This is a genomic window from Butyrivibrio sp. AE3004 (assembly GCF_000703165.1).
Classification (GTDB): Bacteria; Bacillota; Clostridia; order Lachnospirales; family Lachnospiraceae; genus Butyrivibrio.
The window spans coordinates 2,235,305-2,292,975 of the sequence record NZ_JNLQ01000002.1 but is presented as its reverse complement, the minus strand read 5'-3'; the positions used below and the strand labels follow the sequence as shown (position 1 = coordinate 2,292,975).

Below are 57,671 nucleotides of genomic sequence, written 5' to 3'. Positions count from 1 at the left end.
TAGCTGCTGCAGAAATCGATAAGGACAAGCTTATGGCTTGGGGCAAGCAGTATGGCCTTTCAGAGGACTGCCTCTACCAGGATTTCAGAGAAATGCTCAAGAGAGACGATATCGATGAAGTAGAAGTTTGTGTACACAACAACCTTCATACATCTGTTGCAACAGCAGTTATGGCAGCAGGTTTCCCTTGCTACTCAGAAAAGCCCATGGCAGCAAGCTATGCAGATGCTAAGATCCTCTATGATGCACAGAAGAAATACGGTCAGAAGCTCGCTATTCAGATCAGCTCAATCTACAATCCTCAGACAAGAATTGCTAAGGAAATGATCGCTGACGGAAAGCTTGGTAAGATTTACCACTGCAGATCAGTCGGCCACAGACGTCAGGGACGTCCCGGCTATGATATGCCTTTCTTCAGCCGTGATTTCGTAGATCCTAACGTAGGCGTACACGGACCTCTTTTTGACCTTGGTATCTATCACATCGCACAGATGCTCTATGTAATGGGCATGCCTGAGCTTGAGAGCGTATATGGAACAACAACCTGTGATTATTGGAGAGATAAGAGAATTGATGATGCAGTAGACTGCCACACACCTGTTGAAGATCTTTCAGTTGCAATCGCTCGTTTCAAGAACGGTCTTTCAATGGATATATATGAAGACTGGGCTATCCATATGGATGAGATCGGAACAAGCTTCATTGCAGGTTCTCTCGGTGGACTTAAGTTTACAGACGTTGACCAGACAGGTGGCCCTATGGCTGTTCCGGAAGGCGGCGGAATCGTTGGTGGCGGAGACCTTCAGAAGCCCAGACTTCAGTACTTCGGTGTTGATGAAAAGGGTCGTCTCTTCGATACAAAGCTTGAGTGCGCAATCGGTGATATCACAGGTATGCAGGAGCTCGCTCTTCATCCTGAAATGGAAATGTACAATGATAACCAGCTTCAGTGGTACTCATACCTTCGAGGAGATCTTACAGACGAGACAAGAATCGATTCACCTTACATCGCAATGCAGACAGCATTCCTTTCAGAAGGTGTTATGCTTTCAAATGAACTTGGCCGCAGCGTAACAGCTGATGAGATCAAGAAGATGTCTAAGTCAGTTGCTCTTCGTGAGCAGAAGACAGACTTCGGCGTAATCACATATGATTTCGACGAGTACAAGCCCGAGTAATTTATAAAACCTGAATATAAAGCCTTCCCCTTTTTATAGGGGGAGCACGACATCCGGGGGATGTCGGCTTTGCGCGGACCGAAGCGGAGCGGAGACAGGTGGCACGAAGTGCCGGATGAGGGGAAAAAACAAATATAATATTGAATACAACATAAGGGGCATGCAGGGCATGCCCCTTAACCAAAGAAAGGATAGAAGAAATGTACCAGTATAACAGAAAAGGTCCGAAGCGCGGAGTTGCTCTTTACAGCTACTCAGCAGAGTTCGGTCTTAATAAAACACTTGAAGATTGCTTCGAGGAACTCTATGACATGGGAGCTCATGGAATAGAGATTCTTGCAAACACACATATTGAAAACTATCCATATCCTACTGATGAATGGGTAGAAAAATGGCATCACCTCTGCGAAAAATATGAAGTGGTTCCTGCAGAATACGGTAACTGGATTGACAGTCACGTACTTGGCGACAGAGATCTTACAACAGAAGAGTCTGTTGAAATGCTTAAGAGAGACATCCGTCTTGCTCATCGCCTCGGCTTCCATGTTATGAGAACAAAGATGCCTGTTATCAACGACCTTTTAGAGCCTGTTGAAAACTGGAGAGAAATCATAAAGGGTGCACTTCCTCTTGCAGAGGAGCTTGATATAAAAATGTGTCCCGAGATTCATACTCCTTCAAACCTTAAGGGCAAGCTTGTAACTGATTTTGTTGATTTTATCAAGGAAACAGGCACTAAGAACTTTGGGCTTAACATTGATTTTTCAGTATTCCGTACAGAGTTTAAGCCCGGTGAATGGGTAGATCCCAACTATACACCCAACAAGCCTGAGGATATCATCCCGCTTCTTCCTTATGTTTATTGCTGTCATGCAAAGTTCATAAACATGAGTGATGATTTTGAGGAGACAACAATTCCTTATCGTGAAGTTATAAAGGTTCTTCAGGATAACGGCTATGATGGATACCTCCTTAGTGAATATGAGGGTGCAGACAAGTATGATGAAGGTTATGAAGTAGGTCAGACACTTAGAAAACATCACATTTTGCTTAAGAATCTCCTCGGAGATTAAAATTATTGAGAAATCTGTCATAAACTAAATAAAAAGAAGCTATGATTAACAGACAGATAAAAACATTCGTTTACAGATGAAAAAATAGAGGTGAGAAATAATGGAAAAACAGACAATCCAGTCAGTTGGATTCAGAAATATAAAGGATGCCGACGGTAACGTAACAGGCTTCCAGTTCAAAGTTAAACTTCCTTACTACAGAGGAATTTTTCTTTCACAGCTTCGTCCCGGAACACTTTTTGTGGATGGAGAAAGAATTGAAAAAGAAGATATCATCTGGAATATTAAGGGTGAGGATTTCACAAATGAGGAGATGGCATCAGACTTCCACACTCATTGGGCAACCACAGTTCCCGCTGTTTTAAAGGTAAAGAAAGAGGGCGGACTTTCACAGGGCTATCATGATCTGAAGTATGGCTTCTGCTGGACTTCATCCTATATGCCGCCAATCATTCAGGACGGCCTTGATCCTGATAAAGAGCCAATGGTTTATATGCCTGAGTTCGGTCATCATGTAAATGAGAGAAGACTTCTTATTGTATGATGACATCGGGAAAGCCATAATGCGCTAATGCTTTTATGATAAGCACTATGACTTTTGACCACATAAAACATGAAAATACAGCGCTTCGGTAAGGTTAATCTTTACCGGAGCGCTTTTTGTGAATTAATGTGTTAAAATAAAAGTCTACCATAATTTTTTTATATATGAGGAACTATATGAATTTTGATACATGTTCTTATGAGATTATAAGACCTAAAAATGATGAAAAGCACATGATCATGAGCCTTACTCTGATTTTTGTATTAGAGGGCAGTATAACCGTCAATGTTTTGGAAGACAATTTTGTACTAAGCGAAGGCGATATTGTGATGATCAATCCTGGAGTGGAGTATAGCTACAGCGATACCGGGGACTCTATCATCGGCTGCGCTCTTTATTCCATGAAGATGATTGGCTCTGTGATGAAGGGTAAAAGCGTACTCTTTTACTGTAATTCCGTTGCGGATAAGAGCAGATCATATGAGGACCTGAGGAATATCTTTTATCATATGACGGAAGAGTACCTGTATGGCTCACATCAGTCAGACTGCCGTATAGACAGTAACCTTTATCTGATTCTTGATACTCTTATTGAAAATTATCAGACGAAAAACTTAAATGAAGCACAGGGAAATCCGGACAATGATGTGCGAATGCAGCAGATGATGCAATATATCATCGGGAACCTGGACCAGGAGGTAAACCTTACGGAGCTGGCTGAGAGTATGTATGTCTCTGCGTCGACCTTGTCCAGAATATTCAAGAAAAATACCGGTGTATACTTTGCGGATTATGTTACAAAGCTGCGTCTGCAGCAGTCACTCCTTCTTCTTTCAACCTCTGATCAGAATATGACCCAGATTGCTCTTTCCTGCGGCTTTACGAATTCGACTTCCTTTAACAGGGCTTTTCGTAAGGAAATGAATATGTCCCCCTCGCAGTATAGGGAGCTTCACAGTGAGGATGCAAAAAAAGAGGCTGAAGAAAAAGGACTTATTGACAGACAGATTAAGAAAAAGCTTGAGAATAACTCAGCAATTCACGGTAACACAGGTATTACCGGCGAGATAGTCACCGACCTTGATGAGAACCTGGGTGAGGATTATAAGAAAATATGGAACCACATCCTTAACATAGGAAGCGTCAGCGATCTTATGAGTGCCAATATGCAGTACCATACCCAGTACCTTTATGATAAGCTCCATTTTGGCATGGCGCGTATATGGAACCTTTTTTCCACAAAACTTATGATCACCGATGGCAGTGGCAGGAATGCCTGCAATTTCAACATGGTGGACATTTCCCTTGATTTTCTTGTAAGAAATCATATTAAGGTTTTTCTGGGACTTGGCAGAAAACCCGACATGGCTGCCACGTCAACAGGTGATATATATAATCAGATTGATTATATTCCCTTTGCTTCAAAAAAAGCCTGGGAATCTGCAGTAACAGAGTTTTTTAATCATATTGTTGACCGCTACGGATTAAAGGAAGTATCAAAATGGCAATTCGAACTTTCCTTTATCCCCATCTTGCCGGAGAATGAAGCGAAGTACTGGGACGGTGATCCTTTTTCTGTTGAGGAGGCATATGACTTTTTATATATGACTCTGAAAAGAAAAATTCCGGAAGCAAAGCTTGGAGGTTTTGGCGGAGTTGTTGAGTATGACTGGGAAAAGCTTCTTTCATTGTATACGAGGCTGGCAGAGAAGGATGAAAAGCCCGATTTTGCATCGTTTATTCTGTTTCCTTATGAAAATACAGTTGATAAAGACGGAAACCCGGATAAGCGCATAAGCAAGGATCCCGATAATGAAGTAAGGCAGGTCCGCCAGATGAGAGAGCTTATGGAACAGGCGGGGATTTCTGATACAGAGCTCTATATAACTGAGTGGAACATCTCTATTTCAAACAGAAATTATTTAAATGACAGCTGCTTCAGAGCTTCATATATTACTTCGAGAGCTGAGAAACTTATCGGACAGGTAGATTCTTTAGCGCTTATGTGTTCCACGGACTGGATAAGCAATTACATGGATTCTACGGGACTTCTTAACGGAAGTATAGGAATTGTTTCCAAGGACAGAATAAGAAAGCCGGCATATTATTCACTGGCATTTATGAATTCCCTCGGACATAAACTATTATCACACGGAGAACACTATATTCTCTCAAAGAAAGAGAACGGAAGCATAAGACTTCTTCTTTTCAATGATTCATGGTTTTCTGCAGGTTATTATTTAGGGCCTGAAGAAGTGCCCCTTGATAAAATGAAGGCAGGTACCTATTCAGGCGGCTCGATGCTGGATCTGTCGGTTACTATTAAACATTTAAATGGTAACGGAACCTGGTATATCAAGCGACGCATCCTGAACAGACAACACGGAAGTATCCTTGATGAATGGGAGAAATTCCAGTATGAAACAAGACTTACCAGAAATGATGTGAAATATCTTGAGGCCATGAGTGTACCAAAGCTTACACTTGAGCGTGCGGAGCTTGAAAAACCCGATAATTCAATATCCTTAAAAGCAAGCCTTGAACCACACGAAGTATGCCTTATACATATCTTTTCCATGGAGTGATCAGAATCGCCTTTTATTAGGGCTAAGCAGGGGGATTTTGATAAAAAACAGCCATTCATGTAAAACTTTAAAACCGCATAAATACTGACTTTATAAAGAGTCGTGCAACAAACATTATCATTTGTTGCATGGCTCTTTCTGTTTTACGAAAAATACGAAACAAATGTAAGAAATCATGGAATGATAAACGAGAGATGAGACTGTATAAAAGCTAAAGTATATACATAACAAACGTGCACGTACCCGGCTGGTCTAAGGGGTTAGATAACAGTCAAAAAAGAAACAAAGCAAAACTTAATACATTATTAGGAAGGTATACGTGGAATTAACGTTTGGGTTCCACGGATTGGGAGGAAATTAAACAAATGGTAAATCATGCAGCAACAGAAGAGGCTGTAGTCAAGGAAACGATTACAGTTCAAAACAACACGAAAAAAGAAAAAACAAACTGGATTACCGGTGGATTTTATGCAATGGGTGAGGTCGGATGCCAGCTTTCATGGTACATGATCAACACTTACCTGACAATTTTCTATACAGATATCGTTGGCCTTTCTGCTTCAGCAATATCGCTTATCTTTTTGGTGGCACGTGTTTGGGACGCTATCAACGATCCTATGATGGGAGCTATTTGCGATAAGACAAAGACACGTTTTGGTAAGTTCCGTCCTTACATCATGTTCTCACCTATATTCCTTGCAATATTTAACATACTTACATTTACAGTATTCCCGCTTCAGGGTGTTATGAAAGTTCTTGTATGCATGATCTGCTACATCGGTGCAGGTATGGCTTACACAGCACTTTGCATCCCTTATCAGGGACTTGTAAACTTCATTGCAAGAGATTCACAGGTTCGTATGGACTATGCTTCTTGCAGAGGTATCGGTTCAGGCGCAATCAGCATGGTTCTTTCAGCTATTGCAATGCCTCTTATCCTTTTCTTCGGACACAGTGAGAATCCTACAGCAACAGGTTATTTCATGACAACAGTTGTTTTCTCACTTGCACTTATTCCTTGCTGCCTGCTTTGCGCTTGGAGATGTAAAGAAATCGCTGTTCCTGTAGAGGAAAACGTAAAGCCTACACCTATTAAGGAAGCACTTCCTTATGTGTTCAAGAACAAGAACATCATGATCACAGTGTTCTCAACCTTCTCAGGTGCTATGGGATGCATGGCTCGTATGTCAATGCTTACATACTATGTAATCTATGTAATCGGCAATCCTATGATGATCGCTCCGATCTTCACAACAATGACTATTTGTCAGCTTATCGGTAACACAACACTTCCTTGGGGAACAAAGACATTTACAAAGAAGGGCTATATGCTTATCACAACCTTTACACAGGTTGCAGCTCTTGTGCTTCTTTTCCTTGTTCCTGTTAACAACATGGCATTCATCATCGGTGTTTCAGCAATCATTGGTCTTACAATGGCTAACGGAAACATTGCACCCGGTATGATGTGTGACTCTATCGAGTATGGCGATTGGAAGTATGGTGTTCGTGAGGTTGGTCTTACATTCTCACTTGTAAGCTTCTCAGTTAAGCTTGCTACAGCAGTTACAGGTGTTGTAACAGTTTCTCTTCTTGCAGCTATCGGATATGTTCCTAACGCTGAGCAGACAGAGGCAGTTAAGGTTGGTATCAACGCACTTGTAAACCTCTTCCCTGCAGCAGTTATTGCACTTTCAGGTATCTCAGTTCTTTTCTATGACCTTACACCTAAGAAGATGGAGAAGATCTACGCAGACCTTGATGCAAGAAAGAATAAATAAGAAGCTTTCCTGTGGCTCCCTTAAGGGAGCTGCAGAACCCTTTAAAATCTAATGGTAACGGTTTGGGTATGGAATCGCGCCGGTATGTCGAAATAGCATGCCGGCGCTTTTTTGCACAATTCCGATGTTTTTTAAGGACATTGAGAAGCGCGCTTAGAAAACAGAATATTTCCTGCTACAATGCTTGTACAGCGGTGACATGCTAAACAGCTGCGTGAACATTGTGATAGAAAAAATAGGTTAACATTAAAAATATAAATAAGAACATATAAAAACATATAAAAACATATAAAAACAGGAACCTAAAGATTTTGATGCAAACGGTATTTCTTAGGTTGAATCAGAAAGGAAAAATATGAAAATCGAAACAATTACTTTAAATGAAAAAAGAAATGTTACATTAACCGCTATGATCCAGGATGTGGGAGGAGAGTTCAGAGGCGTTTCAAAACGTCCGGCAGTATTTGTAATCCCCGGTGGTGGGTATATGTTCTGCTCTGACAGAGAAGCGGACCCTATTGCGTTTCCTTATCTTAAGGCAGGGTATGATGCTTTTATTCTCAGATATTCCGTGAAGGAAGATTCCGTATGGCCCAATCCATTAAACGACTACGATCAGGCTATGGATTATATAAAGGACAAAGCAGATGAATGGAATGTAATAACTGACAAGATTGCAGTCATCGGTTTTTCGGCAGGAGGTCATCTTGCGGGAGCAGCAGCTACCATGTCAAAGAATCGCCCTGCAGCAGCAATTCTGGGGTATGCTGTTTTGCGTGAAGATACCACACATGAAATTTCACCTCAGGGACCTTCAATAATTGATGCCGTTGATGAAAAAACCTGTCCCTGCTTTTTATTTGCAACCAGAACCGATAATGTTGTACCAATCCAGAACACACTTGATATGATGAGCGCACTCAATAAATTCGGGACATCCTTTGAATGCCACATTTACGATTACGGCCCGCATGGCTTTTCAACAGGAGATACAAGTATTCAGGCAAAGAGTACACTTATATCCGAAAGAGCAAAGAACTGGGTATCAGACAGCATAGGCTGGCTAAGAGATGTGCTTGGAGATTTTGATGAGAACGGATTGACCAAGCCCGCATGCAAGGCACATATTACAGATGACGGAGAGCAGTGGCTGTCACTTGATTGTTCACTTAGAAGAATATTCGGTAATCCCGAGGCACTTAAGGTACTCTCTGATACAATCACGGTTATGAAAAAGGAAATCAAACCCTTCAGTCCTGAGATGACCTTTGATGACATGATGCTTGGTGTTCTTGGAAAGATGAAGATGAGAGACCTTCTGGCAGAGAGAAATATTGATGTTGACCGTTTTGATGAGCTTGACGAGAAGCTTTCAAAAATCCCCAATATTTGATCAGGGTACCGGCAACAGAAACTTATTGTTTATTGAAAGGGGTGTTATATTATGGAACACTTAATAAAAAATCCTATTATCCCCGGTTTTTATCCGGACCCATCTATTTGCAGAGTGGGAGATGATTATTATATTGCTAATTCAAGCTTTGAACTTTGTCCCGGAATACCGATTTTTCACAGTAAAGATCTTGCCCATTGGAAACAGATCGGTTATGCAATGACAACCGAAAATGGTTTTTATACAGATGCAAATCTTTATTCAGGCGGCGTAATGGCACCGACCATACGCTATCACAAGGGAACATTCTATATTATAAATTGTAACTTTGGAGACAAAGGTAATTTCATTGTTACAGCAAAGGATCCCAAGGGACCGTGGTCACAGCCGCACTACATTACTGATATTCAGGATATTGATTGTTCCATATTTTTTGATGACGATGACAAGTGCTATCTGGTAAGCCCCGGTGAGGACAAGGAACAGGATAACAACAGAGCTTTCTACTTAACTCCATATGATATCGAGAATTTCAAGGTATGCGGTGAGAGAAAGAAAATATGGAACAGTGCCATGAGAGGTGCATGGGCGCCGGAATCTCCGCATATATATCATGTGGGCGATTATTATTATCTAATGATTGCCGAAGGAGGCACTGAGCACAACCATTCAGTAATGATCGCAAGAAGCAAGACTATAGACGGATGGTATGAAGGTAATCCTGCTAATCCGATTCTTACACACAGACATCTTGGATGGGATTATCCTATTGAAAATATTGGACATGCGGACCTGGTGGAGACTCAGACAGGAAAGTGGTATGCAGTGATGCTTGGAGTAAGGATCATTGAAGGTCAGCATATGAATATGGGACGTGAGACATTTATCTGTCCTGTGGATTGGCAGAGAGGATGGCCTGTATTCAGTAAAGATACAGGAAAAGTTGAAACCACATATCAGGCAGACCCTGATCTTCCATGGTGCGAGGAATCTGAAAATGCAACGTATGTAAGCAGAGATGATTTTGATTCTGCTGAACTCGGAATGGACTGGAGTTTTTGGGGAACACCTTCGGAAAAATACTTTAGTGTTGAAAACAGCGAGCTTCGCCTTAAATGTCTTGCAAGACCAATGACAAGGGAGCTCCTTCCCGTAAGCTTTGCGCCAAAGACTAAAAAGGATGAAAACGTAGCCTTTGTCGGAAGAAGACAGAGACACATGGATTTTTCATTCGAAATCAGCATGGAATTTAATGCAGGCATAAACGAAGGAAGAAGCGAAAGCGCAGGCATGGTGATAATGCAGCAGTGCAATCACCAGTACCGATTTGAAAAAAGCTGCAGGAACGGAAAGCAGATTCTTTCACTTGTACTTGCGACAACAAAGCAGAAGGGACTTCCTTTCATGCCGGGATACGAAAGCGAAACAACGGAAAGCATCTTAAAGGAATGCGAGCTGGAATTTGATGGACCTGTAATCCTTAAGCTTGAAGCAAATGGACAGGACTACAGTTTCTACATGGGACAGAGTGCGGATAGTTTGACAGAGTTTTATGCACATGCGGACGGTAAGAAGATAAATCCCGAAGAAGTAGGTGGCATGGTCGGAACAATGCTTGGAATGTTTGCGACAGGTAACGGAAACGGTTCTGATAATTTAGCGAAATTTGAATACGCAGAGTATAGAGGTAACTGAGATTTAAAGAATATCCGGCAGGTATAATTGTTTGGAGGATAAAATGGCAATAGAATTAACAAAAGAGCAGAAAGACAGGGTAGAAGAACTGCTCTCAAAGATGACACTGATAGAAAAAATAGGGCAGATGAATCAGGAGTCTGTCTCAATAGTCGGAGGCTTTGATGTCCCTTTTGAGCAGCTCATCGAGATGATGACTGACGGAAGACTTTCAAAAGAAGAATTCGAGAACATCATGAAAACAGCAAAGACAGACTACCATGAGGATGCAATAAGAGAAGGCAAGGTTGGTTCACTCATGGTTCAGGATCCCGAGAAATGCAATGAACTTCAGAAGATTGCCGTGGAGGAAACAAGACTTGGAATACCGCTTATCTTCGGACTTGATGTAATACATGGTTTCAGATCTGTTTATCCGATTGCTATAGCTGAGGCTGGCTCATTTGATACAGAACTCATGGAAAAAACAGCCAATATGGCGGCGAAGGAGTCCAGATGCTCAGGTGTTGCATGGCACTTTGCACCGATGCTCGATGTTGCAAGAGATGCAAGATGGGGAAGAGTATCTGAGGGACCGGGAGAAGATCCGTATCTTGGATCATGCTTTGCAAGAGCAAAGGTAAAGGGCCTTCAAAACGACCATTCGAAAAATGAAAATTACGTGGCAGCTTGCTTAAAACATTTTGTGGGCTACGGCGCAGCAGAAGCGGGTAAGGACTATAACACTGTAAGCATGGCTAACCACATTTTATATAACAATTATCTTGTGCCCTTCAGGGCAGCGGTTGAGGAAGGCGCGCAGACAGCTATGGCGTCCTTCAACGATCTGAACGGAGTTCCAAGTACTGTGAATAAATGGGCACTTCGCGACATTCTCAAGGACAATATGGGACTTCCCGGATTTGTTGTAAGTGATGCAAATGCTATAAAGGAGTGTGTTGTTCACGGCATTGCCGAGGATGAAAAGGATGCAGGTGAAAAATCAGCAGTTGCCGGACTTGATATGGATATGGGTACAGAGATTTATATCAAAAATCTTGAAGCATCCGTAAAAGAGGGAAAGGTTTCCATGGAGGATATCGACGATGCCTGCCGAAGAATTCTTTCTGTAAAGATGTGGCTTGGACTATTTGATCACCCTTACGTATCCGAGGATGCGATGAAGAGATATGAAGAGATTCCGCAGGACCACAAAGACCTGGCATTAAAAGCAGCTGAAGAGTCAGCAGTACTTTTAAAGAATGAAGGAAATATCCTTCCGCTTAAGAAGGATGCAAAAATCAGCCTTGTCGGGAACCTTGCAGCTAACAAAGGAGAGGTTGTAGGCGCCTGGGCAATAAGCTGGAAGGAAAAGGACTGTGTATCTATTCTTGACGGAATGAAACAGGAGTTTTCCAATGTGAATTATTATCCCTGCGGTGGTCCCGAGGGCGAAAATAATGAAGAAGAGATTAAGGCAGCATGTGAAAACGGGGACGTAATTGTGGCAGTGCTCGGTGAAACTGTTGCAATGTCAGGTGAAGCCTCTTCAAGAGCTGACATCACTCTTCCGGGTAAGCAGAAGGTACTTCTTGAAAAGCTTCTTGCATCAGGAAAGCCGGTGGTACTTGTTCTTATGAACGGAAGACCCCTGGCACTTTCCTGGGAAGCAGAAAACGTACCTGCAATTCTTGAAGGCTGGCATCTTGGAATACAGATGGGAAATGCGATAGCACATATTCTCTCCGGAAAGAAGAATCCTGAAGGAAAGCTTTCATCATCCTTCCCCGCAATGACGGGACAGTGTCCTATTTACTACAATCATCCAAATACAGGCCGGCCTGCAGGTAACTTCAAGTTTACATCGAGATATCTTGATGCACCGTTTACGGCACTTTATCCTTTCGGCTTTGGTCTTTCATATACGAACTATGAGTATTCGGAGCTTTCTGTTACTGACAATAAGGATGAGCTTGATATCAAAGTCAAAGTTAAAAATACAGGAGACAGAGAAGGTACGGAAACTGTTCAGATTTACATGCAGGATGTTGCAGCATCTATCGTAAGACCTGTTAAGGAACTTAAAGGTTTTGAGAAGGTTACACTTTCCCCCGGAGAAGAAAAGACTGTAAATAGTAAGCTTTCCAAAAAGCAGATGGGATTTTGGAACAATCAGGGTAAATACCTGCTTGAGGACGGACTTTTCAGAATCTACGCCGGTGGTAACTCAGCTACAGAATTATTTGAGGAAATAAGAGTGAACTTTAACGGAGTGGAAAAAGAACCCGATTATCCTACAGAGTAAACAAAAAATTGAAATAATAATAGCCTCCGTTTTCGAAATATAAGAAAGCGGAGGCAAATTGGAGTTACAAGATGAAAAAAATGAATAACTACATACTGCCGTTTCTCTGGATGCGAGGCGAGGACGAAGCCATAATACGCAGAGAAATGGAGAAAATAGATGAATGCGGAATAAAAGCTGTATGCGTGGAAGCAAGACCACACAATGATTTTTGCGGCCCCGGCTGGTGGCACGATATGGATATCGTAATTGATGAAGCAAAAAAGCGTGACATGAAAATCTGGATACTTGATGATAAGCATTTCCCCACGGGTTATGCAAACGGTCTTATTGAAGAGAAATATCCGGAGAGAAAAAAGCAGTATCTTGCATGTACTGCCTGTGATGTCTTTGGCTCTTCAAGACCGCATACTTTAAATATTCGCCGTATGATGAAGCCGACAATTGGCTTTTGGCAGATAGGTCAGCCTGCTAACGATGCAGAGAGAGAAAAGAATAAAGTTTTATCCATCGTTGCAGTGCCTTTTGCCGAGGGTAATCATTTCCATGAAAAGGAATTAAATCTCATGGGACAGTACCATGGTCAGGATGAGATAACCTTTACACTTCCCAAGGGACAATGGAGAATTCATGTACTTTACATCACATATACAGACGGTGGAAACGAGAGCTACATTAATATGATCGACAGCGTGTCCGCCCATACTCAGATTGAAGGTGTATATGAGGAACATTATAAGCATTACGGTGATCTTTTCGGAAATGTTATAGCGGGCTTTTTCTCTGATGAGCCACAGCTTGGAAATACATCTGAGCAGTGCTATGACACAAAGCTTGGAAAACCCGGAATGCAGCTTCCATGGAGCGGTGAGCTTGCGGAGATGCTTAAGGAACGCTGCGGAGAAGACTATCAGCGTCTTCTGGTATTCCTTTTTGCTGAGGGTGAAGAGAAGAAGCATGAGCCTCAGATTCGCTATGATTACATGGACTGTGTTTCAAGACTCTATCAAAAGAACTTTTCCGAGCCCATTGGCAGATGGTGTCATGAGCACGGTGTGGAGTACATCGGACATGTAGTTGAGGATAACGGTGTTCATTCAAGACTCGGACTTGGTGATGCGCACTGGTTCAGAGCTATAAGCGGTCAGGACATGGCAGGAATTGATGTTATCGGAGGACAGGTTATTTACGGAGCACCCGCTCAGGAGAGAAAAGGCATGGGTCCTCTTGTGCTTGACGGGGAATTCTATCACTATGCCCTTGGAAAAATGGGAGCGTCAGCAGGACATCTTGATCCTAAGAAAAAGGGAAGAACCATGTGTGAGCTCTTTGGGGCCTACGGTTGGAATTTCGGAGTTCGTGATATGAAGAGACTCCTTGACCACCTGCTTGTACGAGGTGTGAATTATCTGGTTCCGCATGCTTTCTCTATGGCGAATTATCCCGATTTTGATTGCCCGCCACACTTTTATGCAGGAGGAAACAATCCGGAATTCCCTTATTTTGCAGAGATGATGAAGTATGCAAACAGAATGTGTGACACCTTAAACAGTGGAGTTCATAAAGCAAGAATTGCGGTTCTCTATGATGGAGAAGGCGATTGGAGCGGAGACTGCATGCCTATGCAAAAAGTCTGCAGAGAACTCATAACAAACCAGATTGAATTTGATATTGTCTGCCTGGATATGTTGCAGAATCTTAAGACTTATAACGGATACGCAGATGGTAATAAGGTTGTAATAAACGGTGAAACCTTTGATGTACTACTTGTGCCTTACGCTGAATATCTTCCCGAGAGACTCTATGCATTCAAAAAGGAAAACCCTTCCTTCCCGATATATTTTGTCGGTGGATATCCAAAGGCAATGCTTATGGATGAAGTCAGAAAAGCTCCTTCAAAGGATGAGTGGAAAAAGCTGTTTACTACAGTAAGCCTTGATGAGGTGGCGGGAGAGCTTGAGTGCAACGACTTTAATCGGCCTTTCCTTGAGGAGGAGTTTGCAGACCTGACCATGTACCGGTACGAGAAGGATGGCAGGCAGATAATAATGCTTATGAACGAATCCGCGGAAGAAGATTTTAACGGTATTGTTAATCTTCCCTTTGAGGGACCTGCAACCTATATTGATGCTTTCCGCGAAAAGAAGTGGGCTCTTGATCCAAAGACGGACGGCAGAGTCAGAATCGAGGTTCCCGCAGGTGAAAGCTGCCTTATAGTAGAGGGAGAAAATGCAGATGTTAAGCCATACTGCGCATTGTCAGGAAGACTTCGGGCAGCAGATAAGATAATTGACATTTCACATGAGTGGAAGGTATCTGCAGTAAAAGCAAAGGAATATCCTGCCTTTGGGGATGAAGAAATCTTAAGGGATTTAGAACCGTACAGTAATGAACATCCTGATTTTGCTGGTGTGCTTCGATACAGAAAAACCGTGGAACTCGACCGCGATGTTAAGGAAGCATATCTTGAAATGGAGCAGGTATATGACGTTGTCAAAGTGACGGTAAACGGCAAAATCTCAGAAATAAGACTGACACCACCTTATACCGTTGGTATCGGAGATTTTCTAAAGCAGGGTGAGAATGAAATCATATGCGAGGTAGCTACAACACCTGCAAGAGATCAGAGAAATTACCCTTCAGCACCTTTTGACTTTAACCACGAGGTCACAGACCCCACCGGAATATGTGGCAAGGTTAAGCTATATATTAAATAAACTTTATATGATAAGTTTAGCATTTTTATGCTAATTTAAGATTTTGACATACTAAATCATGGTAAAATATATGCACAGATGTGTATAATTATATGTTTTTTCGAATAAATACAATTGATAAAAAACAACCCTCGATTATGATATATGGAGGGATAAGCCTTGAAATTTGGTATACGAAAATCGAAATACAACAGTTTACTGCGAGTACTGCTTGTTTGTGTGGGAATCGCAGTAAATGTTGTGTTGTCATCTATAGCATTTAAATTTAAACTTCCTATTTATCTTGATACAGTAGGAACTATGTCCGTAGCAGCTCTGGGCGGAGTTTTTCCGGGCATAATGACTGCTGTTATGACCAATGTGGCCGGAGCCCTTTATAATAGGGAAACCGTCTATTTTGGCTTTATAAATGCGCTTGCGGCCATTTATACTGCATGGTTTATAAGGGAAAGAGCATATAACAAAATTCGGAATATTTTTGTGTTTATTATTTCGCTGGGTATTGTGAGCGGCATTCTTAGCACCCTCATCCAGTGGTTCTTTTTAGGTGCGCCGCAAAACCGCGCCATTACGGCATTTATTGATGCAGCATATTATTCAATGGGGATGGACAGATTTCTTTCATTTATTCTCATTTCCATTGTTTCAAGCATTCTGGATAAAGGTATCTCCTATACCATTGCTGCACTATTTATTCGTTTTATTCCCGTTGATAAGAGAAAAAGAATAAAAAACAGCGGATGGAAACAGCGTCCGCTTTCTGTCAGTGAAGCAAAACAATTAAGCTCACTAAAAGCTGATTCAAAGCACTCATTAAGTATGAAGATGTCTTTCATGCTTCTTGGGTGTTCTTTGGCACTCACGGCTATAATGAGCTGGGTTGGTATAAGCCTTTATTATGAAACCGAAAAGCATCAGAGGGCAGAAAGCGCAAAAAATGCAGCACAGTTTGCGGCAGAAATGATCAATCCTTATATGATAGATGATTATGTTGATGGCGGAGATTCTGTGCCGGGGTATGATGATGTAAAGGAAACTCTTTATAAAATCAGAAATAATGCGGTAGGAGTTAATTATTTATATATAGCTCAGATAAGGGATGACGGATTCTATGTTGCAATTGATCTTGGCGCAGAGGGCGCGGAAGGAGTTCCATCGGGAACGGTGGTCCCTTTTGAAGAGGATATTTTGCCCTATATCAATGATCTTCTTGAAGGAAAACTAATAGAGCCTGTTGAGAGCAACAATACTATGGGGTGGGCACTTACGGCCCTGTATCCGATAAAGGACAGCAATGGAATCTGCAGAGGCTACGCGGGTGCTGACGTTTCATTATCCTATATGGCGGAATATATGTGGAACTTTCTATTCCGTGTAATACTGGTTATGTCTGCGTTTTTTATTCTGATACTGGCTTTTGGTTTATGGAGCACCGGTACGGGAATTGTCTATCCTATCAACAGTATAGTTATGAGCATTGAAAAATTCATAAGTGCCGGCGATGATCAGAAAAAGCTGGATGAGTCCGTAAGGCAGATGAGAAAAATGGATATACATACGGGGGATGAGATTGAGAGAATGTATCACATTATCTGTGATATGGCACTTAATCAGACAGAGAAAATCCGCAGTGTAAGACGCTTTTCAGATGTTACGTTAAAGATGCAGGACGGACTTATCATTACAATGGCTGACATGGTTGAGAGCAGGGATTCAGATACCGGTGCGCATATTCAGAAAACTGCGGAATACGCAAGAATAATAGTAGAGGGGCTGGAGAGAAAGGGATATTATACAGAAAAACTGACTCCCAAATTTATGTCTGACGTTGTAAGAAGTGCACCACTCCATGACATTGGAAAAATAAATATTTCAGACAGGATATTGAACAAACCCGGAAAACTGACTCCGGAAGAGTATGAAATAATGAAAACCCACACTACAGCCGGACGTGAAATAATAGAAAAGGCTATTAGTGTTGTTAAGGGAGAAAGCTACTTGAAAGAGGCCAGAAACATGGCTGCATATCATCATGAAAGATGGGACGGAAAAGGTTATCCCGAGGGCCTTCACGGAGAAGTGATTCCTCTTTCTGCACGCATAATGGCTGTTGCGGATGTGTTTGACGCACTTACTTCAGCCCGTGTTTACAAGCCTGCATTTCCCCTTGAAAAAGCTTTGGAAATACTTACAGAGGGCGCAGGTACACAGTTTGATCCCAAGTGTATTGAGGTGTTCATGGAGGCAATACCTGAAGTGAAGGTTATTCTCAGTAAGTATAATCATCAGTAGTTGACGATATTTATTTTTGACCATTACATCTTTTTTTATATCTGTAGATTAAACGGAGTAACAAGCCTGTGAAAAAAAAGAACTGCAAAAAAATAAGGCTTCTTGCAGCCTTTATAGCCGGCATAATCCTGTTGTCATTTAATCACTTCATAAGCCTTGCATCAGAAGAGGAAACTTCTTTTTCTGATAGCTCGGAATACGGAGGAGGCTATGCGGCGACAGGTCAGATTACCAATGCCTCATTTTCAACAGAGCTTTACGATGCAACAAACGGATTACCTACCTCTGACGCAATGTTTATTTTGGGTGCAACGAACGGATATATATGGATTGGAAGCTATAGCGGAGTAATACGTTATGATGGCACGACCTTTGAGAGAATTGACACTACAGACGGCCTTACAAGTGCAAGAGCCTTTTTTGAGGACAGCAAGGGACGTATTTGGGTTGGAACAAATGATAACGGCGTAGTTGTTTTAAACGGAGATAAGAGCAAACATTTTACATATAAGGATGGACTTACTTCCTCATCCATAAGGGTATTTGCAGAAGACGCCAATGGAAATATTTTTATAGGAACAACCGCAGGGGTATGCTACGTTGATTCGAGTAATACAATAAATAAGCTTCAGGTAAAACAATTAAGTGAGGAAAGAGTATTAAAGCTTGAAAGTGACAAAAACGGAAAAATTTACGGACAGACTGCAAACGGCATAGTCTTTGCGATAGAGGATTGCAGTCTTGCCGAAATATATGAGAGTTCAGATCTTGGTATAGATAAAATCACTACTCTAATGACAGATCCTGTCGAGGTCGGAAAAGTATTTCTTGGTACAGGAGGCAGTATTGTTTATCATGGACAATTCGGTGACAGCGCGGGGAAAATGGAAAAAATCTCCGTAAAGCCACTTACTGATGTTCATTGGCTTAATTATGATTGTGGCAGAGTGTGGGTGTCCTCCAAACACATGGTAGGATATCTTGATGAAGATAAAAATTTTAAAGTTATAGAGAATATCCCCGTTGACAGTGGAATAGAAATGTTAACCTCCGATTATCAGGGGAATATCTGGCTTGCTTCATCTACCAAGGGAGTTATGAAGATCGTAACCAATAACTTTATTGATTACACAAATGTGCAGGGCTTTTCCGGGGAAGTTGTAAATGCCACATACCTGTATAATGACAAGCTGTATATCGGAACAGAAAACGGGCTTGGAATTCTGGATAAAAACGGAAAGACAGTTGAGAACAGCCTGACAGAATATATAAAAGGTGCAAGGGTACGTGCCCTTGAGGAGGATAAAGACGGAAATCTCTGGGTGGCTACTTCCTCAAAAGACCTTGGACTTGTATGTTATTCACCCGATGAGGAGATAACTGCTTATACTACAGATAACGGTATGCCTGATAATCATATCAGATGTATATGCGCCAAAAAAGACGGAGGACTTCTTGTCGGAACAAACGAAGGTCTTGTTGCTATTAAGAATAACAGGGTTGCACCTGCTTTTACGTCGGATAATGTTGTTAAAAATACGGTTATTGTCTCGGTAACAGAGACTAATGAAGGCATGATCATCGTAGGAACGGATGGCTTCGGTATTTATATCCTGGAAGGGAATTCCCTTGAGCACCTTGGCAGAGACGACGGCCTTACCAGTGATGTTATTTCAAGAATTATCAAGGATGATGAGAGAGAGGTTATCTGGCTTGTTACCTCCAATTCAATTGAATGTATGAGAAGTGGAAGAGTTTTTCCGATAACATCCTTCCCATATACCGATAATTATGACATGCATTTTGATAAAAACGGTAATGCATGGGTATTATCCTCCTATGGGATTTTTGTAGTTGATGTCAGAGAAATGCTGGAGGACAGTATAAAAAATTATAAAACATATACGATTAACAGTGGTCTGCCTTATGTTATAACCAAGAATTCTTTCAGCTCTTTGGATAAAAATGGTGACCTTTATATTCCGGGGCAGAACGGCGTTATCAAGGTCAATATAAATGATTTTTTTGAAGAAAAGGGCACAATTTTAGTCGATGTAAGATCCATAAACTGTGATAATGAGAAAATATTGCAGGATGAAAACGGAATATATCAGATACCGGCATCCAACGGAAGAATACAGATTTCGGTAGCGGTTATGGATTATACGATGATGAATCTCGGAGTCAAGCTGTTTTTGGAAAATTACAAGGACGAGGGAAGTATATATCCAAGGAGTGAGCTTATGCCCCTCGAGTATACCAATCTTCCGTATGGAAATTATGTTTTACACATCCAGATATTGAATGATGTGACAAAAGAAATTCTTCAGGATCAGACCTTTGAGATAAGAAAAGCTCCCCGTTTTTCCGAGCTGATCATACTGAGGGTTATCTTCATGACGCTTGTTACTGCTCTTGCAGGTTTTATAGTGTGGTGGGTAATGCGCTCCACAGTCATCAGGAAACAGTACGAAGAAATCAGGATCGCAAAGGAGGAGGCAGAGAACGCAAATACTGCAAAATCAAGGTTCCTTGCTAATATTTCACACGAGATAAGAACCCCCATTAACACCATAATGGGAATGAACGAGATGACCATGAGAGAAGATCCCACAAATGTGCCTAAGGGATATTTTATGTCCGTTATGAATTACGCTTTTGATATACGTAATGCTACGGAGTCTTTGCTTGGACTTATTAACGACCTTCTTGACATGTCCAAAATAGAGTCAGGCAAGATGCATCTTGTGGAGCAGGAATACGACACTCAGGATATGCTTCGTTCAATCGTCTCAATGATCAGGATAAAGAGTACTGAAAAAGGACTGACCTTTGATGTCGTTGTGGATGAGATTTTACCACAGAAATTATACGGTGATTCCGGAAAAATAAAACAGGTAGTTTTGAATCTTCTTACAAACGCTGTCAAATATACAAGCATGGGCGGAATTTCCCTGTGCGTATCAATGGATGAACGGCATGGAAATAAAGCATTTTTGCGGATTTCCGTAAAGGATACGGGAATGGGTGTTAAAGAAGAGGATATGGAAAAACTGTTTATTGCCTATGAGCGTCTGGATGAGGAAAAGAACAGTGCCATTCAGGGAACCGGTCTTGGGCTGGACATCTCAAGAAGATTTGCAGAGCTACTTGGTGGAAAGCTTTGGTGCGAGAGTGTTTACGGTGAAGGCTCTGAGTTTATTTTTACGCTGAATCAGGAAATAACAGATGATGCTCCTTTGGGAGTTTTCATAGAGCGTGATGAGACAAAGACCGGCGGACCTTACATTCCAAAATTCATAGCTCCTGATGCGGATATTCTCGTAGTAGATGACAATCCGATGAACCTTAATGTTATAAAGGGACTTCTTAAGGCTACAAAGGTTTTTGTATCGACAGCTGACAGCGGCGAGGAAGCCATCAACAAGCTAAAGGACAATGATTATGATGTTGTTCTTTTGGATCATATGATGCCCGGGCTTGACGGCATAGAAACTCTTGCGATTATCAGGGAGTTTAATAAGGATGTTCCGGTGTATGCCCTTACTGCGAACTCTATTGCTGGTGAAGAATTTTATAAGGAAAAAGGTTTCAATGGCTTTCTCTCTAAACCAATAGACAGTGAAACGCTTGAAACCACAATCATGAAGCATATTCCGGAAAATAAAATGGAAATACCTACAAGAGAGGATGCTGTTATTGATCTTTCGGAAATGCCGGAAGATATGCTTTGGATAAATGATGTTGAAAGTATATCCGTAGAGGATGGTATAAAGAACTCAGGTGGTATATCATCATATATTTTTGCGCTTAATTTGTTCTTTGAAACCATTGATGAGAATGCAAAAATAATTAATGATTCCTATGAAACCGGAAACATTAGAATGTATACAATCAAGGTTCATGCGCTAAAGAGCTCTGCCCGTATAATAGGTGCGAAAAAACTATCAGAGCTTGCTGCAGACTTGGAAAATGCGGGTAATAAGCAGGATTTGCAATACATTGATGAGTATACCGGAATACTTTTGTCGGAATATATGGCATATAAAGAAAAGCTGTCTTTACTGAAGGGAAAGCCCCTCTCAAAAGACAAAAAGGGTGAGATACCGGAGGATATGCTTAAGGATGCCTATGAAGCCCTTACGGACCTTGTGCCTCAGATGGATTACGACGGAGTGGAGATGGTACTTGATAGCCTCGAAGAATATGACCTTCCTTCAAAGGATGCGAAAATAATTGAAGCCTTGGGAAAGGGACTTAAGAAATTCGATTGGGAACAAATGGAAGAACTTTTAAACAGGCGGATTAAAGGATAGCAAGGAGCACAGACATGTTTGATCTGATACGGACTCATCAACTGAATATCATGCTGTCACTGGCTTCAGCTTGCGTCTCTTTTGCAATATTGCTCTTTGTTACCCATTTCCTTGGGAAAAGAAGAAAGATGATTCTGATTGCCATGGAGATTATAGCAACAAGCCTGTTGTCCTTTGACCGTATGGCATATATTTATTCCGGAGATACATCACTATCCGGATATATATGGGTGAGAGTCAGCAATTTCTTTGTGTTTTTTCTGACTGCCGGTATTGTATTTACTTTTAATCTGTATCTTCTTGATCTCTATAACGGAGATAAAAAAATCGAATATTTTCCTTTTCGCCTTAAGCTGGTAATGGTAAGTTCTGCTATAGAAATGCTGCTTGTTATCATATCGCAGTTTACGGGACTTTTTTATACATTTGATGAAAACAATGTCTATCACAGAGGACCGGGATTTCTTATTTGCTATCTTATACCCGTTATATGCCCGATTATTCAGTATACGGTTATAAGGCAGCATAAAAAGGATGTGAGCAATCTTATTTATGTGTCGCTGGTTCTCTATATCTTTGTTCCGATAATAATGGGAATTATACAGATTTTCGAATACGGCATTTCGATTGTAAATATGGCAATGGTACTTGTTTCAATTTCGCTTTATATATTTACATACTTAGATATAAACGGTGCTGCCATAAGGGCACATCAGATTGAAATCGGAGAACTGAAGGAAGGCGAACAACGCATGAAGCGTCTGTTTGATCAGACTACATCGGCATTTGTAAAAACACTTGAAAAGAAGGAGGCGCATCCTCAAGGGTACTCGCTGAAGGTTGCAAGGCTGGCAAAGAGGATTGCAGAGATGGCAGGTAAGGATGAGGAAAGATGCAATGAGGTTTACTATGCAGCACTCCTTCAGGATATAGGTCTTCTCGGAATTCCCGACAGCATAATAGAAAAGAAAGAGAATCTTACTGACGAGGAACTGGAAATATTAAAGAGTAAGCCTGTAATCAGCGGAGAAATCCTGTCGGATATTGCAGAATACCCGTATCTAAGGGACGGAGTTTTGTACAGCAACGAGAGGTATGACGGAAGCGGTTATCCCGAAGGCCTTAAAGGAAATGCAATTCCTGAGATAGCAAGGATAATAGCAGTTGCAGATGCATATGTTTCACTTACAACGGATGAAAGGTACAGTGAAGCGACTCCCTATATCATAGTCAGGGAAGAATTTGTCATGAAATCGGGGACATACTTTGACCCCGAATTTGCTCAGATAATGATACAGATTATGGATAGGGAATTTATTAACAGTGATACAGAGGTTCCTGTTGAAACGGAGCTTGTCTGCAGAACGTACAGAAGCGCAGTTTCCGCGGGAGTACCGATTACTTCACATTTTACAAAAATACGTTTTACCTGTGATGAAATGGTTACGTCGGAAAATGGTTTTTCTACACCGTCAGTTATTTTATTTGACTCATATGACAGGCATTTTCATGACAATCCAAAGTCTATTAAAGCGTATGAGTACCAGGAATACGGTGAAATCTGGCCGGACGGACATTATATATCAACATGTGCCAGAAATATGAAAGTAGTACATAAGAGCACTGAAGGCAGCGCGCATGAAAGCAAAAAGACGGTAAATTATGTGATAACAATGGCAAAGTATGAGGATCACATCAAATTTGAGATGACTGCCGGTGACAGCATTATTACCGCGTCAATTGCACTCTTTGATAATACGAAGGAAGCTTTTGCGGCTTTGACGGGAGAAAACTGTCATATCAGGGATATAGAAATTGAACGGACAGACAGAGAAATAACGGAAGCTGATATTGAAAGAATCTCGGATGTCATCAGCTATACAGACAGATTACAGTCTGACATTCCGAATATTCAGATAGACAGGACAAGGACTGCATCAACTGAAGGGGTAAAACTGGAAGATGAGCTGAGAATATATTTTCATTTCCTTGCACTTCCTTCAGCGAATCTTGTATGGCATTGTCCGTATATCTTACTTTTCTATTCGGATGACGGGAAGGTAGGCGGTAACGGATACAAAGAATATGCTCTTTTAAAAATAAACGGAGAAGTATCCGGGGATCTGACCTGTGCGGAAAATATTATCTCAATGAAGAAAAAGAATGAGTTTACCGGATGGGATAACTGGAAGGAGCTTACAAAGGAAGGCGCTGAATGCGAGGTGCTATTACTGAAAAACGGTAATAAGATACGGACAAGTACCGAAAACCTCGGAATAGAAATAGAGAACACTACCTTAATAAAAGAAGGATCCGGAGATGTCTATGTGGCACTTACGGGCGATGAGGTGGCTCTGACGGATATCAGGGTTATGAGATAAATAAAAAATAAAGAGCCTGATGAATGCTTTTCGTAGGTTGACGTTGAAGATGAGCATATGGTCTGATGGTAGGGGAAAGATGGCGTCAACAGTGCGAAGTCAAGTATGAAGATGCAACAGAAGTAAAATATCTGTTGCATCTTCTTTTTTTGTTTTTTGCACTTTGCAATAAAAAGGATGCCTAAGTGGGCAGAGGGAAAAGAAAGGCGGACTTCCAAAAGGTAAGATTAGTACATCAAATGAAAAAGGGCGTAAGGCAAAAAAGCCCGATGAAAATATTTATTTTGAGAATTTGGGAGGAATAAAAATAATGAAAAAGAAGATTTTAGCAGGATTTCTTGCAGGTGTGATGACATTTTCACTTACAGCATGTGGAAACAGCGGAACTGATACATCCGCAACAGCTGATTCTACAGTAGCAAGTGAGGATACAGTTGCCACAGAGGAAAAGACAGAAGATGCAGCTGAAAATACTGAGGACGCAGCTGATAAGGCAGAGGCATCAGCAGATGCAACACACATCTATGTACTTACAGCACCTGAGGATCATGGCTGGACAGGATCTGTTGCTACATTCGCCAAGGAAAAAGTAGAAGAAGTTAACGGCGAGGGCAAGTACACAGCTGAGGTTATTACCTGTGAGGATGCTGCTTACCAGATCACACAGGTTGAGGATATCATCGCAAAGGGTGACAAGAACATCGCAGTTGTAATCCAGCCTATCGATGATACAGTACAGTCTGCTATACAGCAGCTTGTCGACGAGGGAATTCCTTACGTTGCATTCGACAGAATCATTGATGGTGTTGCAGCAAGTGCAGTTTCAAATGTTAAAGGTGATAACGAGGGCATCGGTGCAGGTTCAGCAGCATACTTTGTATCACTTGGAATGCAGCCCGGCGACAGCGTATATGTATATGAAGGAGATACATCTTCAGTTACTACTTTAAGGGATCAGGGCTTCACAGAGTACCTTCTTGGTGAGATTGAATTCGACGGACAGAAAATCGCAGACGATGCAAAGTGGACACAGGATCAGATTGATTCAGCTATTACATATTCAGGCGCTATGAACTGGAGCCGTTCAGATACCAAGGCTGCTTTTGAAACACTTATGGGTGACGCTTCAAACACAGAGATCAAGTGGTTCTACGCTGAAGATGATGAGCTTGCAATGGGTATGCTCGAAGCACTTAACGGCGGCGGAATTGATGATTCAGCAAAGGAAGCATTCCTTGGAAACAAGCCTGTTATCACAGGCTGCGGCGGTCTTGATGAACTCTACGGAGTATTAAGAGGTGAGAGCTACCAGGATATTACTTCACAGCTTGGCGGCATCATGTCAGTAACCTACAGCCCCAGCATGATTCAGACAGCAATCCAGGATATGGTTGACTCTCTTGATGGTAACGAAGTAACACAGGATCACGTAATCGAGTGTCAGAATGTAACAGCTGACAATGTAGCAGATTTCAAGGGCTTTAACTAAAGATTATCGAATGAGGGGAATTTTCGACACTTTAAGATAAGCAGAATGGAAAAGAGGAATTATGGCACTTCTTGAAATGAGAGGAATAAAAAAATCCTTCAGTGGTGTGCCGGTATTGAAAGGCGTGGATCTTACAGTTTCGAAGGGCGAGATCCACGCCCTTCTTGGTGAAAATGGTGCCGGTAAGTCTACACTGATGAATGTCCTTACGGGAACAATCCCTTGTGACGGCGGTACGATCACCTTTGACGGACAGGAAATAAAAAACATCACTGTTAAAAAGAGCGAACAGCTTGGCATAGCCTTTGTTCATCAGGAACTTAATCTTTTTAACGATCTGAAGGTTTTTGAAAATGTTTTCATAAACAGAGAGATTACAGGGCCACTGGGCAAACTGAATAAGAAGGAAATGATCAGACAGTCTGAAGAACTTTTTACAAGACTTGGAATCAGGATGAATCCTACTGATATGGTCAGAGACCTAAGAACAGGAGATAAACAGCTTCTTGAAATCAGTAAGGCTCTCCTTACCGGAGCAAAACTTCTTATTCTTGATGAGCCTACAACATCACTTAACAATGACGAAGTAGAACATCTCTTTGAAATGGTCAAAGATCTTAAGAATAAGGGAATTTCATTTATCTTCATTTCACACAAGATGCCTGAGATTTTTGCATACTGCGACTCTTACACTGTATTTAGAAACGGGGAACTTGTAGGAAGCGGAAGGATATCCGAAACATCACCTGCGGAAGTGACAAAGCTTATGGTTGGTCATGCAGAGGAAAAAGGAAGCTACGAAAAGAGAAAGACAGGAGATACTGTCCTTGAGCTTTCAGGTCTTTCGGGTAAAGGTTTTGAGAACGTTTCCTTCAAGGTAAAAAAAGGGGAAATCATTGGTCTTACAGGACTTCAGGGATGCGGAAGCAGTGAGCTTATGCAATGCCTTTTCGGAATAACAAAGCCCACAGGCGGAAGTCTTAAGGTAAACGGAAAAACAGTTACGGGGCATTCGGTTCACAAAGCCATGAAGTCGGGAATCGGACTTTTACCTGCAAACAGGAAAGAAACATCGGTCATTCCGGATATGAGTCTTGTTGAAAATATGTATCTTGCAGAGCATACACTTTCTGCAGGTAGATTCCATATAAATAAAAAGAATGAAAAAGAAAAATATGAGCGATATAAAAAACAGCTCAATATAAAGGCGGAGTCAGGAAATTCTCCGATAGTATCATTAAGCGGTGGGAACCAGCAGAAGGTATTTATTGCGAGATGGCTTAATACAGAAGCAGAGATCCTGCTTTTCGATAACCCTACACAGGGCATAGATGTAGGTGCTAAGGAAGAGATTTATAAACTGATTCTCTCCCTGGCAAACGAGGGGAAGACGGTACTTGTAAATACATTGGAAATACCGGAGCTTCAGAAAGTTGCGGACAGATGTCTGATTTTTTATGACGGACACATCGCCGGAACGCTTGATCATGAAGAGATAGAAGAACACACTGTGATGATGATATCAACCGGATCGGTGGCTGCCGGGAGTAAGGAAAAAGAGAACGAGGTAACATCCAAATGAACACAAACAATAGTAAAACAAATACATTAGGAAAAATCTGGAGAGGTTACAGCTTCATTTTTGTATTTTTCATTATTTTTCTGGTATATGCCATGACAAGCAGCTCATTTACCTGGAGTGCTACGATGAATATCTTCCGTCATTCGGCAGTTATCGGCATAGTTGCTCTTGGTATGGGACTTGTGTGTCTTACAGGCGAAATTGATCTGTCTGCAGGTTCAACACTTGCCTTTGTCAGCGGTTTTTCAGTTGTGATATTTAATATGACAGGCGGCAATATCCCTGCAACACTCATTTTTGCACTGGTTATGGGTGCGGCACTCGGACTTGTAAACGGCTTCTTTGTGGGCGTTGTAAAGATGCCATCATTCATTGTGACACTTGCAACCATGCTGACCTACAGATCCTTTGCTCAGTACTTTTGCCAGCATATTTCAAAGAACCTCATCGGAGGAGGAAGCTCTGTTTACAAGATGACAGCAAGCTTTGACGGTTATAACAGCATGTATGGCTTTGGTAACGGCAAGGTTGCAACCATTCCGATAGTGGGAATCGTACTGATAATCTTTACAGCTCTTTTTGTATATATCACTAACGACACTAAGTTCGGTAAAAAGGTTTATGCTGTAGGTTCGAGTGAAAAGGGAGCTTTCATGAGCGGTATAAATGTAAGGCTTATGAAGATGATGTCCTTTGTGATCATGGGAATCATGATCGGTGCTGCAGCTTTCCTCTGGATCTGCATGAACGGTTCATCGGATCCCGCAACAACAGGCAACAGCTATGAAATGTATGCAATAGCAGCAGTAGTACTCGGCGGAATAGCAATGTCTGGCGGAAAGGGAAAGATGATAGGTGTTCTTTTCGGATCACTTTCCTATACAGTAATTGATAAGATTATCATCGCTCTTAAGATGGATTCTCTTATAAACAACGCGATCAAAGGAATCATACTTATCCTCGTGATCCTGATCCAGGTTGCTGGCCCGCAGATCAGAGAAAAATTTGCTTCTTCCGGAAAATAACAGATGTACTAGTGCTCATGTACGGTACCCGGTTCTAAGATCTTCAGGGAATACTCATAAGAAAAAAGAGCATCCTTGTCATCAAGCGTTATTCCAAATAACTGTTTCATTTTATCGAAGCGATAAAACAAGGTTGATTTATGTATGAAAAGCGCATTTGCAGTAGCAGGTGCGCTTCTGTTATTTTCAAAATAAGTCTGAAGGGTAGAGGTGTAGTTTGTTCCGTTTTCTTCATCATACTTCTTCATGAATTTTACGGAAGGATGCACGGATGCCATAACAAGGTCGTGTTTACTCTGCATATTCAGAATGTGTTTTAAATAATAATCCTGATAATAGATTATGGGAGACTCATTAAAAACGGAGAGTCTTTGGGATAACAGTCCCTGGCATTGGTTGAAATAAGCAGAGCTGTCACCTAATTTATCGTACAGGTAGCTGACTGTTCCTATCATATGGTTCATGGTAAGAAAGGTTTCAAGTCTGTTTGACGTTTTTTCATTCAGGGTCATCATTTTAGAAGTGGACACCAGTGTTACAAAGCGGTTTCCGAAGACACCGGTGACGCTGTTTGTGAAAATCGTGGTCAGCTGGTGGATATAATGGTGGTAAGCCATAAGTCTCTTTGACGAAACGGTAAAGCTGCAGGCTAGTATGTAATAGTATTCCTTGGGCTTTACTCCGAGAAGAGTAAGCTGCGAAAGGGCAGTTCCCTCATCAAAATGTCTGGCAAAAAGGTCCTTTAGAAACATATCATATTTTATGCCCTGAGGATTTCGATAGGAGTCATCCTTTTGAAGCTGGATGGATACCATCTGTGCGAGTGAATGAATAAGATCCAGGTCATTTTCCACATATTCGCGATTGTTGCAGATGATACAGATGTATCCGACAACAGCATGCTTTATTCGTATACTTTCAAAAATCCAGTCAAAAGGATAATCATCGAACTTAACTGCAAAGGGATACACCGAGTGATATATTCGCTCGGTGATTTTTTTTTGCTCCATGTCTGCCGAGTTCCTTGCACGAACAGTAAGGCGGTTATTTCTGATTTCCAGATTTTCACGGTCTGCCAGTTCCGGGTAGGAAGCGATTATGCCATAGCTGCTGTCACATACAACAACGGGATTTTCAAGATATTTGTTTGCGGTCTGAAGAAGAGCCTCGATACCATAGCCGTTATGCAATACGGAAAAAAGACTCTGCTTTTGCACATCAATTCTCTGATAGGTCAAAATGACATCTTCCATCAGATTATATAATTCAAAAATATCAAGCTCTTCCCTGACATACAGAGAGTCCGATACAGGAGTGGCATCTCCTGTTCCTATAAAAAATACATCGCCGTAAACCTGTGCATCTCCAAAAATCCGGTAGTCTGCAAGGTATAAAAGCCCGGGTGTCAGATGCTCAATATTTACATCAGTCTTATCAAGGAAACGTATTCCGTCAATTGAATGTCTCTTTTGATAATTTCCATGAACTTCTACTCTGTATTTTTTTGTTATTCCGTTAACAATATCTGTAATATATGCCATTTTATCTGACCTCTGGGATTATTTTCGTAATTTTAAGTTACATCCGACATTCGTCGGAAAAGGTGCGCGATATTTACCATTTTTACTCAATATCTGTTGGATGTAAAGAGGAACAGAGAATGATAAATTCTTAACTAACGTATGACATATCTATTAAAAAAGGGAGAAACATTATGAGTATCAAAGTAATGGGGGTTACTGCCGGAAGAAAAAACAGTAACAGCGAAATCTTGTTAAAGGAAGCTCTTATTGCCTGTGAAGAGGCTGGAGCTGAGGTAACAATGATCAATTTGAGAGATTACAACATCCTTGACTGCACAGGCTGCACATCCTGCACAATCGGAATGTCACAGGGTAAAAACGTAGGTTGTGTTCTTGATGAGAAGGACGACAAGAAGAAAATCATGGACGTTCTGCTGAACCAGGATGCTGTAATCTATTCAGTTCCTACATATGACTTAATGCCATCCGCTAATTATCTGACATTCGCACAGAGAAGTCTTAGTTATGAGACAGCATTTCTTGAGACAATCGGTGCTATTGAGCACAGAGACAGAGTTGCAGGACTGATTTCTGTAGGCGGATCAACTCGTGCATGGCAGTCAATGGCTCTTGAAGGACTTCAGGCAACAATGTTTACAACAGACATGAAGGTTGTTGATATGATCCTTGCAACAAGAGTACCGGGACCCGCACAGTGCCTCCTTGACGATGAGCTTATCGCAAGAGCACACAAGATGGGTGAAAACATCATCGAAGCAGTAAAGACTCCTGTTGAGAAGAGAGGGTGGCTTGGAGATGAGAACATGGGATGGTGCCCTAACTGTCACTCCAACGCACTTGTTCTCGGCGAACCTCAGTGGGACGGACTTCATTATCCTATTGAGTGTCAGGTTTGCGGAGCAGGCGGAAACCTTGAGCAGACAGAGGACGGAAAGTGGAAGTTCGTTATTCAGAAGGATGGTCTCTTAAAGGATCGTACAACTGTTGAGGGAAGAGCAAGACATCTTGAGGAAATCGGACGTACACAGGGTGGCTTCTTCGAAAATCCTGAGAACAGAGAGATTGTCGGCAAGAAGATCATCAGATACAAAGAGAAGACATTTAAGGGGATTTGATAGGGATGGCTATGAAAAAAAGTTTTAAATATCGTGCAGTAAACGCATTGATAATGAATGTGCCGATAGCGCTTGCTATTTCGCTTACAGCACAGCTTTTGGCAATACACACGGTAATACCACAGCTTTTAATCATAAATTTTCTTATAGCTTATGTGATTTCATTTGTTATAGGTGTGGCTATACCCTGTGTAGAATGGGGAGTTTCTTTTGCGATGTTTTGCAAGACAAAACCGGACACACTTCCCTTTGGTCTTTGCATAAATGCAGTTGTTAATCTTACTTACGTTGTGATCAACTGCCTGATCCTTACATACTTTAATGTATGTATTTTGAACCACGCTCCTATAATTGCATACTTTATCGGAATGCTTACAACATTCGTTCCGATTTATATTGTCGGATTTATCGTTTCTTTCCTATGGAATCGTCCGGCTGAAAAGATAACAGAAAACATTTGTGGAAAAGAATGATATTGGAGGAATAAACAATGAAACAGTTACAGTCAGATGTAATCGTAGTGGCAGCAGGCCTTTCAGGACTTGCAGCAAGTATCGCAGCAGCTGAAAACGGCGCAAGCGTAATTACTTTTGAAAAGTCATCAACAACAGGTGGCGCTGCAAATATGGGTATGGGACCTCTCGGTGTAGGTTCAAGAATCCAGAAGGACCACATGATTGCCCTTACACCCGGTGAAGCTTTCAGAAAGCATATGTATTTTACACACTATCGTGTAGACGCAAGAATGGTAAGAGATTACTACTTCAAGTCAGGAGATACAATCGACTGGCTCATGGATATGGGTGTTGAGTTTGTTGGTGTTCAGAGAGCATTCAGCGCACCTGAAGCAACAAGAGCTTACTCAGACGGTGAGTTTACATGGCACGTTGTTAAGCCTGAGGATGGCGGAATGCCCGGTCCTCGTTGTGCAACAGCCATGACAAAGAAGATGACTGAAAGAGCTAAGGAACTTGGCGTAGATTTCCAGTTTGAGACACCTGTAAAGAAGATCATCATGGAGGATGGTGCAGCAGTAGGTGTTATCGCAGTTGATAAAAACGGCGAAGAAATCGAAGCAAGAGCAAATGCAGTAATCATCTGCACAGGCGGTTTCGGTGACAACCCGGAGATGATAAAAGAGCAGACTGAGTTCGAGTATGCAAAGACAATCTACAACTTCGCAATTCCCGGAATGAAGGGTGAAGGAATCAAGATGGCATGGGAAGCAGGTGCAGGTCACGAACCCTGCATCATGGAGCTTATGTATCAGCTTCCCGACAACATGAACCACTTCATTCTTGACGGTGCTTTCCGTCAGCCCTGCCTCTGGGTAAACAGAAACGGACAGAGATTCATGCCCGAGGATCAGATTGCAAACACCACCTTTACAGGTAACGCAATCGCAGCTCAGCCCGGCAAAGTTGCTTATTCAATCTTCGACAGCAAGCTTCTTAAAAAGTATAAGAAGAAAGGTCCCGATATCGTTTCACACGTTCATCCTCATGATCTTTTCAATCACTTTGATGAGCAGTGGGAGAGAGATCTTGCAGACGGTTATGAGCCTATCGTACAGGCAGATACAATCGAGGAGCTTGCAGAAAAGGCAGGTATCGATGTAGAAGGACTTGTAGCTCAGATTGAAGAATACAACGAGATGTGTGCTAACGGCTATGACGAGATTTTTGAGAAAGATCGCGCATATATGCAGCCAATTGAGAAAGCTCCTTTCTATCTTTGCAGAGAGAACGTTGGTGCATACGGCTCACTCGGCGGCGTAAAGATCAACCACAAGACACAGGTTCTTACACAGGATGCAAAGGTTATTCCGGGACTTTACTGCGCAGGAACAGATGCCTGCAACATTTTCGGTGACAGTTATCCCTTCATCCTTTCAGGAAACACAATGGGCTTCTGCCTTAACAGCGGACGTATCGCAGGAGAGAACGCTTCCGCAGGCTCCGAGGATTTTGATGATTTCGAATAAAATTCGAACATTTCAGGCAGATTATGAAAATTATGAACTGACCTAAGGAATATGCTACGTGCGATATTCCTAAGGTCAAAAAGGTAGGAGATAGATGAAAATATTTATAGACGGAAAAGAAATAGAAGCAAGAGAAGGCGCATCGGTTCTTGATGCTGCCCTTGAAGCAGGCGTTTTTATTCCGCATCTTTGCTCTCATCCCGATCTTGAAGCAAAAGGAGGATGTCGTCTCTGTTCTGTTGAAATAGACGGAACAGAGGGGGCAGTTCCCGCTTGTAAGACAATCGTGACTGATGGCATGAAGATTACGGTAAACGGTCCGGAGGCAGATAAGGTCAGAAAAACTGCCATGGAGCTGATTCTTGCCACACATCCTGCTGACTGTACAGGATGTCCGAAATACGGAAAATGTGAACTGCAGTCCATGTACCAATACATGGGAGTAAGCCCTGAGCGCTGGAGAAAGAAATCAAGAGCTGTTCCCAATGATGAGAGCAATCCTCTTATTTCACATCTTTTCACAAGATGTGTACGATGCGGACGATGCATACGTGCCTGCCAGGAGATGAGAGGTGTAAAGGTTCTTGATTACATAAAAACCGATGCAGGAATCAGAGCAGGTGTGCCTGAAGGCAAGAGCCTTAAGGATGCAGGCTGCAGATTCTGCGGTGCTTGTATTGAGGTTTGTCCTACAGGTTCCATTATGGATGCTTTCAAGCTCATGAAGCCTGATAGAACCTATGAGGAGAACGTGGTTCCCTGCAGAAGCACCTGTCCTGCACATATTGATATTCCGGAATACATAAGAAGTATTAAGGAAGGCGATTTTGACAAGGCAACAGCCATCATCAGAGAAAAAGTTCCTTTTCCTGAAACTCTTGGCTCAGTCTGCACTAGAAACTGCGAGAGTCAGTGTAAGAGAGGTGAGCTTAATGCTCCTGTATCTATCTGCAGACTTAAGAGAGCAGCTGCCACTAATGAGAGTGGTGAGTGGAAAAAGCATGTAAGAAAGGATGCTCCCACAGGTAAGAAAGTTGCTGTCATAGGAGCAGGCCCGTCAGGTCTTACGGGAGCTTATTACCTTGCAAAGAAGGGACACGAAGTAACTGTATTTGAGAAAAATGAAAAGGCCGGTGGACAGTGTCGTTACGGTATTCCTTCCTACAGACTTCCGGATGAGCTTCTTGACAGAGAAATAAACACAATTCTTGAAGCGGGAATTACTCTGAAGACAGGCGAAACTTGTGAAGAACCCGCAAAGCTTCTTGCAGATGGATTTGACGCGGTTCTTGTTTCCATCGGAACACATCAGGGAACAAAGCTTCCCATCGATGGTAATGATCTTGAGGGAGTTTATGTAAATGCTGATTTCTTAAAGGCAGCAAGAGAGGGCAAACCTCTTCCTGTTGGCGATAAGGTAATGGTTCTTGGTGGCGGAAATGTAGCTTATGACTGCGCAAGAACAGCTATAAGACAGGGAGCTAAGGAAGTGCATATAGCATGCCTTGAGAATCTGCAGCAGATGACTTCATCGGAAGAAGAAAGAAGAGAGGGTGAAGAAGAAGGCGTAATCCTTCATGCTGCTCATTCTTTCCTTAGAATTACCGGAGATACAAAAGCAACAGGAGTAGAACTTCAGAAGGTCAATAAGTTCTATTTTGATGAAAACAGAAAAGCAATCATCGAGCTTGAAGAAGGTTCAAATCAGATAGTAGAAGTAGACAATGTAATCTTTGCAGTAGGCCAGAAGCCTGAGGGAACTGATAAGATGGGCATTGAGCTTACACATGGTCCTTACATTGCTGCTAAGGACAGTGCTACAAGCATGAACGGTGTATTTGCTTCCGGTGACGTGGTTACAGGTACACGATCTGTTATCGAAGCAATTGCAGGCGGAAGAGATGCAGCTATCGCCATAGATAAGTTCCTTGGCGGAGACGGTGATATCAGTGAGAAGCTTACAGACAGAACAGCTCCTGAGAAATTCATCGGCCGTATTGAAGGCTTTGCAGACCTTGAGAGAACAGAGGCAGAGGTAATGGAACCCGCTAAGAGAAAATGCGGTTTTGATGCGATTGAAAAGCCTCTTTCCTGTGACCAGGCAAAGTGCGAAGCAGGTAGATGCCTGCAGTGTGATCTTAGAACAACAATATCCAAAGTAAAGCTTTGGAACGAGTATTAAGGAGGCGAAGATGAGTAGCACAGATAAGATCAGAGAATTAAAAGAAGATCAGTGCGTAGTTGATGTCCTTCTTAAGGAAGTTCAAAGGCATCCCTGCAAGGACTGCGGGAAATGCGTTTTTGGATATGAAGGAATCACTCAGCTTGAAATGATTTTAAAGGATATTACAGAGAAAAAGGGACGTCAGGGTGACATGGCTCTTATGAAGGACCTTTCGGAGATGATGAAGACCCAGTCACTTTGTGAGGATGGCGAAGATATCGCTGATGCTGTTAAGGAGGCTATCACAAAGTACGGTGACATTTTTGAAGAACATATCTCCAAGAAGGGCTGCCGCGCAGGAGTATGTAAGAAGTTCATGACCTATCACATTCTTGCAAGTAAATGCGTTGGCTGCGGCGAATGTATGGATGTATGTGAGGATGATGCAATCCTTGGTAAGAGCAAATTTGTGCATGTAATCGTAATGGATGAATGCTCACTCTGCGGAAAATGCATGACTGCCTGTGACGAGGATGCAATTGTTATGGCAGGTGCCCAGAAACCCAAATGTCCCACGAAACCCATTCCATGTAAGAAAAAATAAAATATGCTTTAAGCCTTCCTAATGGAAATTCTAAAAGCCTCCCCCAAAGGGAGATTCTAAAAGCCTTCCCCTTTTTAGGGGGAAGGTGGCGCGTAGCGCCGGATGAGGGTCCTCACCGACACAGGGAACAAACCCCAAAAGCCTTCCCCCTCTTTGGGGGTGCTCAACGTCCGGGGGACGTTGGCTTAGCGCGGACCGTAACGGAGTGAAGACAGGTGGTGCGCAGCGCCGGATGAGGGAAAACCACCGGATAAGGGGAAGCCCACAGGCTGAAAGAAAGCATAGAAAAAAGAGGGAAATAACATGAAAAAATTCGGAAAATACTCAAGAAGTGTATCAATTATCGGTGTCGGCTGCACACCGTTTATGTACACAGTAGATAATGAAGAAACAAACGGCCTCACAGAAGGCGAGTTATTCGGATACGCAGCACTCAAGGCTATGGAAGATGCAGGAGTTAATCCTCAGGATGTTGACTTTTATTTCCACGGCTGTGCAAGCCCGCTTAACGGATCAAACTATCTTACACCCAATGTTCAGATTGCCAACTGGTTTGGTATGAAGGGCAAGGGTTCAATTCATCATTCAGAGGCATGCTGCACAGGTTACCTTGCAATTGAGCAGGCTGTAAATGCGGTTGCTTCAGGAAAATATGATTGTGTTCTTACAGGTGCCGTAGAGTTCGGTGACAGCACACCGTCTCCTGCAGACAATGTTGAGACACCCAAGCACCCTTACAAGCGTGACAAGATGACCATGGAGAAGTTCCTTAAGACAACCTCATGGCTCTATGACAGAACATATACCAGAAGCCTTATGGCAGGTCAGGAGCTCATCTATGATGATGCAGCTGAATGGTATGTTCGCACCAGAGGAATTTCTGCAGAGGATATGAACAATACCCTTAATGCTATGTGCATCAACAACAGAAGAAATGCTTCCGTAAATCCTCTTGCAATTGAGAGAACAACCTACGAGGAGCTTGCAGAAAAAGCAGGAATGACACTTGATGAGTATATGAACTCACCTTACAACCCGAAGATGGGTGATTTCCTTCGCGCAGGCGGACTTGAACTTAAGTGTGACGGTGCTGCAGCATGTATCGTATGTGCTACAGAAAAGATTCCCGAGATTGCAAAGAACTTAAAGCATAAGCCCATCGAGGTTCTCGGAATCGGAAGCGCAGCATGTGAAGCAACAACACCTCACTTCGAGGTACGTGCAACAGAGGAAGCTGTAAAACAGGTATATGAGTCAACAGGCCTTTCAGGTGATGATCTTGATCTTTTCTTTGCAAATGATTTCATCATTACATCACACCTTGTATCAGCTGAGATAGCAGGTTACCTTCCTTATGGTGAAGGCTGGAAGTACATCTGTGACGGACGTACAGCATGGGACGGTGATAAGCCGATCAACTCAAACGGTGGAAGAACCTCCTTCGGACATGCGCATGCAGCTTCAGGTCTTGCAGATATGTATGAAGCCTGCAAGCAGATGTGGAATGAGTGTGGTGATCGCCAGGTTAAGAAACTGCCTAAAACAACAATGCTTCGTGGATATGGCGGCGCTCAGAACGTAGCTGCTATCATCATTCGAACAATGGATTAAGGAGGACTGACCATGGCAATCAAATTGGAAAAAATCGTTGAAAAATTTTATACATCCTTAGAAGAAGGGAAAATAATGGGACGTAAGTGCCCTAAGTGTGGACACGTTGAGTTCCCTCCGGTATACGCATGCAACGAATGCGGAAACTATGAAACTGAGTGGGTTGAGATAAGCGGAAAAGCAAAGCTTCATTCAATTGTTCTTCCCGCAGCACTTTCCTCTAAGCCCGAGTACAAGAAAATGGGCAAATTCGCATATGGCGAGGTAGAGATTGAGGAAGGAACAAGACTTAACGCAGTAGTTCGCGGAATCAGCAGAAAGAACCGTGAGGAGCTTTCAAAGCAGCTGCCTCTCGATATTCATGCAGCAATCATCGACCGTGACGGTGGATTTAAGACAGTAGTATTTGACCTTGACGAGAAGTATTTAGGGTAAAAGCACCCCCCTCATCCGTCAGCTTCGCTGACACCTTCCCCCCAGAGGGGGGAAGGCTAAAAAAATACTTATTCCAAGGAGAAGGCAAAAATACTTATTCCAAGGAGAAGGCAAAAATACTTATTCCAAGGAGAAGGCTAAAAAACTTATTCCAAGTGGAATACTAAAAAGCCTTCCCCCCTTGGGGGCGTTCAACGTCCGGGGGACGTTGGCTTAGCGCGGACCGTAACGGAGTGAAGACAGGTGGCGCGAAGCGCCGGATGAGGGGAAAACCAACCCGGATGAGGGGAAAACCACCGGATGAGGTGAAAAGCAATCCGAATGAAGATAAAAAACAAAAAAGGAGAAATAAAAATGAGCAGACAGGAAATTTTAGATCAGGTATTAAACATGGTAGCAATGGCATACAAGAAGGAAGTTTCAGAGCTTTCCGAAACAACCTCCTTCAAGACAGACTTAAACGGAGCATCAGTACAGATGGTTGCTCTGGTTTCAGAAATCGAAAACGAGCTTGATGTTGCTCTTATGCTTGCAGATGTTAGTGCTTGCGAGACAATTTCAGATCTTATCGACCTTATCGAAGAGGAAATGTAAAGCAACTTAGCGGCTCGCCACAAAGGCGAGCCTATTTAAAATAAATGAAACCGGTAAAGCAAATTATTATGAACCGGAGAAGAGGGAAAAATGAGCGTAATAGATAAAATTTTTGAGAAGGCAAAGAAAAATCCGCAGAGAGTAGCTTTTCCTGAAGCTTTGAATGAAAAGATGATGCAGGCAGCTTACGAAGCAGGTTCCGAAGGCTATATAAAACCCATTCTGGTTGGTGAAGCTGATGAGATTAAAGCTGCGATCAAAGAGAGAGGCTATAACGAAGAGGTATTCAAGATTGTAGATGTCAATGACGAGGATTATAAGACTCTTCTTGTTGAGAAATATACATCTCTTCCGGATACAAGGCTTAAGGAAAAGGCACTCAGACGTCGTATGGAGGATAAGCTTCAGTTCGCTATGGTTATGCAGGCAGCAGATGAAGCTGATGTTACTTTTGCGGGAATCGACTATACAACAGGAGATGTTCTTCTTGCAGGACAGATGATAATCGGAATGAAGCCGGGGCTTTCTACTATCTCAAGTATCGGACTTTGTGATATTCCCGGTTACGAGGGAAGTGAAGGTTCACTTCTTGCTATAGGTGACAGTGCGGTTTGCACAAATCCCAATCCGGAGCAGCTTGCCAGCATCGCAATTGCAGCATGTGACACAGTAAAGTCACTTCTTGACTGGGAACCCAGATGTGCCTGTGTATGCTATTCAACACTCGGAAGCGGACAGGGAGAACTTGTTGATAAGGTTACTGAGGCAGTAAAAATAGCAAATGAACTTCGCCCTGACCTTGCAATTGATGGTGAATTCCAGCTTGATGCCGCAATCAATCCTATTGTTGCACAGAAAAAAGTAAACAGAGACAGTAAGGTTGCAGGAAAAGCAAATGTAGTGATCTGGCCTGACCTTAACGTTGGTAATGTTGCGGTTAAGCTTATCCAGCAGTTTGGCCATGCAGATGCTTACGGTCCAATGCTTCAGGGCTTTAACAAGGTTGTATGTGACTGCTCAAGAAGTGCACCGGTATCAGAGATTAAGGGAAATATTGTAATAAGTGCGGTAAGAGCAGCAGGAGAGAAGAGATGAAAGAATACAAAGTATTTACAATAAATCCGGGATCCACTTCAACCAAAATCGCAATGTTTAAGGGTGAGGAATGCCTGTACTCACAGAACGTGTCACATGATGCGGCAGAACTTGCAAAATACGAGACAATCAGCGATCAGCTTCCCTATAGAAGGAACATGATTCTTGATCTCTTAAAGGAAGCAAATGTATCAATAGATGATGTTGATGTATTTGTAGGACGAGGCGGCGGACTTTTTGCAATGGAAGGCGGAACCTATGATGTGGATGAGCTTCTTTTGAACCATGCAAAGACCATGGCAAACGGAGTTATCCATCCTGCTGCACTGGGTCCGCAGCTTGCAGCTGAATTCGCAACAAAGATAGGTGCCAGGGCTATGGTGGTTAATCCCCCCGATGTTGATGAGTATCAGGATCTTGCAAGAATGACAGGTATCAAGGGTGTTTACAGACTTGCGCATCTTCATTCACTGAACCTTAAGGAGACCGCTATTCGTCACAGTAAAAATGTGCTTCATAAAAAGTATGAGGAAGCAAACTACATCGTATGTCATATCGGTGGTGGAATATCTGTATCTGCTCACAGAAAAGGCAAGATGATTGACGGCTTTGATATTGTAGGCGGAGAGGGCCCTATGGCTCCCACACGTTGTGGAAGCATTTCGGTTGCAAATCTTCTTGATTACATGAAAAAGAATAACTTAGGAGTAGCTGATGTTAAGCCGCTTATTACCAAGTCCGGCGGATTTGTAAGCCATGCGGGAATATCAGATGCTATAGAGCTTACAAACAGAGCTGCAAATGGTGATAAATATGCGGAAATGCTCTGGAACACGATGATCTATCAGATTGAAAAGTGCATTGGTTCAATGGCTGCAGTTCTTCACGGAGAGGTTGACGGAATTCTTCTTGGTGGCGGAATGGTCCACAATAAGGACCTGGTTTCTCAGATTACTGAGACTTGTTCCTTTATAGCACCTGTTTTTGCATATCCCGGTGAGTTTGAGATGGAAGCAATGGCTGCAGGTGCTATCAGAGTTCTTACCGGAGAAGAAGAGCTTAAGCACTATACAGGAAAGCCCTGTTTTACAGGCTTTGAATGGGAGAAGAATGCGTAATAAAAAATGATAATTACGCATAACGAAAAGAGAATAAATAATGAACGAAAAAACACTCAATAAATTAACGCTGGCATTTGGGATAGCATTACTTCCGCCTATTTGGGCAGTGCTTTCACCTCTCGCAGGAATAACGACAGGTGCTGTTGCACTCATTTGCGCAGGACTCTATGTTACCAACGGAAACAAGGTAAGCGATGCATTAAAGATTACCATTGGTTTTTTGTGTGGAGATATCTGGGCTGTTCTGGCAGTTTTCATAATGGAAAAATTGTCCTTTAATCCCAATGCGGAACTATACTGCACCTTATTTGTGCTTGGTGGGATAGCGGTTCTGATCGGAGAGACTTTTCCGAAATTCATTTTCACACCTGCATGGTTATGTGGCTGGGCCATAGGTCTTACTATAATGGGACCGATGAAGATTTCAGAGCTTGGAACTTTGCCAATCCAGATAGGGGCTGCAATGATTGCCGGAGTAGTATACGTAGGTATCGGAGTTGATGCTTTCCAGAAAAAACTGATTAGTATTTTCAAAAAGTAAAATAAAAAGATAAAAGAAACAGATTACCGCAGATTTTTTTAAATCTGCGGCAATCTGTTTCTTATATTTGGAAGATTATTATTATGTTTTCCAGCTTGTTGTTATGACTTAAAGAACTGCATTTCTTCATTCAGCTTTTCAGCAATATCCTTAAGATTGGATGCTGAGCCTGCAAGAGTAGTTACTGTAGCGGACAATTCCTGCATGGAAGCTCCCGTCTCCTGTGAGGATGCAGCGTTTTCTTCGGATATTGCAGAGAGAGCACTCATTGTATCAACAACAGCGTTCTTGGAGCTTTCACAAGTGTCAGCACCACGGCTTATAAGCTGTACTCCGCCAACTGTACTTCCGATATCCTCAAGCATTCCGTTAACAGCTGCAAGAGTATCGCCAAGAGCTGTCTGCTGGTCGATATTGCCCTGACGGACATCTTCTGCAGCATCAACAGCTGCTTTTGCCTGATTAAGAAGTGAATCCATCTCCACTCTGATATCATCTGCAAGCTGTTTGGAATTTTCAGCCAGCTGTCCAATCTCTTCAGCTACGACTGCAAAGCCCTTACCTGCTTCACCTGCTCTTGCTGCCTCAATGGATGCATTGAGTGAAAGGAGATTGGTCTGAGTAGCAATAGAAGTAATTCCTTCAACCTTACTTCCGATATTTGTAACAGCTTCCTGTGTTGCCTGGATAGTTCTGGAAATCTCATCTATCTTAGCTGTCATCTCCATAGAGGAATCCTGGAGAGAAGCAAGTGATCTGCTTGATACCTCTGATGCTTCCTTCATCTTTCCGGCTGTGGTTGAAAGAGTGCCGGTTGAATCCTGAACGTCATTAACAGCATCACCGATACGTCCAACGTTTTCGGACGCACTCTGGATTTCGTCTGCCTGCTGTGTTGCACCGGAAGCAATTTCCTGTACGGCATTTGATACATCCTCTGCTGTCTGCGAAATCTGATTAGCCATATCGGACAGTTCCTCTGAAGAGGACCCGACAGACATTGCTGATTCCTTGATATGTGAAACAATTTCATCCAGCTTGTTGATTACGTCGTTCGTAGCTTCTGTCATAAGACCGATTTCGTCGGTTCTCTTTTTTGCACCTGTAATTTTTACAAATTCACCTTCTCTAAGGTGAGAAAGAGAATTAGCAACAACCGCTACCGCACTTGCAATTCCTGTAGCCTGGTAGATAATTACTGCGGTGGTAAGAATCATAGCAACCAGGCAAACGATGATTGAGGTAAGCATAAGAGTGTTTACTTCTTTAAGAATTTCATCCTGGGATATTGTAAGACCAACCTTCCAGGTCATATTCGGAACTTTATCCCAATATAGAAGTCTTGTGCTGCCTTCAAATTTAAATTCGCCTTCGCCAATATCGTCAGATTTGATCTTTGAAATATAATCGTTAAGTTCAGTAGAATCAGAAAGATTCATCTGGTCCTTACAAGCATCGGGATATGCGGGATGATATATATAATTACTGTTACCGTCAATGAGGAAAAGGGTTCCTGTATTTCCAACCTTTATAGAACCAATCTGATCTTTTATGGAGGTAAGCATAATGTCTACAGTAATACATCCAAGGAACTGTCCCTCTATTGTCTTGATTGGAGCTGAGCAGGATGCCATAACCATTCCGCTTGATGCATCGTAGTAAGGATCGGTTATTGTTGCATTAGGAAGACTCTTTGCATTTGTATAGTATTCCTGTGAAAAATAATCATATTCAGCATTGGAATAATCCCATGTGAGGATAAGATCCTTACCATCCCAATCTCCGTTGGAGTCGGTGTTCTTGTACCAATAGGGACCATAATACTGTGATTCCTTGTCAAAGGCATTGGGCTCAAACCAAAGACCGGCACCTAATATAAGACTGCTACCCTCAACAACCTCAGTAAGGGCTTTTCCGTAGTCTTCAATTGAAGCAGATTCATAAGTACCGCCAACCATTCTGGCAACGGTATCAGCCTGAGCACGGATGGCTTCAAGTTCTGATGAAATGTAGTATGTGTGCTCGCCCAGCGTAGCTTCCATTTCACTATCAGATCTCTGAAGGATAATATTTCGGCTTACTACTGTGGTTATAACCGTAAGGAGAATCAACAGGATTGCTACAATCGGTACAATAGTAACTATGAGCTTCATTTTTAGGCTCATACCTTCAAGCTGAAGACGATTTTCTTTATTGCTCTTTGCCATAATAACCTCCTCTGGAAAACATATTTTATATCTGACTAAAAAAGTCGGATATCCCTTTAAAGCTAAATTACTTTTAAATTAATGGTAATACATAAATGTTTTTCAGTGCATAAACTTTTTATTAAACATTTCTAAAAAGCGCATATGAGTAAATCAAAAAATGATAATGGCATTAGATAAAAAACGTAACTGAAGAAAAAACAAAAAAAGTTAAAAAAGTCACTTGACACTTTTTGTATACGAGCGTACAATCACAATCTATAAAGACAAGGGCGTCTTAGAGATAACACTCTAAGGCGCCTTTTTCTATGTATTAGTGGATACGACTCCGGAGATATGTACACCATAAAGTGTATACAGGTATTCCATAATAAAGTTCATAGATGAAAGCGGTGCAAAGGGGCATCAGGCTATAAGACAGCCGTTCCTTTGCACCGCTTTTTTATCTTTTTTGGAGGAGAAGATTATGAGTGAAGAGATTATGAGTATTGTCGACGGGAAAATCTTTGGAGTTTGGTTCCTGATAGGTGCAGCTCTCGTCTTCTGGATGCAGGCAGGCTTTGCAATGTGTGAAGCCGGTTTTACCAGAGCAAAGAATACAGGAAATATCATTATGAAAAACCTGATGGATTTCTGTATCGGAACTGTAGTATTTATCCTTATCGGTTTTGGTCTTTTACTTGGTGAAGATCTGATGGGATTCATTGGAAAGCCCGGGTTTGATATTTTTACAAATTATGCAAACTTTGACTGGTCCAATTTCGTATTCAATTTAGTGTTCTGTGCTACGACGGCAACAATCGTTTCAGGATCAATGGCTGAGAGAACAAAATTCATTTCCTATTGTGTGTACTCGGCAGTTATTTCAGCAATCATTTATCCTATTGAAGCACATTGGACATGGGGCGGCGGTTTCCTCTCACAGATGGGCTTCCATGATTTTGCAGGATCCACATGTATTCACATGGTTGGCGGTATTTCAGCTCTTATCGGTGCAGCTTTCCTCGGTCCCCGTATTGGAAAGTTCGAGAGAAATGCAAGAGGAGAGGTTGTTAAGGTAAACGCTTTCCCCGGACATAATCTTACAGCTGCAGCACTTGGTGTTTTTATTCTCTGGCTTGGCTGGTATGGCTTCAACGGAGCAGCCTGCACATCTATTGAGCAGCTCGGAAGTGTATTTGTAACAACAACAATCGCACCTGCACTTGCAACTGTAACATGCATGATATTTACATGGCTTAAATATGGTAAGCCCGATGTTTCAATGTGTCTCAATGCTTCACTTGCAGGTCTTGTAGCGATCACAGCTCCCTGCGATGTAACAGACGCATTCGGCGCAATAGTGATAGGTATTGTTGCAGGACTTCTTGTTTGCTTCGGCGTATGGTTTCTTGATTATAAGCTTCATGTTGATGATCCGGTTGGAGCAGTTGCAGTTCACTGCTTAAACGGTATCTGGGGAACAATTGCAGTTGGTCTTTTCGCAACAAACGCAGCACCCGGTTATAGCATTGCTGATTCAGCAGGAAATGAGATGGTTGGTCTTTTCTACGGCGGCGGATTTAAGCTCCTTGGAATTCAGCTTGTAGGTTTCGCAGCAGTTGCAGCCTGGACAGCAGTAACAATTACAGTAACCTTCGTTGCAATCAAAGCACTTCTTGGTCTTAGAGTTACAGAGGAAGAGGAAATCACAGGTCTTGATGCTACAGAGCATGGTCTTGCTTCAGCTTATTCAGGATTCGCACTTATGGATATTTCAAATACTCTTAACATGAGTGTGAACGAAAACACAGACCTTGGTGTAGATGAATATGACAAGGCTTCAGAATTCCAGAAAAATGCATCTGTTCCTGTTGTTACAGGCCCTGTTAAGACAGATACAGGTATTCATAAGGTAGTTATTGTTACAAAGCTTTCAAGATATGACAAGCTTCGTAAGGCAATGAATGATCTTGGTGTAACAGGTATGACAGTAACTCAGGTTATGGGATGTGGCGTACAGAAGGGATCAGGACAGAAGTATCGCGGAGTTGAAATGGATGTAACACTTCTTCCCAAGATCAAGCTTGAGGTTGTTGTAAGCAAGATCCCTGTAGAAGATGTAATAGAAGCTGCTAAGAGAACTCTTTATACAGGTAAGATCGGTGATGGTAAGATCTTCGTTTACAGCATCGATAATGTAGTAAAGATCCGTACAGGCGAAGAAGGTATCCTTGCCCTTGCGGATGCTGAGTGATAAAGGGATTCAAAGTTAATAAATTTAATAATGAACACTAAGTCTGAGTGGTGTCAGCTTAGTGTTTCATATAAAAAAAGAAATACCAGGAGGAAGAGTATTATGTGCGCAATTCTCACATATGCAAGAGAAGAGCTAAGTAAAGAATTCTTTGAGGAAATGCTGGAGAGAACAGCATCAAGAGGACCTGATAAGTCCAGGACCCTGAAGGTGAAGGGAGGATGGCTCGGATTTAACAGATTGGCGATTATGGGACTTAACTGCAATGGAATGCAGCCCTTTACCTTAAACGGAAATGCTGTGATCTGCAACGGAGAATTGTATGGCTTTAACACACTTAAGAAGTATCTGAAATCTCTTGGATATACCTTTAAGAGCGATAGTGATTGCGAGATAATTCTTCCTCTTTATGAAAAACTCGGATCAAAAATGTTTAACCTTTTGGATGCCGAATTTGCAATGGTAATTTATGATGCGGAGAAAAATAGCTTCATCGCAGCAAGAGATCCGATAGGAATAAGACCTCTGTATTACGGTTATGACGAAGACGGATATATCCTTTTTGCATCAGAACCCAAAAACCTTACGGGTGTATGCAAGAAAATAACACCATTTCCGCCCGGACATTATTACGAGGACGGAAAGTTTATCTGCTACAGAGACATGACATATGTCAAAGAAGTTAAAACAGATAACCTTGAAACAATTACAAAAAATATACATGACAAATTATTAAACGGAATAAAGAAGAGACTTGATGCTGATGCCCCGGTTGGATTTTTATTATCCGGCGGACTTGATTCATCACTGGTATGCGGAGTTGCAGCAAGTCTTAGTGATAAACCGATCGAGACCTTTGCCATAGGAATGGATATAGATGCCATTGACCTTAAGTATGCAAGGGAGGTCGCTGAGTACATTCACAGCAATCATCATGAGGTTATCATTACAAAACAGGATGTTCTGGATGCACTCGAGCCTGTTATAAAAGCTCTCGGAACCTATGATATTACAACTATAAGAGCTTCCATCGGAATGTACCTTTTATGTAAGTGGATACATGAAAATACAGACATTAAGGTTGTTCTTACAGGTGAGATATCAGATGAGATTTTCGGTTATAAATACACAGACTTTGCTCCAACCGCCGAAGCTTTTCAGGAAGAAGCAAAGAAGAGAGTAAGAGAACTTCACATGTACGATGTACTTCGTGCGGACAGATGCATAAGTGTCAACTCACTCGAAGCAAGAGTTCCTTTCGGTGATCTTGATTTTGTAGATTATGTAATGAGCATCGATCCGGAGAAAAAGCTTAACACATACGGCATGGGTAAATATTTATTAAGGAAAGCATTTGAACCTGATAAATTTATTCCTTACTCAATTCTGATGAGAGAGAAGGCGGCATTTTCAGATGCTGTAGGACATTCCTTAAGAGACGATCTTATGGAATACGCAGAAGATAAATACACGGACGAAGAGTACGAGAGAAACAGAGTTAAGTATGAGCATGCAACACCGTTTACAAAAGAGTCACTTTTATATAGAGAGATTTTTGAAAAATATTACGAGGGTCTGTCAGATATGATTATCGATTTCTGGATGCCCAACAAGAGCTGGAAGGGTTGCGATGTCAATGACCCGTCAGCAAGAGTACTTAGCAATTACGGCGCAAGTGGTAAGTGATAATGAACCCTCATCCGTCAGCTACGCTGACACCTTCCCCCTCAAGGGGGAAGGCATAAAAAAAGCCTGCCCATGGAGAAAGAAAAAAAGCCTGCCCATGGAGAAAGAAAAAAAGCCTGCCCATGGAGAAAGAAAAAAAAGCCTTCCCATGGAGAAAGAAAAAAAGCCTTCCCATGGAGAAAGAAAAAAAGCCTTCCCATGGAGAAAGAAAAATAAAGCCTTCCCCCTCTGGGGGGAAGGTGGCACGAAGTGCCGGATGAGGGGCTATAAAAGGAGGAAAAGGTAATGATAGAAGCAAGTAAACTTACAGAAAAATTCGGATGTCTCGTATTCAATGACAAGATCATGAAGGAGAGACTTCCCAAGGATATATACAAAGCAGTTCACAAGACAATAGAGATGGGCTCACACCTTGAGCTTGATGTTGCTAATACAGTAGCTGCAGTTATGAAAGAATGGGCAATTGAGAACGGGGCAACACATTTTACACACTGGTTCCAGCCCATGACAGGACTTACAGCTGAGAAACATGACAGTTTTATTTCACCTTCAGGTGAAGGAACGATCATCATGGAGTTTTCCGGAAAAGAGCTTGTAAAGGGCGAACCCGATGCATCAAGCTTTCCTTCAGGAGGCCTTCGTGCAACCTTTGAAGCACGTGGCTATACAGCCTGGGATCCTTCATCTCCTGCTTTTATAAAAGATGGTTCACTTTACATCCCCACAGCATTCTGTTCATATGGCGGAGAAGCGCTTGATAAGAAGACACCTCTTCTGCGCTCGATGGAAGCTCTGTCAAAAGAATCAGTAAAATTGCTCCACCTCCTGGGTTACGAGGATGTAAAACGCGTAAACACCACAATCGGCTCTGAGCAGGAGTATTTCTTAATAGATAAGGACTTCTACAAAAAGAGAAAGGACCTTCTTTTCACCGGCCGAACCCTCATCGGTGCACCGGCGACAAAAGGGCAGGAGATGGAGGATCATTATTTCGGAGTTATAAAGCCCAAGGTATCTGCTTACATGCACGACCTTGATGAAGAACTCTGGAAGCTTGGTATTCCTGCTAAGACAAAGCACAACGAAGTAGCACCTTCACAGCATGAGCTTGCACCTGTATTTGAAACAGCAAACATCGCTGTTGACCACAACCAGCTCACAATGGAGGTTATGAAAAAGGTTGCAGACAAGCACAATTATGCATGTCTTTTACATGAAAAGCCGTTTGAAGGAATCAACGGTTCAGGTAAGCACAACAACTGGTCTGTATGTACAGATACAGGAATGAACCTGCTTGATCCCGGTAAGAATCCCGGTGAAAATATTCCGTTCCTTGTATTTCTTATGGCAGTCATTTCTGCGGTTGATGAGTATGCACCTATTCTCAGACTCTCAGTTGCATCCGCCGGAAACGACCACAGACTTGGAGGAAATGAGGCACCGCCGGCTATCATCTCAATTTTCGTTGGTGATGAGCTTGCCGAAGTATTAAAGAGTGTTGAAGAAGGAAAAGCTTACGTTAGCCAGGGCAAAGTTCAGATGGCAATGGGAGCAAAGGTACTTCCTCATTTTACAAAGGACAACACAGACAGAAACAGAACATCACCTTTTGCATTTACAGGAAACAAATTCGAATTCCGTATGCCCGGTTCATCAGTTTCCGTAGCAAATGCAAATATCGTTTTGAACACAGCGGTTGCTGAAGAGGTGGCAAGACTTTATGAAAAGCTTTCAGCTTATTCAGGTGAAGACCTTAAAGAAAAGGTTATGGAGGTACTGAAGGAAGAGCTTGCTGCACACAAGAGAGTGCTCTTTAACGGAAACGGATATACAGACGAATGGGTTGCAGAGGCTGAAAAGAGAGGTCTTCCGAACCTTAAGTCACTTCCGGATGCAATGCCTTACTGGATTTCAGATGAGTCAATAAAGCTCTTTACAAAGCACAACATCTTTACAGAAGAAGAGATTCATTCAAGATATGAAATCCTCCTTGAGAACTACTCAAAGTCAGTTCATATAGAAGCACTCACTATGCAGGAGATGGTTAGAAAGGATCTGACAGAAGGTATCATTTCCTATCAGAAGGATCTTGGTAAGGAAATCCTTCAGAAGAAGAGTCTTCTCGGTGAAGGAAGTGCCACACTTGAGACAGGAGTTCTTAAGACAATTGATGAGGCTTCTGCAGGAATGTGCAAAGCACTCGAGGTACTTGCAGCAGATACAAAGATCGCTGAAGAAAAAGAAGGCATCCTCGATCAGGCATCATACTATCAGAAGACAATTCTTGCTGATATGGATGAACTTCGTAAATATGCTGATGAGGCTGAAGCACTTATCCCTGACAAGTATTTGAGCTATCCCACATATGGACAGATGCTCTTCTCACTTAGATAAAAATGATAAAGCCCTCCCCTACTTTGGGGAATGTGAGGTGAACGAAAATACATTAAAGCCCTCCCCTCTTGAGGGGAGGGTGCCCCGAAGGGGCGGGTGAGGTGAAAAAACATCTCGCACAGCATTTAATAACTATACAAAATTCTAACCTGCTTACCCGATAGCACAGTTCCAAAAGCGTAGCCCGCTACGTTTTTGAAACTGCACTTCGGGCAAGCATTTTGCGGATTATACCGGTTATTTCGAAAATGCTGTGCTAAAACACCTCATCAGTCAGCCTAAGGCTGCCAGTTTCGAAATTAGTGTACTATGTATAAAACTTCAAGGTAGGTAAAAATGGATAATTGGATGAATGAGCGCGATGCATGCGGTATCGGCGCGGTTATAAATATAGATGGTAAGGCAGACAACAAAGTTCTTGACGATGCGCTTAGTATCGTTGAGAAGCTTGAGCATAGAGCCGGAAAAGACGCTACCGGAAAAGTCGGTGACGGCGTCGGTATTTTGGTGCAGATATCACATAACTTTTTTTCAAGGGAAGCCAAAAAGACCGGTATTGAGTTAAAAAATTCCGGTGACTACGGAATCGGCATGTTCTTTTTTCCACAGGATTCCATGAAAAGAATGTTTGCAAAACGTATGCTCGAAGTCATAGCAGAGAAAGAAAATCTGAAGGTACTCGGCTGGAGAGATGTTGAGATCCATCCCGAAATACTCGGTGAAGTTGCAAGAAACTGCATGCCATACATCTGTCAGTGTTTTATTGAAAGACCTGCTGATGTGAACAAGGGGATTGATTTTGACAGAAGATTGTACTGCCTCCGCAGAGAGTATGAAAAGTCATCAGAGGATACCTATATCTGTTCATTCTCATCAAGAACTATTGTTTACAAGGGAATGTTTTTGGTAGGACAGCTCAGAAACTTTTACGAGGATCTTCTTTCACCCGAATACCATACTGCGATCGCGCTTGTTCATAGCCGCTTTTCAACAAATACAACACCGTCCTGGCAGCGTGCTCATCCGTACAGGATGATCGCTCATAACGGTGAGATTAATACTATCCGCGGTAACAGCGACAGAATGCTCGCCCGCGAAGAAACTATGGCATCAGATGTTTTCGGAGATGACCTTGGGAAGGTATATCCTGTTATTGCATCATCGGGCTCTGATTCCGCCATGCTTGATAATACACTTGAATTTCTTTATATGAACGGAATGGATCTTCCGCTTGCAATGATGCTCACAATTCCTGAGCCATGGAAACACAATGACTTCATGCAACAGGATAAAAAGGACTTCTATCATTATTATGCAACAATGATGGAGCCCTGGGACGGCCCTGCCGCAGTACTTTTTACAGACGGTGATGTGTTCGGCGCAACTCTGGACAGAAACGGTCTGCGTCCCTCAAGATATTATGTCACAAAGGACGGCAGACTTATCCTTGCATCAGAGGTCGGTGTTCTTGATATACCCGAGGAAAATATCTTAAAGAAATCACGTCTTTCACCGGGACATATGCTTCTTGTTGATACAAAGGAAGGCCGCATAATTTCAGATGAAGAATGTAAGCACAAATACTCCGGTTCAAAGCCTTACGGTGAGTGGTTGGACAGACATCTCTTACATTTGGATAAGTTAAATATACCTAACAAAAAGATACCTACACATTCTCAGGAAATCAGAGATAAGCTTTACAAGGTCTTTGGCTATTCATATGAGGATGTAAAAAAGCAGATCATGCCTATGGCTGAAAACGGGATAGAGCCCACTGTTTCAATGGGTACTGACATTCCCCTTGCAATGTTATCGGATCACCATCAGCCTCTTTTCTGCTATTTCAAACAGCTTTTTGCGCAGGTTACCAATCCTCCGATTGATTCATTAAGAGAAAAGGTCGTGACCGATACAACGGTTTATATCGGATCTGACGGAAATCTTTTGAAGGAAAAGAGCGACAACTGCAGAGTTTTGGAGGTAAATAACCCCATTCTTACAGGTGTTGATCTGATGAAGATTGAGGCACTTGACCAGCCCGGATTTCATGTCAGAAAAATATCTCTTCTTTATTATAAGAACACCCCGGTTGAGAGAGCACTTGAACAGCTGTGTATTTCAGTTGACAGAGCAGCCTCTGACGGTGTAAATATCATAATTCTTTCAGACAGAGGAGTTGATGAAAACCACATGCCTATACCCTCACTTCTTGCAGTATCGGCAGTTGAGCAGCATCTGGTAAGAACTAAAAAGCGTACGGCAGTATCAATTATTCTTGAGAGTGGTGAGCCCAGAGATGTTCATCAGATTGCTACACTTCTGGGATTTGGTGCACGTGCAATTCAGCCTTATCTTGCGCAGGAATGCATTGCTGAACTTATTGATATAGGAATTCTTGATAAGGATTACCACACAGCGATTGCAGATTACAACAAAGCTCTTTTGGGAGGCGTGGTAAAGATTGCTGCAAAGATGGGTATTTCAACCCTTCAGTCCTATCAGTCAGCGAGAATTTTTGAGGCAATGGGCTTATCAAAAGAGCTGGTAGATAAATACTTTACCGGCACCACCAGCAGAGTTGGCGGAATCGGTATAAAGGAAATCGGAGAGGATGTGGAGTTCAGACACAACAAGGCCTTTGATCCATTAGGGCTTTCATCTGATACTACACTTGATTCAATCGGCTTCCATTCACTAAGAAGCGGAAACGATAAAGAAGACCATATGTACAGTCCAAAGACCATAGTTACTCTTCAGCGTGCAGTTCGTGAGGGAGATTATGAGAGGTTCAAGGAATACACCAATATGGTTGATGATGAGAACAGACCTCACACACTGAGGGCACTGCTTTCCTTCGTTCCTGCGGATAAACCGGTACCACTTGAAGAAGTAGAGAGCGAGGAGAGTATTGTGAAGCGTTTCCAGACAGGTGCCATGTCATATGGTTCACTTTCAAAGGAAGCGCACGAAACTCTTGCGATTGCCATGAACCGACTTGGAGGAAAATCCAATACAGGTGAAGGTGGAGAGGATGTATCCCGTTTTGGAACAGAAAGAAACAGCGCAGTTAAGCAGGTAGCATCCGGAAGATTCGGGGTATCAAGCGGATACCTTCAGAGTGCACAGGAGATTCAGATAAAGATGGCACAGGGTGCAAAGCCCGGTGAAGGTGGACATCTGCCCGGTAAAAAGGTTTATCCCTGGGTTGCGGCAACACGTTTCTCAACGCCGGGAGTAGCTCTTATATCTCCACCCCCACACCATGATATTTATTCAATAGAGGACCTTGCACAGCTGATCTACGACCTTAAAAACGCAAATGACAAGGCAAGGATATCTGTTAAGCTCGTTTCTGAAGCAGGCGTTGGAACTATTGCATCAGGTGTTGCAAAAGCCGGCGCTCAGGTAATCCTGGTATCAGGGTATGATGGAGGAACAGGAGCAGCACCTTCATCTTCGGTACACCATGCAGGACTTCCCTGGGAGCTTGGAGTAAGTGAAGCACACCAGTCACTTCTGGATAACGGTCTTAGAAGCAGAGTTGTTCTGGAAACCGACGGTAAGCTAATGACAGGTCGTGATGTAGCAATAGCAGCTCTCCTTGGCGCTGAGGAATTCGGTTTTGCAACTGCTCCTCTTGTATGTATGGGATGCATGATGATGAGAGTTTGCTCCAAGGATACCTGTCCTGTAGGTATTGCCACCCAGAACGAGGAGCTCAGGAAGAGATTTGCAGGTAAGCCCGAATATGTAATGAACTTCATGCTTTTTGTTGCAAGACAGCTTCGTGAGATCATGAGTGAACTTGGATTCAGAAAACTTACCGACATGGTAGGAAGAACGGATTGCCTGAGGATGAGAGACGGCTCTGGAATAAAAGGAAAAGCAGGCCAAGGAGAGAGTGCTTTCGCAGGTATGGAGCTTGCTGCAAACAGCATCAAGAACCGCAGATATGCAGCTGACCTTGGCAGACTTTTAAATAGTGATTATGCCGGAAGAGAAGGCTCTCATTTTGATGAAAAAGATGTATATAACTTTGAACTTGAAAAGACCCTGGATGCCAGAGTGCTGATCCCCGCATATGAAAAGGATAAGGACAAGATGAGCATCAGCGTTGATATCTCAAGTACAGACAGAAGCTTTGGAACGCTTCTGGGAAGCAGGGTTACTGCTGAATTTGGAAACAGTCTTGCCGAGGATTCAATCAAGGTGACAGCTTGCGGCGGTGGTGGACAGTCCTTTGGTGCATTCCTTCCTAAGGGTGTAACCTTAAAGCTCTACGGTGATGCCAATGACGGATTCGGAAAAGGACTTTCAGGCGGAAAGGTAATTGTAAGACCTTCAGAGAAAGCTACCTATAAGGCTCATGAAAATATCATAGTCGGAAATGTTGCGCTTTACGGAGCAACAGAAGGTAAGGCCTATATCTGCGGTGTTGCCGGCGAGAGATTCTGTGTAAGAAACTCGGGGGCAATAGCTGTATCAGAGGGCTGCGGAGACCACGGACTTGAGTATATGACCGGTGGAAGAGCGGTTGTACTTGGCATGACAGGTAAAAATTTTGCAGCCGGTATGAGCGGAGGAATAGCATACGTCCTCGATAAAGAGCACACTCTTTACCTTAGAATGAATAAGGACATGGCTTCACTATATGAACTTACCGAGAAATACGATATTGCGGAATTAAAAGCTATACTTGAGGATTATGTAAAGGAAACAGACTCAGAATACGGAAAAGAGATTCTTGATAACTTTGAGAGCTTTATTCCCGACTTCAAAAAGATAGTTCCAAATGATTATCAGAAGATGCTTACAGCAATCGGAAAATATGAGGAACAGGGAATAAGCCACGACAATGCAGTTCTTGAAGCGTTCAAGGAACTGGCATAACAACATAATTTATCAAGGAGAATTATATATATCATGGGAAAAGAAACAGGATTTTTAGAATATAAAAGAACAAACAATATTGATATTCCGCCCAAGGAGAGGATCAAGAGCTTTGAAGAATTTCACAAGCCGCTGGATACAGCAAAGCGCCGTGAACAGGCAGCAAGATGCATGGACTGTGGTGTACCCTTTTGTCAGTCAGCAATGAATCTTTCCGGAATGGTAACAGGTTGTCCTTTGCACAACCTGATACCCGAGTGGAACGATGAGATATATAAGGGGCATGAAGAACACGCTTTTGCAAGACTTCATAAGACCAGTAACTTCCCTGAATTTACAGGACGTGTATGCCCTGCTCTTTGCGAAAAAGCATGCATGTGCGGACAAAACGGAGATGCGGTTACTGTTCATGATAACGAGCTTTTCCTTGTTGAGACAGCCTTTGAAAAGGGGTATATGAAGCCCCTGATTCCAAGGATCAGAAGCGGAAAGAAAATTGCGGTTGTGGGAAGCGGTCCATCAGGACTTGCCGTTGCGGATGAATTAAACCACAGAGGACACAGTGTCGAGGTCTTTGAAAGAGAAGATGAGATAGGCGGACTTTTGATGTACGGTATTCCCAATATGAAGCTGGACAAGAGAGTTATTAAACGCAGAAGAGCACTGATGGAAGCTGAGGGAGTGGTATTCCACACAGGCACCGATGTAGGAAAAACAAAGAAGGGTAGTGAACTGCTTTCAAAGTTTGATGCCGTTGTTTTATGCTGTGGTGCTAAAAAGGAAAGACCGTTACCCGTTGCCGATCCTGAAAAAATAAAGGGTGTTTACAACGCGGTTGATTTTCTTACACATACAACCAAGGCACTTATGAAGGCAAAGGATATTACCGTAGATGCTCTTAAGGATCAGGGCGGTTATATTGATGCCAAGGGTAAAAACGTTGTTATTGTAGGTGGCGGCGATACGGGTAATGACTGCATCGGAACAGTCATAAGACATGGTGCGAAAAGCGTTACTGCGCTTGAAATGATGCCTAAGCCTCCTGTCCAAAGAGCTGCAAATAACCCCTGGCCCGAATGGCCAAAGACTCTTAAAACGGACTATGGCCATGAGGAAGCAATCCACGTATTTGGAAGTGATCCCAGAGTTTTTGAGACTACGGTTAAAAGCGTTACAACCGATAAAAAGGGTGCTATCAGGCAGATCGAAACAGTTAAGGTAACCTTCAAGGATGGCAAGCTTACAGAGGTCCCCGGTTCCGAGAAAAACATCAAATGTGACCTTCTTCTAATTGCAGCGGGGTTCATTGGCTGCGAGGATTACTCAGCAGATGAGTTTTCATTAAAGAAGTGTCAGAGAGGAACAGTTGTGACTTCAGAGGACAGCTACCATGTTCAGGGTACAAAACTGTTTTCCGCAGGTGACATGAGACGTGGCCAGTCACTTGTTGTATGGGCTATCGCAGAAGGAAGAGCCTGTGCAAAGGAAGTAGATGAATATCTGATGGGATATACAAATTAACATAATTGAGCTTTGCTTTAGATAATGTTTTATCTGAGGCGGGGCTCTTTTTTTAGAATAATTATTTCATAAAAATTCTAATATTTTGATTAAATATTTTAAAAAATAAAGTCAATTAAAACCTCATATAGTATACTTAGCCTATCAGGCCAACCTGCATTATTATGCGGTAACAGGCTGCTTTCTATGCATATACGATACGATGTTCGTTTGCTATAGAGGGGGTTCTTATGTTTTTGTTTGGGAAAAAAGAAGAGCAGTTTGAGAATGATGCACGAATTGAGGAACTTGAAGCTGATGTTGCAAAATTAAAGGAACGTCTTAAGGAAAGTGAGGATGAACTTGATGCTGTAAATAACAGCACGCATCTGGGGATTTGGAAATGCTTTTATGATACTGCAGGAAACCAGACAGGTGTTGAGTATTCAGATGAATTCAGAAGAATGCTTGGTTACAACAGGCAGGAACTTCCCGATACCATTGAAGCACTGGGCGGGCTTATTCATCCTGATGAAGCAGCGGATGTATTTGCTGCATTCGGTGCTGCGGCTGCAGATAAATCAGGCAGGACCAAATTTGATATTGATTACAGACTACTTACAAAGTCAGGGGAGTATAAGTGGTACCATGCTGCGGGAGAATGCATAAGATTTAAAGGCGGAAAACCCAAGGAATTTATAGGTACTTTTTCTGATATAGACGAGCAGGTGAAAAATGCTGCTGCATTGGAGCATGACACAAGGCGCAGAAGAGCAGTCGATAAAATGATGCTTGAGGGCAGCTGGAGTATGGACCTGACGAAGTATGCGATTGATGACATAAACTCGCCAATGGTCTTTTCACATCAGTTTAAGAGAATTCTTGGTTATGAACCTCATTCAGCCGATTTTCCGGATATTATGAACTCGTGGATCACCAAGATCCATCCGGATGATGTCGCTGCGGCTTCTGAAGCTATGGGCAGACAGCTTTCCGATCCTTCGGGAAATACTGTTTTTGATATGGAGTACAGGATACGCCATAAGGACAATCATTATGTGTGGGTTCGTGCATCAAGTTATGTGGTGTGGTCACCTGACAGAAAACCGCTTATGGCAGCCGGTACTATTCTTGATATTTCCGAGCAAAAAGAAAAGAGAGTCCAGTTTAAAGAGCAGATGAAACCTAATATCGAATCACTTCGTGAGGGTATAGCGGATATAGCTGATAATGTGGAAAGAGCTACAAGTCAGATGCATGATGTCTCTGCAAGACAGGAAGAAGTGACAGAGGCAGCAAACACGATCGAAGGCGTGGTTGGAGCTTCAATGCATATTATTGAGAGCATTCAGAGTATCGCCACCCAGACCAATCTGCTTTCGCTCAATGCTTCTATAGAAGCAGCAAGGGCCGGAGAAGCAGGAAAAGGTTTTGCGGTAGTTGCAACTGAAGTTCAGTCTCTTGCAACCTCAACAAAGGATACAACTGGTAACATTGCAGAGCAGCTTGGTAATATAAATGATTCTGTTAAGGATATACTTATAAAAATCAATCAGATCACAGAGAGCATAGAAAAAGAAAACGATGAGATGAGTACCATAAATGCAACTATAGA

At 42.4% G+C, this 57,671-nt stretch carries 35 protein-coding genes (2 of these 35 running past the window's edge); 33 read left to right on the top strand and 2 right to left on the bottom strand.

The window, feature by feature from the left end:
* The 15 genes from BV60_RS0112920 to BV60_RS0112840 all read left to right on the top strand — a co-directional run.
* Positions 1–1,178, top strand: partial view of a Gfo/Idh/MocA family protein gene (locus BV60_RS0112920; protein WP_029322392.1) — the 3' portion only. It extends 112 nt beyond the left edge of the window; the window shows 1,178 of its 1,290 coding nt (coding positions 113–1,290); its start codon lies off the left edge, out of view; it ends in the stop codon at positions 1,176–1,178.
* 200 nt (positions 1,179–1,378) lie between these two features.
* A complete protein-coding gene (locus tag BV60_RS0112915) occupies positions 1,379–2,251 on the top strand; it encodes a sugar phosphate isomerase/epimerase family protein (RefSeq protein ID WP_029322390.1) in 873 nt (290 codons plus the stop codon).
* Between the two features lie 100 nt (positions 2,252–2,351).
* On the top strand, positions 2,352–2,795 hold the full coding sequence (locus tag BV60_RS0112910) for a C-glycoside deglycosidase beta subunit domain-containing protein (RefSeq protein WP_051656715.1): 444 nt from the start codon (positions 2,352–2,354) through the stop codon (positions 2,793–2,795).
* 176 nt (positions 2,796–2,971) lie between these two features.
* Positions 2,972–5,380, top strand: a complete 2,409-nt coding sequence (locus tag BV60_RS0112905) for a GH39 family glycosyl hydrolase (RefSeq protein WP_029322386.1) — start codon at positions 2,972–2,974, stop codon at positions 5,378–5,380.
* Positions 5,381–5,745: 365 nt separating this feature from the next.
* Positions 5,746–7,161, top strand: a complete 1,416-nt coding sequence (locus tag BV60_RS0112900; RefSeq protein ID WP_081846680.1) for an MFS transporter — start codon at positions 5,746–5,748, stop codon at positions 7,159–7,161.
* 355 nt (positions 7,162–7,516) lie between these two features.
* Positions 7,517–8,554 carry an alpha/beta hydrolase gene (locus BV60_RS0112895; RefSeq protein WP_051656714.1) on the top strand — a complete coding sequence of 346 codons (1,038 nt, stop codon included), beginning with the start codon at positions 7,517–7,519 and terminating at the stop codon, positions 8,552–8,554.
* A gap of 51 nt (positions 8,555–8,605) precedes the next feature.
* Positions 8,606–10,249 (top strand): glycoside hydrolase family 43 protein, encoded by a 1,644-nt coding sequence (locus BV60_RS0112890; RefSeq protein WP_029322380.1) that lies wholly within the window; start codon positions 8,606–8,608, stop codon positions 10,247–10,249.
* 43 nt (positions 10,250–10,292) lie between these two features.
* A complete protein-coding gene (locus BV60_RS0112885) occupies positions 10,293–12,533 on the top strand; it encodes a glycoside hydrolase family 3 N-terminal domain-containing protein (protein WP_081846679.1) in 2,241 nt (746 codons plus the stop codon).
* A gap of 71 nt (positions 12,534–12,604) precedes the next feature.
* Positions 12,605–15,250 (top strand): glycoside hydrolase family 2, encoded by a 2,646-nt coding sequence (locus tag BV60_RS0112880; RefSeq protein ID WP_029322376.1) that lies wholly within the window; start codon positions 12,605–12,607, stop codon positions 15,248–15,250.
* A 159-nt stretch (positions 15,251–15,409) separates the two neighbouring features.
* Positions 15,410–17,542 (top strand): HD-GYP domain-containing protein, encoded by a 2,133-nt coding sequence (locus BV60_RS0112875; protein ID WP_029322375.1) that lies wholly within the window; start codon positions 15,410–15,412, stop codon positions 17,540–17,542.
* A gap of 68 nt (positions 17,543–17,610) precedes the next feature.
* A complete protein-coding gene (locus BV60_RS0112870; RefSeq protein WP_051656713.1) occupies positions 17,611–21,858 on the top strand; it encodes a hybrid sensor histidine kinase/response regulator in 4,248 nt (1,415 codons plus the stop codon).
* Between the two features lie 14 nt (positions 21,859–21,872).
* Positions 21,873–24,239, top strand: coding sequence for an HD domain-containing phosphohydrolase (locus BV60_RS0112865; RefSeq protein ID WP_029322372.1), 2,367 nt, complete (start codon positions 21,873–21,875; stop codon positions 24,237–24,239).
* A gap of 310 nt (positions 24,240–24,549) precedes the next feature.
* Positions 24,550–25,728, top strand: coding sequence for a substrate-binding domain-containing protein (locus BV60_RS0112850; protein WP_029322370.1), 1,179 nt, complete (start codon positions 24,550–24,552; stop codon positions 25,726–25,728).
* Between the two features lie 61 nt (positions 25,729–25,789).
* Positions 25,790–27,310, top strand: a complete 1,521-nt coding sequence (locus tag BV60_RS0112845) for a sugar ABC transporter ATP-binding protein (RefSeq protein ID WP_029322368.1) — start codon at positions 25,790–25,792, stop codon at positions 27,308–27,310.
* Positions 27,307–28,335 (top strand): ABC transporter permease, encoded by a 1,029-nt coding sequence (locus BV60_RS0112840; protein ID WP_029322366.1) that lies wholly within the window; start codon positions 27,307–27,309, stop codon positions 28,333–28,335. The genes BV60_RS0112845 and BV60_RS0112840 overlap by 4 nt, the downstream gene beginning before the upstream one ends.
* Positions 28,336–28,343: 8 nt before the next feature.
* On the opposite strand, the gene BV60_RS0112835 is transcribed toward BV60_RS0112840, so the two are convergent.
* Complete coding sequence (locus tag BV60_RS0112835) at positions 28,344–29,876, bottom strand: PucR family transcriptional regulator (protein ID WP_029322364.1); 1,533 nt, start codon at positions 29,874–29,876, stop codon at positions 28,344–28,346.
* 173 nt (positions 29,877–30,049) lie between these two features.
* Between BV60_RS0112835 and BV60_RS0112830 the strand changes: the two genes are divergently transcribed.
* The 11 genes from BV60_RS0112830 (at position 30,050) to BV60_RS0112780 (ending at position 41,143) form a co-directional block, all read left to right on the top strand.
* Positions 30,050–30,994, top strand: coding sequence for a flavodoxin family protein (locus BV60_RS0112830; RefSeq protein ID WP_029322362.1), 945 nt, complete (start codon positions 30,050–30,052; stop codon positions 30,992–30,994).
* A gap of 11 nt (positions 30,995–31,005) precedes the next feature.
* On the top strand, positions 31,006–31,467 hold the full coding sequence (locus tag BV60_RS0112825) for a hypothetical protein (RefSeq protein WP_197029561.1): 462 nt from the start codon (positions 31,006–31,008) through the stop codon (positions 31,465–31,467).
* A 17-nt stretch (positions 31,468–31,484) separates the two neighbouring features.
* Positions 31,485–32,978: an FAD-dependent oxidoreductase gene (locus BV60_RS0112820; RefSeq protein ID WP_029322358.1), complete on the top strand. Its 1,494-nt coding sequence runs from the start codon at positions 31,485–31,487 to the stop codon at positions 32,976–32,978.
* Positions 32,979–33,072: 94 nt separating this feature from the next.
* Positions 33,073–35,160 (top strand): FAD-dependent oxidoreductase, encoded by a 2,088-nt coding sequence (locus tag BV60_RS0112815; protein WP_029322356.1) that lies wholly within the window; start codon positions 33,073–33,075, stop codon positions 35,158–35,160.
* A gap of 10 nt (positions 35,161–35,170) precedes the next feature.
* Positions 35,171–35,746, top strand: a complete 576-nt coding sequence (locus BV60_RS0112810) for an NADH-ubiquinone oxidoreductase-F iron-sulfur binding region domain-containing protein (protein ID WP_029322354.1) — start codon at positions 35,171–35,173, stop codon at positions 35,744–35,746.
* Between the two features lie 303 nt (positions 35,747–36,049).
* A complete protein-coding gene (locus BV60_RS0112805) occupies positions 36,050–37,357 on the top strand; it encodes a thiolase family protein (RefSeq protein ID WP_029322352.1) in 1,308 nt (435 codons plus the stop codon).
* Positions 37,358–37,369: 12 nt separating this feature from the next.
* The gene (locus tag BV60_RS0112800; RefSeq protein ID WP_029322350.1) at positions 37,370–37,792 is read left to right on the top strand and encodes a Zn-ribbon domain-containing OB-fold protein; all 423 of its coding nucleotides are present in this window, start codon (positions 37,370–37,372) and stop codon (positions 37,790–37,792) included.
* Between the two features lie 354 nt (positions 37,793–38,146).
* Positions 38,147–38,386 (top strand): acyl carrier protein, encoded by a 240-nt coding sequence (locus tag BV60_RS0112795; RefSeq protein WP_029322348.1) that lies wholly within the window; start codon positions 38,147–38,149, stop codon positions 38,384–38,386.
* A 90-nt stretch (positions 38,387–38,476) separates the two neighbouring features.
* Complete coding sequence (locus tag BV60_RS0112790) at positions 38,477–39,481, top strand: phosphate acyltransferase (RefSeq protein ID WP_029322346.1); 1,005 nt, start codon at positions 38,477–38,479, stop codon at positions 39,479–39,481.
* Entirely contained in the window at positions 39,478–40,599 is a 1,122-nt protein-coding gene (buk, locus tag BV60_RS0112785) for a butyrate kinase (RefSeq protein ID WP_029322343.1), read from the top strand. Before BV60_RS0112790 ends, buk begins: the two co-directional genes overlap by 4 nt.
* 40 nt (positions 40,600–40,639) lie before the next feature.
* On the top strand, positions 40,640–41,143 hold the full coding sequence (locus BV60_RS0112780; protein WP_029322341.1) for a DUF1097 domain-containing protein: 504 nt from the start codon (positions 40,640–40,642) through the stop codon (positions 41,141–41,143).
* Positions 41,144–41,244: 101 nt separating this feature from the next.
* Here BV60_RS0112780 and BV60_RS22770 read toward each other — a convergent pair whose 3' ends face one another.
* Positions 41,245–43,350, bottom strand: a complete 2,106-nt coding sequence (locus tag BV60_RS22770) for a methyl-accepting chemotaxis protein (protein ID WP_081846678.1) — start codon at positions 43,348–43,350, stop codon at positions 41,245–41,247.
* Between the two features lie 466 nt (positions 43,351–43,816).
* Between BV60_RS22770 and BV60_RS0112770 the strand changes: the two genes are divergently transcribed.
* The 7 genes from BV60_RS0112770 to BV60_RS24110 all read left to right on the top strand — a co-directional run.
* Positions 43,817–45,586 (top strand): ammonium transporter, encoded by a 1,770-nt coding sequence (locus BV60_RS0112770; protein ID WP_029322337.1) that lies wholly within the window; start codon positions 43,817–43,819, stop codon positions 45,584–45,586.
* Between the two features lie 102 nt (positions 45,587–45,688).
* A complete protein-coding gene (gene asnB, locus BV60_RS0112765; protein ID WP_029322335.1) occupies positions 45,689–47,272 on the top strand; it encodes an asparagine synthase B in 1,584 nt (527 codons plus the stop codon).
* The gene (locus BV60_RS23205; protein WP_197029560.1) at positions 47,262–47,558 is read left to right on the top strand and encodes a hypothetical protein; all 297 of its coding nucleotides are present in this window, start codon (positions 47,262–47,264) and stop codon (positions 47,556–47,558) included. The genes asnB and BV60_RS23205 overlap by 11 nt, the downstream gene beginning before the upstream one ends.
* Positions 47,558–49,666, top strand: a complete 2,109-nt coding sequence (locus BV60_RS0112755) for a glutamine synthetase III family protein (protein WP_029322333.1) — start codon at positions 47,558–47,560, stop codon at positions 49,664–49,666. Before BV60_RS23205 ends, BV60_RS0112755 begins: the two co-directional genes overlap by 1 nt.
* A 336-nt stretch (positions 49,667–50,002) precedes the next feature.
* Positions 50,003–54,556, top strand: coding sequence for a glutamate synthase large subunit (gene gltB / locus BV60_RS0112750; RefSeq protein ID WP_029322331.1), 4,554 nt, complete (start codon positions 50,003–50,005; stop codon positions 54,554–54,556).
* Positions 54,557–54,589: 33 nt separating this feature from the next.
* Entirely contained in the window at positions 54,590–56,077 is a 1,488-nt protein-coding gene (locus BV60_RS0112745) for a glutamate synthase subunit beta (RefSeq protein WP_029322330.1), read from the top strand.
* A gap of 230 nt (positions 56,078–56,307) precedes the next feature.
* Positions 56,308–57,671, top strand: partial view of a methyl-accepting chemotaxis protein gene (locus tag BV60_RS24110; protein ID WP_029322328.1) — the 5' portion only. Its footprint extends 58 nt past the window's final position; only the first 1,364 of its 1,422 coding nucleotides appear in the window; it begins with the start codon at positions 56,308–56,310; its stop codon lies beyond the right edge, outside the window.

Coding starts and splice junctions, on each gene's coding strand:
- BV60_RS0112780 (WP_029322341.1), top strand. CDS start 40,640: ATGAACGAAAAAACACTCAATAAATTAACGCTGGCATTTGGGATAGCA.
- BV60_RS0112890 (WP_029322380.1), top strand. CDS start 8,606: ATGGAACACTTAATAAAAAATCCTATTATCCCCGGTTTTTATCCGGAC.
- BV60_RS0112880 (WP_029322376.1), top strand. CDS start 12,605: ATGAAAAAAATGAATAACTACATACTGCCGTTTCTCTGGATGCGAGGC.
- BV60_RS0112805 (WP_029322352.1), top strand. CDS start 36,050: ATGAAAAAATTCGGAAAATACTCAAGAAGTGTATCAATTATCGGTGTC.
- BV60_RS0112910 (WP_051656715.1), top strand. CDS start 2,352: ATGGAAAAACAGACAATCCAGTCAGTTGGATTCAGAAATATAAAGGAT.
- BV60_RS0112745 (WP_029322330.1), top strand. CDS start 54,590: ATGGGAAAAGAAACAGGATTTTTAGAATATAAAAGAACAAACAATATT.
- BV60_RS0112885 (WP_081846679.1), top strand. CDS start 10,293: ATGGCAATAGAATTAACAAAAGAGCAGAAAGACAGGGTAGAAGAACTG.
- BV60_RS0112895 (WP_051656714.1), top strand. CDS start 7,517: ATGAAAATCGAAACAATTACTTTAAATGAAAAAAGAAATGTTACATTA.
- BV60_RS0112815 (WP_029322356.1), top strand. CDS start 33,073: ATGAAAATATTTATAGACGGAAAAGAAATAGAAGCAAGAGAAGGCGCA.
- BV60_RS0112800 (WP_029322350.1), top strand. CDS start 37,370: ATGGCAATCAAATTGGAAAAAATCGTTGAAAAATTTTATACATCCTTA.
- BV60_RS0112790 (WP_029322346.1), top strand. CDS start 38,477: ATGAGCGTAATAGATAAAATTTTTGAGAAGGCAAAGAAAAATCCGCAG.
- BV60_RS0112820 (WP_029322358.1), top strand. CDS start 31,485: ATGAAACAGTTACAGTCAGATGTAATCGTAGTGGCAGCAGGCCTTTCA.
- BV60_RS22770 (WP_081846678.1), bottom strand. CDS start 43,350: ATGGCAAAGAGCAATAAAGAAAATCGTCTTCAGCTTGAAGGTATGAGC.
- asnB (WP_029322335.1), top strand. CDS start 45,689: ATGTGCGCAATTCTCACATATGCAAGAGAAGAGCTAAGTAAAGAATTC.
- BV60_RS0112865 (WP_029322372.1), top strand. CDS start 21,873: ATGTTTGATCTGATACGGACTCATCAACTGAATATCATGCTGTCACTG.
- gltB (WP_029322331.1), top strand. CDS start 50,003: ATGGATAATTGGATGAATGAGCGCGATGCATGCGGTATCGGCGCGGTT.
- BV60_RS0112770 (WP_029322337.1), top strand. CDS start 43,817: ATGAGTGAAGAGATTATGAGTATTGTCGACGGGAAAATCTTTGGAGTT.
- BV60_RS0112755 (WP_029322333.1), top strand. CDS start 47,558: ATGATAGAAGCAAGTAAACTTACAGAAAAATTCGGATGTCTCGTATTC.
- BV60_RS0112845 (WP_029322368.1), top strand. CDS start 25,790: ATGGCACTTCTTGAAATGAGAGGAATAAAAAAATCCTTCAGTGGTGTG.
- BV60_RS0112830 (WP_029322362.1), top strand. CDS start 30,050: ATGAGTATCAAAGTAATGGGGGTTACTGCCGGAAGAAAAAACAGTAAC.
- BV60_RS0112905 (WP_029322386.1), top strand. CDS start 2,972: ATGAATTTTGATACATGTTCTTATGAGATTATAAGACCTAAAAATGAT.
- BV60_RS0112835 (WP_029322364.1), bottom strand. CDS start 29,876: ATGGCATATATTACAGATATTGTTAACGGAATAACAAAAAAATACAGA.
- BV60_RS0112795 (WP_029322348.1), top strand. CDS start 38,147: ATGAGCAGACAGGAAATTTTAGATCAGGTATTAAACATGGTAGCAATG.
- BV60_RS0112825 (WP_197029561.1), top strand. CDS start 31,006: ATGAAAAAAAGTTTTAAATATCGTGCAGTAAACGCATTGATAATGAAT.
- BV60_RS0112840 (WP_029322366.1), top strand. CDS start 27,307: ATGAACACAAACAATAGTAAAACAAATACATTAGGAAAAATCTGGAGA.
- BV60_RS0112900 (WP_081846680.1), top strand. CDS start 5,746: ATGGTAAATCATGCAGCAACAGAAGAGGCTGTAGTCAAGGAAACGATT.
- BV60_RS0112810 (WP_029322354.1), top strand. CDS start 35,171: ATGAGTAGCACAGATAAGATCAGAGAATTAAAAGAAGATCAGTGCGTA.
- BV60_RS0112915 (WP_029322390.1), top strand. CDS start 1,379: ATGTACCAGTATAACAGAAAAGGTCCGAAGCGCGGAGTTGCTCTTTAC.
- buk (WP_029322343.1), top strand. CDS start 39,478: ATGAAAGAATACAAAGTATTTACAATAAATCCGGGATCCACTTCAACC.
- BV60_RS0112850 (WP_029322370.1), top strand. CDS start 24,550: ATGAAAAAGAAGATTTTAGCAGGATTTCTTGCAGGTGTGATGACATTT.